Here is a 55,540-nt window from a genome sequence, read left to right as displayed (position 1 = left end):
GCCAGATGCCGGTGACGCCGTTCTGCTCGTAGATGGTCGGCAGGAAGCCGACGACGGCCATCCACTGGATGGTGTAGCAGCCGAAGACCAGTCCGGCGATCCAGGGCTTGAGCGAGCGGACGGTCACGCCGATCCGCCTGGTGGCCGCGCCCGCGCCGCTGCCGTCCCGCGGCGGGTCGCGGGGAACGAACTTCAGGATCAGCGGCACCGGCAGCAAGGTCACGGCGGCCATGATCCACCACCAGGCCTGCCAGCCCGTGACCTGCAGGATCAGTGCGCTCGCCATCAGTCCGACGAAGGTGGCGCAGCCCTGGTACGCACTCCAGAAGCCGACGGCGGTATTGACCCGGCGCGGCGGCGTGTTGGCGCGGATCAGTCCGGGCGCCACGACGGTCGCGAGCTGGAAGCCGGCGCCTTCGATTGCTCGGCAGGCCATGAGGAGGCCGGCGCCGGCGGAGAAACCGCCGAGCAGGGAGCCGGCAAAGAGCAGTCCCAGCCCGATCAGCAGGCAGCGGCGCGCCCCGATGAGCTCGGCGAGCAGGGATACAGCCAGTCCGCCCACCATGCCGGCCACCTGGACCAGGCCGAGGAGCAGCCCCGCCTGGACCAGTGACAGGCCGAGTTCGGCCTGGATCTGCGGGACGGCGGCGGGGAGCTTCCAGATGTGCATGGCCGCGGTGATTCCGGCGAGAACGACGACGATCCACGCCGCGTCCACGCGCTGTTTCGTCATCGCTGTTGTTGCCGTCGCCATTGCACCCCCACCTCGGATCCGCCCGGCGTAAAGACTATCCGCAGCCGGCCGGATGGCGGCATCGGGCCCGGACTGTGACGCGGCCGACACGGCGGCATCGGCACTGGGGGAGGCGCCCGCCGTCGTTAGCCCCCGCCGTCGTTAGCCCCCGCCGTCGTTACGCCCCGCCGTTGCCGTCAGGCCCCGCTAGAGGCTGCGCTCCGACTGGTGCCGGCGCCGGCCGCCCACCTCGGCGGGAAGCTCTGCGACGGGGACCATCACGAGGTCTTGGATCTTCCAGTCCAGGTCGATGCAGCCGTCGCGGGCCGCTTCGAGCGCTTGGAGCGGGGGCAACTGGTCCCGCGGCACAACGAACGCCTCGACGTGGAAGACATGTCCCTGGTCCCGGACCCGCGAGCCGGCGGATTCGACCCATGGCAGGCCGCGCAGGTAGTCGTCGACTTTCCCGATGAGCGGGTGGGGCTTGCCGTCGTCGAAGGTCATGGCCCGGGTGTCCATCAGGTCGGTCACTGCCCCGCGCATGTTCTTCCAGCCGTCGTGCAGGATGCTGCCGGCGATGAAGATCGCTGCTGCGGCGTCCGCCCACCAGAGGCCGATGCCGATGCCGGCGACGCCGAGGATGCTGCCGACGGCGGTCATCCAGTCCGCCTTGTTCATGTCCGCATCGGCGTAGAGCACCTTGTTATGCAGGTCCTTGGCGAGCTTGATCTTGATCCGGCCGAGAATCACAGGCGGGACCGCCGTGAGGGCCATGACCGCCATCATCAGCCAGCCCAGCCAGACCGTCTGTCCGAGCAGTTCGACGGAGCCGATGGGAGGGTGCTCGCCCTTGAGCAGGCCCATGCCGGAGTCGATCAGCAGGAAGGTGCCCATCGCGCACAGGGCCACGGCGGCCACCAGATGGCCGACGCCGGTGGCCCGATGGTAGCCGTACGGATAGCCCTCGGACGGCGGCTTGTTGACGATCCGCACCGCGATCAGGAAGGCCAGAGGCGGCGCGAAGGAGAGCATGTCCTCGATCCACGCCGCCTTCATCGCCTGGGAGTTGCCCATGGTGAGGAACACCAGGGTGACGGAGACGGCGAGGATGGCGAGGGTGGTCCACTGGAGCCGGATGGCTTTGCGCAGCACACGCTCCAGATCCTCGGGCAGTTCGGTCCGGCCGAAGCGCGCCGTCATTGGACCTCCTCCCGCAGGAACCGTTCCAGCTCCACCAGGAACGCGTTCTCGCCCATCCGGGCCGCCATGACGTGCTGTTCCTTGTCGCCCTGGCCGTTGCTGGTTTCCAGGTACGGCTGCGTCAGGGCGGCGTGCTTGGACCACGGCGAATCCTTCGTTAGCCCGCCGACGACCAGGTCCAGCTCGCCGCGTTCGAGCCGCCTGACGAGGTTGGATTCGCCGCCGGAGACCCACTCGACCCGAGCGTTGTGCTCGGCGGCAAAGGCCCGGACGAGTTCCGCCTCGGTGCCGGCCGGGCCGGTGCCGGCTGAGCTGGTGCCGGTGGCGGCGTTGGCGTTGGCGTTGGCCGGGCCGGACCCGGTGCCGGTCTCGGTCCACGGGGGATTGTGCGAGATGCCGACCCTGAGGGTTCCGCCGGCCACCCGGTCCAGCGTCCCTTCCGGATCGGAAGGCATCTTCAGTCCGCATCCGGCCAGCAGCGGCACGAGCAGGGCCGCGAGGAATACGAATTTGGTGCGCATACAGCGACCATAGCTAAGCATGCTGACTTTTTGGGAATCCGGACTCGGGTGGCCGGCCTGCCCACGTTTAGGCCCTGCTGCACAGCTTTAACTTACAAGCAAGCCGCTGACGTGGTGATTTGCGGAACTTGAAGGGTAAAGCTGTACAGGGCGGGGGCAGGGCAGGGCAGGGCAGGGCAGGGCAGGGCAGGGCAGGGCAGGGACAGGGCGGGGCGGGGACAGGGCCGGGGAGGCCCTGCTAGCCGGCGAAGCCCTGCCAGAGTGCGTCGAAGGGGGCGTTGGAGGAGACGCGGGCCTTGATCCCCTCGGTGACGAAGGCCTTAGCCGTCCGGGCAGCCTCCAGCGGTGCGGCGCCCTTGGCGAGTTCGGCGGTGATGGCCGCGGCAAGCGAGCAGCCGGCACCGGACACGGCAACCTCGCCGACCTTGGGGGCGCTCAGAACCTCGAGGGTCTCGCCGTCGAAGTAGACGTCCACGGCGTCGGGGCCTTCCAGCCGCACGCCGCCCTTGGCCAGTACGACGGCGCCGGAGGCCTGGTGGATCAGGCGTGCGGCTTCCTTCAGGTCCTCGAGGTCGTTGATCGCGATGCCGGACAGCGACTCGGACTCGAAGTGGTTGGGCGTGACGAACGTGGCCAGCGGCAGGACCTCCGCCTTGAGGGCCTGGTCGGTATCCAGTGCGTGGCCCGGTTCCTGGCCCTTGCAGATCAGCACGGGATCCAACACAACGTTCTTCCACTGCTGGGACTTCAGGGCGTCGGAGACGGTCCTGATGGTGGCGGGTGAGCCGAGCATACCGATCTTGACGGTGTCCAGGCTGCCGGCGTAGCAGGTTTGGATGGCCTCAAGCTGGTCCGCGATGACCTGGGCGTCCATCGGAGTGAAGCGATGGTTCCAGTTGTCCTTCGGATCGAAGGAGACGATGCACGTCAGCGCCGTGATGCCGTACGTGCCCAGCTCCTGGAAGGTCTTCAGATCCGCCTGTGCGCCCGCGCCGCCGGTGGCTTCCGATCCGGCGATGGTCAGGGTGACGGCGGGACGTGGGGCGGTGGTTCCAGCTGAAACAGACATGCCTCCATTGTCCACACCCGCCCGGGCAGGAGTGAAACCGGCTAGGCCTGGCGGGCGATCGGTCCGGCTCGGAGCGGGCGGGTTCATGCCCCGGCCGGGATGCGGCTGAGGTCAGTCGTAGACGTCCACGAGCTTCCAGACGGAGGCCCGGCCCACCGCCGCGCAGGCGCCGATCAGGCAGGACAGCCAGACGGTTTCCCACGCCGCCCCGCCGTACATCGCGCTGAAGATCAGCCAGGCCACGGCGGAGATGACCAGGAAGAAGGCAAGCACGTGCAGGCCCTGGTTGCGTACCGGGCGCAGGGCCAGGCCCAGCAGGAAGGCGATGGGGGCGCCGACGACCAGCCCGATGGCTCCGGCGTAGAGCAGCACCACGATGGCCATGCCGAATGTGGGCAGGACCTGGCGCCAGCTGAAGGTTCCGCCGAGCACCGAGATCAGTATGACGGCGAGCGAGAACGTCGCAATGGCGGCGAGGAAGCCGGTGAAGAAGGCCAGCGGGCCGAACGTGACGCGGTGGCGAGGATTTTGGGCGCCGAGCAGTTCGTCGGCGAACTCTTCGTCCGCCTCGAGCGGCATGCCGGCCGTCGACGGAACCGGTCCCAGGGGCTCGCGCGGAACCCGCCCCGACGGGCCGAGGGGAATCTCCGGCGGCTCGCGGCGGGAAGGCGTGGCGCCGTCGTCGTTGTCCTGCGTCATGGCTTGCTCCCTCTTGCGGCCGGGTCCGCCCTGCGCAGCACCCGGCGGCAGCGCCCACGTGGCCCCGACTCCCTGGAACGTCCGCCCGGGTTGGTTGCGTAAGTCCAGAATAGGTGGCGCCGGGCAGATCGCAAGGGTGCGCGGGAAGGTGTGGAAAGGCGTGCGCAAAAAGGCACGGAAGAAGGCACGCAAAAGGCACGGAAGAAGACACGGAAGAAGACACGGAAGAAGGCACGGAAGACGGCGCGGAAGAACGTGTGCAAGGAGCCGTGGGAGAATAGGAGGCGGTCCGGTGCAGACGGGCCGCCCAGTGCTAATACAGCGGACGCCGCTTAGGATCCCACGGACCTGCCTTGCGTTGCGCGAACCACTACTTTCGAAGGTGCCCCCCATGCAAGACCTGCAAAAGCCCGCCCACCCCCGCGCCCGCTTCGCATCGATCGGCAGCCCCTACTTCGGCATCATGCTGGCGGCCATGGCCGTGGTGCTAATCCTGTCGAACATCGGGGCGGCGAAGGGCGTGGTGATCGGCCCCATTGTCACGGACGGCGGCTTCTTCCTTTTCCCGCTGGCCTATATCCTCGGCGACGTGGTCAGCGAGGTCTACGGCTTCCGGGTGGCGCGGCGGGCCATCGTGACCACGTTCGCGCTCTCCGTCTTCGCGTCGCTGTGCTACTGGGTCATCATCATGCTCCCCGGTTTCGATGACGAGTTCGGTGCGTCCAAGCAGGCGGCGCTGGAGGGGGCGCTGGGGCCGGTGCCGCTGATCGTGCTGGCCAGCCTGCTTGGTTTCCTGGTGGGCCAGACGCTGAACTCCTGGGTCCTGGTGCGGATGAAGGAGCGCTTCGGCGAGCAGCGGCTGTGGGCCCGGCTGATGGGTTCCACCGGCGTGGGCGAGTTCGCCGACACCCTGATCTTCTGCTCCATCGCGGCCTCCGTCATCGGCATCGGGGACTTCGCCACCTTCGTGAACTACGTGGTTGCCGGGTTCGTCTACAAGACGCTGGTCGAGTTCCTCTTCGTCCCCGTCACGACGGCGGTGATCGGCGCGGTCAAGCGGCGCGAGCCCTCGTACGGGGTGGCCGCCTAGGCCCGCTGCGCAGCCTCCGCGGCCTGCCGGGCAGTCTCTTCGGCCTGCCGGGCGGCCGCCTCGATGCGGGCCCGGTGGCCGGACCACTCGTCTGCGCTGCGCACCGACAGGTTCGGGTCTCCGGGGCGCTGGCCGGCGCTGCCGTCGATCAGTTCGCGGAGGATGTCCGCGTGGCCGAGGTGCTGGGCCGTCTCGACGCACATGTGCACGAGGATCTGGTGGAGGGTTACGCGCCGGCGTTCTTGCGGCCACCAAGGCACCTCGCCGACGGCGTTGAGGGGCAGGGCTTGGATGGTGGCATCGCTATGGGCGGCCGAGAACCGGTGCAGTTCGATAATCTCCTCGCGCGTCTCATCCGCGGCGGCCCACAGGTCCGCGTCCGGTTCCGCATCATCGTCGAACCACGGCAGGCTGCGGTCGGCGGGCCGCCCGAAGACCTCGCCCAAGTAGTCGAGCTCGACACTCGCCACGTGCTTCACCAGCCCAAGGAGATTGGTGCCGGTCGGGGTCAGGGGCCGCCTGACGTCATACTCGCTGAGGCCGTCGAGCTTCGCGAGCAGGTCGGCGCGCCGGGATCGCAGGTAGTGGTGAAGAACCGCTTTGTCGTCCATCCCTGCACTCTAGTCGGCGCCACCAACGCTTTGCCCGGTCGCGGGCAGCTCTCCCGGGCCCGGCAGCCAGTCCGCAGGCTTACTCTTGACCTATGTTGGAGATCCTGACCGGCACCGGGTTGTCAGCGGCGGCGGGTCTGAATGCGTTCATCCCGATGCTCATCCTGGGCCTGCTGGACCGCTACACGGACCTGGTCCAGTTGCCGGCTGAATGGGACTGGCTGGCGAACGGCTGGGTGCTGCTGATCATCGGCGTGCTGCTGGTGCTGGAGATCGCGGCGGACAAGATCCCCGTGGTCGACAGCTTCAACGACTGGATCCAGACGGTGATCCGCCCGGCCGCCGGCGGCATCGTCTTCAGCAGCGGCATTTCGTCGGAAACGGTCAGGGTCTCGGACCCGGACACGTTCTTCGGCGGCACGGCGTGGGTGCCGGTGGCACTCGGCATCGGGATCGCGTTCGTGGTGCACGTCGTCAAGATGATGACACGCCCGGTCCTGAACGCGGCGACGGTGGGTGCAGCAGCCCCGGTGGCCAGCACGGTCGAGGACACGGCGAGCCTCTCGCTGTCGCTGGCGGCCGTCCTGGTGCCGCTGCTCGTGGTGGTGCTGCTCGCCGTCGTCGCTATTGGATTGTGGCTGCTGTTCCGCAGGTACCGCCGGCAACGCCGGCTCAGGCGTAGTACCGGCCCAGCACTTCGCTCTTGAACTCGAAGAAGCTGCCGTCGTCGATCGCGAGGCGGGCGTCATCCACGAGCTTCACGGTGAACCGCTCATTGTGGATGGAGATCAACGTGTGGCTGACCATCTCGTTCGCCTTGAAGAGGTGGTGGATGTAGGCGCGGGTGTAGTTGGCGCAGGCGTAGCAGCCGCAGCCCTCCACCAGCGGGGTGAAATCGCGCTTGAACCGGGCGTTGGAGAGGTTCTTGCGGCCGTCCGGGGTGTAGAAGGCCGAGTTGCGGGCGACGCGCGTGGGGGAGACGCAGTCGAAGGTGTCCGCCCCGTTCTCGATGGCGGTGAAGATGTCGTCCGGCTCGGAAATGCCCAGCAGGTGGCGCGGCTTGTCCTCGGGCAGTTCCTCGTTGCACCAGCGCACGATGGTGCCGAGGTTCTCCTTTTCCAAGGCACCGCCGATGCCGAAGCCGTCGAAGTTCATGGACCCGAGGTCGCGGCAGGCCTTGCGGCGCAGGTCCTCGTACTGGGCGCCCTGGATCACGCCGAAGAGTGCCTGGTACGGCCGGTGCGAGCGTTCTTCGGTCAGGCGCTCGTGTTCGGCGACGCAGCGCTCGGCCCAGAGCCGGGTGCGTTCCAGGCTGGACTCCTGGTAGCCGCGGGAGTTCATGAGGGTGGTCAGCTCGTCGAAGGCGAACATGATGTCGGCGCCGAGCTGGTGCTGGACCTGCATCGAGATCTCCGGCGTGAACCGGTGGCGGTCTCCGTTGAGGTGGGACTTGAACCAGACCCCGTCGTCGTCGACGTGTGCCAGCCGCTCCTTGCCGGCGGCGACCCGGTCGTCCGCGCCGGAATCGGCGGCGACGGCGTCCATATTGATCACCTTCTTGAAGCCCGATCCCAGGCTCATCACCTGGAAGCCGCCGGAATCGGTGAAGGTGGGGCCGTCCCAGTTCATGAACTTGCCCAGCCCACCGGCCTCGTCCAGCACGTCCGCTCCGGGCTGCAGGTACAAGTGGTAGGCATTGGCGAGCAGGGCCTGGGCGCCAAGGTCCTTCATGGACTCGGGCAGCACGGCCTTCACGGTGGCTTTGGTGCCGACCGCGATGAACGCCGGCGTCTGGATCTCGCCGTGCGGGGTGGTGATAGTGCCGGTGCGTCCGTTGAACTCACCGCCGTTGGCCTCGATGTGGCCGGCGGTCGGTCCGGCGGTGTCGGTCAGGCGGTTGCCAACGGTGAAGGAAAAGTCAGACTGGGGCACCCATCCATTCTGCCGTATCGCCCGGGTCGGCTCGGCCGGTGTCGCCGGGCTCACCCCGCCCTGTTCGGGTCCTCACAGAATCGCCCTCTCCCCGACTCGGGGGCGCCAAGCGGCCGTAGAGTGGCAAATGCCTCCCGGCTTGTGGTCGGAAATGCGGCCATAGTGGCATTATCCCGTCCGACCGAAAGCAGGTTCCGCGTTTGAAAGAGCACGTGCGGGAGTTCTTCCGCGTCGGCCCCGCCCGGCAGGACCACATCGTCGGGATCCGCTGCGCCGCGAGCGTCGGCCTGCCGCTGCTCGCCCTGCTCGCGATGGACTGCTTCGACCTTATGGTTTTCGCCGCCTTCGGCGCATTCACCGGGATCTACGGCCGCGGCGAACCCCATGGGGCCAGGCTGCGCCACCAGGCCGAGTTCGGCGTCCTGATGCTGCTGGTCATGCTGGCCGGTGCCCTGACGGCAGCGGCCGACGCCGGACCTTGGGGCATCGTCATCGGCACCACCGTGGTGGCCGGGTTGTTGTCACTCGCGGTGAACTACTTCGGCCTGCGCCCGGCGGGCGTCATCTTCTTTACCTTCGGCTATGCCGCGATCGGCTCCATCCAGCCGACGCCGCCGCTCTGGCAGGCGATGCTGACCGGACTGGTCAGCGTGCTGCTGGCGATGCTGATCGGGGTGAGCAGCCGACTGGTCCCGTCATGGCGGACGTCGATGGCGCCGCCGCCCAAGCGCGTCCTGACGCCCGACCACTGGCGGGAGTTCAGGGTCGAGGCAGCGGCGAACGCGGTCGCGGCGCTCGCCGCCGGAACCATCGCCACGATAGTCGGCCTCGGACACAACTACTGGGCTATGGTCGCCGCGGTGGCGCCCATTGCCGGTCCTAGCCTGGCCCAACGGATCAAGAAGGGCGTCCACCGCATCCTGGGAACCTTCGCGGGCGTGGTCGCGGCCGGGCTGCTGCTGGCGCCGCACCCGGCGCCGTGGGCCCTGGTGCTGATGGTGATCGTGCTGCAGTTCGCGGCCGAGATGTTCGTCCTGCGGCACTACGCCCTGGCCCTGATCTTCATCACGCCGCTGGCGCTGATCATGACGGAACTGGCGGCGCCGACCAACCCGCAGGAGCTGATGGTGGACCGGGCGCTGCAGACAGCCATTGGGGCTCTGGTGGGCATCAGCCTCGTCTACCTCATGCACCAGCGCACCCTGCGGGAGAAGAACCGGCGCCGGTTCCTCAAGAGCCGTGGAGGAAACCCGGGGCAGGATTAGCACGGGGTCCCGGCGCAGCCGGCTGCGTCCTGCAGATCCTCCAGCGGGAGGCCGCCTGTGCCGAAGAACCCGCAGCGGGGCCGCGCGTCAGAGCGGCCGGCCTACCGTCAGCTCCTCGGAGGAGGGGAAATGCCGGGTGCGCCAGGAATCCCACGCCCCCCGGATCTCGCCCAGCCGCCTGGCACCCAGGCCGTACGTCGTGATCAGGACCTGCGTGCCGCCGTCGGGCCTTAGCCGCTCATGCTTGGGCTGGGTGGCGACGATCAGCAGCCCGTCCCCGTGCTCGGCATAGGTCCGGACCGTCAGGCCGAGCTGCGTGTCCGTGCGGAACCAGACCTTGCCGCTGATGGTTTCGCCGGTGCTCAGCTCGGCTTCGTAGTCCTCGCCCGGCTCCGGCATGTCCGCCAGGCCGAGGCTGGCCAGGACGCCGCCCTCGGGCACCGCATCGTGCGCGAAGTACGTGGTCTGGCGCGGCATGTTGGGGTGCCGTTCGAGCGCGAAGCGCAGCTGCTGCAGGAAGCTGGTCCAACCCTCGGTGATGTCCTGGTCCCAGTCAGCCATCTCCGAGCCTGGCTCGATTGTTCCGCGCTCCAGGGTGACCTGCGTGCCGTCACCCACCGGCTCGAGGGTGAACGTGTCGCCTCCGTTGGTCACCAGCTTGCGGTGGTCGGCACCCTCGGTCGCGTTCGTGAAGTAGATTTCGTTGATCTCGTCCTCGAGGCTGTCCAGCTCCCAGCCGTGCCACTGCGCAATCCTGCTCGGCTCGCGCAGCATGACCCAGACCTGCTGGGCATCGGCATTGATATGGACGCTTAGCGGATTACGGTTCTCCGTCATGTCAGAGGACTCTACTCCCGGCCGCCGACGGCTGGCCAGAGCCCGGTGCCGAGGGGGGTGGCCGGCTGGCCGGATCATGGCCGGCGACAGAATTTTGGCGCCTGGATCCCGGCCGGAGGCAGCGCTCAGCCCGCGGTGAGCTGCTCGTTGAGGGCGCGGACCGCGACGATTTCGTTGGCGATGCGGCGCTCGAGTTCGGCAGGCTCCAGGGTCTCCGATCCGCCGTGCGTGCGCAGGTAGGTCAGCACGGCCAGCCGCTCGACCCGCCAGTCCCGCTCGGCGGGCTTGTCCGCCGCGGCCATGGCCCGGTGGATTTCCTTGTCGTAGAGGTTCGGCTCGTTGAGCTGGCGCTGCAGCACGATGGCGTTCATCTTCGCCCGCAGCGGGTCCTTCTCCTCGACCTCGTCCGGGGCACGCATCGCCTTGGCCAGCCGCTCGGATTCCTCGGTATTGCCGGCCTCGTGCTGGATGAAGGACGACATCGCCAGGGCGCCCTGGATCGACTTCCAGCGGCCGAAATTACCGTCGAAGGGAACGTCCGTGATCAGCTGGCAGACCCGCAGCGCGTTGTCCCGGTCATCCACGTAGACGAACAGCCGGTGGGCCAGGTCCCGCACGTCCTGCAGGTTGCTGCCGGACTTGAGGTTCAGGCCCTTGCTCAGCCGCGCGGCGATGCGCTGGATGTCCATGTCCTTGGGGTGGGCCCGCGCGACGTCGACAATCACGGCCTCCGGGGTGCCTTCCTCGGCGGGAATCAGCTCCAGGTCATCCAGCGCGAGCGCGCTGGCGGGACCGGGGCCCGGGCGGTTGGAAGCGACGCGGAGGCTCGAGCCGTGGGCGATCCGCACCTTCTTGCCGTCCGTCAACGTGGCAATCACCAGGGCAGGGGTGCCGAAATCGTCATTGACGACGGCGGTGCCCGCCACCTCCGCGGAATGCTTTCCTCCGCGGCGGAGGAACATGTGCCCGGGTGCGATCATCTCCGCTTTGATCGTATGGACATACGTTCGCTGCTGATCGGTCATCCGGTCCTCCCTGGCTCAGGCTCAGACCACAGTATATGAATTCGTTACCTCGTTTTCCGAAGTTGCGCCGCGCGGCGGGGATGTGGTTAGGGAACCTGCTGCCTGTTTCCTCAGCGGCACCAGCCGGCGTGCGCGAGGGCCTGGCGCAGGAGGTTGCCGCGGCCACCGGTGAACTCCGACTGGACTTCGGGGCTGAGGGCATCTTCGGGGCTCATCCAGGTCAGCTCCAGCGCGTCCTGCCGAGGGTCGCACTCGCCGGTGACGGGGATGAGGTAGGCCAGCGCGACGCAGTGCTGGCGGTCGTCCGTCAGGCCGGTTTCCGAGGGGGAGGGGAAATATTCGGCCACGGTGAACGGAATGGGGGAGGCCGGCAGCTGGGGGAAGGCGAGCGGCCCGAGGTCCTTTTCGAGGTGCCGGATCAGCGCGGCGCGAATCGTCTCGCGGTACATTACGCGCCCCGAGACGAACGAGCGCACCATCTGGCCCTCATCCGAGGCCTGCAGCAGGAGGCCGACGTCGGTGACGTAGCCCAGGGCGTCCAGCCGGACCGGGATGGCCTCCACGTAGACCATGGGCAGCCGCCGCCTGGCTTCGTAGAGGTCCTCTTCGGAGAGCCAGCCTGGGTTCGGGTCCGGAGTGCGCACATTCATGTACTTGTTGTATCGCACGGCTGAGGTCGAGGTCACGCCGGAACCGCCGGTGGCAATGCGGTTTCTCCCGAGAGCGTAAGCCTCAGCGGGGGCGGGTAATGCGTAGCTTCCCTCCGCCGGCGGACCCGGGTCCGTCCGGATCCGGCACGTCCAGCACCGGTCCGGCCGGGGTATCGGACAGGGTTGCCGCCAGCCCCGCATCGGTGAGTCTGCGCTGCAGGGCGGCCAGGTCGCCGTCGTACTCGAAGGCCAGATCCGCGTCCGGCGCCTGCGCCCGGCGCACGTGCACGACGCCGCCGTTCTTGGCGGTGAAGTCCGCCGCATCGGGGTCCGAGCTGCGTTCCCGGGCGCCGATGTCCGCGAGCACCTTCGCGGCTCCGGCGACGTCCGGGGTGAACCAGACGGCGGCCACGGTCAGCGCGGGGTCCGCATTGTGCTCGTCGGCGGACTCGTTGACGGGGTCGACGATGAACTCGAGGCCGTCCGGCGGCATGACTTTGACCCGGACACCGTGGTCCGCGGAGAAGGGCGCGGCGTGGGTACCGGCCTCCTCGGTCCGCCGGCGGAAGGTCTCCAGGTCCCGGGCCTCGAAGCCGAGGGCGGTGGTGGCATCCGAGCGCGAAGCGGCGGGCATGGCATGCAGGGCCAGGCGTCCGTGGCCGGCGTCTAGTTCGATCCAGGTGCCGTAGTCCGCGGTGACGGCCATGCCGAGCGCCGTCAGCAGCTGCCTGAACTCCTCCGGGCGGGACGTGTAGTGGACCGGGCGGACTCGCAGCATGGCTCCTCCTGGGTAGTCTGTTGGCCGCATCCGGGCTGCGGCCTGGCGTGCTTCCGAGGCCGGCGCCTGCTGCCGGCCTCGCGTGCTTCCAGCCTATGGTGCGGAAGCCGGATCCGCCGCTAGTGTTTGTCCATGCCTGCGGAACTTCCCGAGCTGTTGCTGCCGGACGCCGATGCCTGGCGCGCCTGGCTGGAAGAGCACCACGAGGCCTCGGGCGGGGTCTGGCTGGTGCTGCACAAGAAGGGCGGCACCGTGACCGCGCTGGACTATGCCGCTGCCCTTGAGGAGGCCTTGTGCTTCGGCTGGATCGACGGACAGGCCCGCCGGCGCGACGGCGAGTCCTCCTTCCAGCGGTTCGGCCCGCGGACCAAGCGCAGCGTCTGGTCGCTGCGGAACGTGGAACGGATTGAGCGGCTGGAGGCCGACGGGAGGATGCGCGACGCCGGCCGCGCGGCGGTTGCCTCGGCCAAGGCAGACGGACGCTGGGAGCTGGCCTATGCCGGGCCGGCCACCGCGGAAGTGCCCGAGGACCTGGCCGCGGCGATCGCGGTCGTGCCGGAGGCGCAGGCGATGTTCGACGTGCTGACCTCGCAGAACCGTTTCGCGCTCATTTTCCGGCTTAGCCAGCTGCGCACGGCGGCAGCGCGGGAGCGGAAGATCGCCGGCTTCGTCGAGATGCTGGCCCGGCACGAGGCGCCGCATCCGCAGCGGAAGAAGCCATAGCCAGGCGTCAGGCAGGGAAGGCGACGCCTTCGCCGATCACGCGCAGGTACAGCTCGGTGCCGGGTTTGGTCAGGGTGGCGTTCCAGTGCCGGATCGTGATGGTCTGCTTGAGTCCGTTGCTGGCGGCGGGGCCGTGGAGTTCCAGCTTGACCGTGACCTCGGGGCCGAAGAAGTCGGTCTCCAGCACGGTGCCGCGGATGGCGCCGGTCTCGGCGATGCGGATCTGCTCGGGCCGGAGCATCAGATGCACCCGGCCCTGGCAGGTGGGGCGCCGCACGGGGATACCGCCCAGGGCACAGGTGGCCAGCGACCCCTGCAGGTCCGCGTCCAGGATCACGGCATCGCCTAGGAACTCCGCGGTCTCCCGGTCGCTCGGCCGGGTGTACACCACGAACGGGTTGCCGATCTGCGCCAGCACGCCGCGGCGCATGACGGCCACCTGGTCGGCGAAGGAGAGCGCCTCGCCCTGGTCGTGCGTGACCAGGATGGTGGTGACGCCGGCGGCGGCCAGGGTGGCGGCCACGGCCTTGCGGGTGGCGACGCGCAGGCCCGCATCCAGCGCGCTGAACGGCTCGTCCAGCAGCATCAGCTCGGGCTCGCGGGCCAGCGCCCTCGCGAGGGCGACCCGCTGCTGCTGGCCGCCGGAGAGTTCGTCCGGCCGCCGGCCGGCGTAGTCGGGATCGAGCGAGACCATCGCCAGCAGCTCCGCCACCCGCTTCCGGACGGCGGCGCGGCCGCCGAACTTGCGCCGGTCCAGCCCGAACGCGACGTTCTCGCCGACGCTCAGGTGCGGGAAGAGGGCGCCGTCCTGCGCCACGTAGCCCACGTTCCTGCGGTGCGCGGGCACCAGCGTCGTGCCGTCGGCCACGACCTTGCCGTCGAGCATGATGGACCCGGAATCGGGCGCCTCGAACCCGGCGATCAACCGCAGCAGCGTCGTCTTGCCGCTGCCCGAGGGCCCGACGATCGCCGTCGTAATTCCCCGGTGCACCGAGAGGCTCACGCCGCGCAGGACCTGGGTGCTGCCGAAGGACTTCGTGACGTTGTCGATGATGAGATGGCTGTCCGGGGTGGGGGTATCAGCCGAGGCCGGGCTCACGCGCTGCAGCTCCTTCCAGGGGTCATTGGCCGGCCGCCTTCTGCGACTGGGTGTACAGCAGGTACGTCATGGGCAGCGAGAGCAGGATCAGGATGAGCGCGTAGGGCGCCGCCCCGCCGTAGTCGATCTCGGAGCTCAGCGACCAGAACCGGGTGGCCAGGGTGTTGACGCCGGTGGGGGCCAGCAGCAGCGTGGCGGTCAGCTCGTTGGCGATGCCCAGGAACACCAGCGCCGCACCGCCTGCGGCTGCCGGCGCGGTCAGCCGCAGGGTCACCCGGAGGAACGTCTTCAGCGGCGGATTGCCCAGGGACTGCGCCGCCTCCTCCAGCTCGCGCGGGGCCTGCGCCAGCCCGGCGCGCAGGTTGACCAGCGCGCGCGGCAGGAACAGCAGCACGTACGCGGCGATGACCAGCGGAACCGTCTGGTACAGCGGCCGCAGGTAGCCGACGGCCACGGTGACGAATGCCAGCGCCACCACGATCCCGGGCAGCGAGGAGGTGATGTAGTTGGTGCCCTCGAGCAGCTTGGTGAACCAGCTCGGATACCGCACCGCGAGCCAGGCGATCGGGAAGGCCAGCAGCACCGTCAGCAGCGCGCCGGCCAGGCCGAAGGCGAGGGTCTGGGCCAGCGTGCGGGCGATCTCCGGCAGGTCCCAAATGTCCGCCCCGCCGGCGACCAGCCAGCGCACCACGTTCCCCAGCGGCACGCCGAGCGCCAGCGCGGCCAGGCCGAGGACACCGACGACGGCGACCGGGCGGTAGCGCCCGAGCGGCAGGATGGGCGGGCGGCTGGCGACGCCGGAGCCGATCCGGGCGTAGCGGGCGTTGCCGCGGATGCGGGACTCGAACAGCAGCATGACCAGGCACAGCAGCACCAGCACGCTGGCCAGCATGTTGGCGGCCACGCCGTTGAAGGTGGACTGGTACTGCTCCATGATCGCCGTGGTGAACGTGTTGAACCGGATCATCGAGAAGGCGCCGAATTCGGCCAGCAGGTGCAGCCCCACCAGCAGCGAGCCGCCCGTGATCGGCAGCCAGAGCTGGGGGAGGATGACGCGGAAGAACGCCCGCCAGCGGTCCAGGCCCAGCGAGGCGGCCGACTGCTCCAGCGCGGGATCCATCCGGCGCAGCGCGGCGGCTGCCGGAATATAGACGAGGGGATAGTAGGAGAGCACCGAGACCAGCGTGCCGCCGGCGATGCCGCCCAGCGACGGAATGGTGCTGACCCAGGCGTAGCTGTTGACGAACGCGGGCACGGCCAGCGGCGCCGCCAGCACGAGCGACCAGAAGCGGGCGCCCGGCAGCTGCGTGCGCTCCACCAGCCACGCCGCGGCGACGCCGATGACAATGCACAGCGGAATGGTGGCCAGCACCAGGCCCACGGTGTTGAACAGCAGCTCGCCCACGCGCGGCCGGAAGATGAGCTTCACGGCGGTGTCCCAGCCGGTGGCGGCGGTCATGATGATGACGAAGCCCAGCGGGATGAGCGTCGCCAGGGAAATAACGACGGCGGCGGCCACTACGGGTGCCGGAGGTCGGGAGCGGGGGCTGCGCGCCTTGGACCGGATGTTCGAGGGGTCGCTGGACATGCCGGTAGCCGGGGTCATCGGACCCCGGCTACCGGTAGGGAAATGCTCACCGAAATAGACTACTCCGGCTTAGAGCAGGCCTGCGTTGGTCATCAGTTCGACGACCTTCTCGCTGTTCAGCTTGGCCGCGTCGACCGGGGGAGCCTGCAGTTCGTCCAGCGGGACCAGGCCCTCGCGCGGAGCGACGTCCTTGCCCACCGGGTACTCGTAGTCCTCTCCGGTGCCCAGGAGCTCCTGGCCCTTCTTGGAAGTGATGAACTCCAGGAACTGCATGGCGGCCTCCTGGTTCTCCGAGGACTTCAGCACGCCGCCGCCCGAGATGCTCACGAAAGCGCCCGGGTCTTCGTTCTTGAAGTAGTGCGGGGCGACGTTGCCGGAGTTCTCGCCGGTCTTCGCCTGGTCCGCCGCGTAGTAGTAGTGGTAGATGACGGCGCCGTCGACCTCGCCGGAATTCACGGCCTTCATGGCCGCGCCGTTCTTCGGGTAGATCTTGGCGTTTTCCTTCATCGCCTTGAGCCAGTCGGCCGTGGCCTGCTCGCCCTCGAGTTCGAGCATCGCGGAGACGATCGCCTGGAAGTCGGCGCCACCCGGAGCCGCGCCCCACTTGCCGGCCCACTCCGGCTTCGCCAAGTCCATGATCGACGCCGGCAGGTCGCCTTCCTTGACCGCTTCCTTGTTGTAGACGAAGACCGTGGAGCGGGCGGCGACGCCGGTCCACATGTTCGACGACGGGCGGTACTGCTCCGGGACGTTCTCCTGCACCGCGGGGGAGACCTCGGTGAACAGCCCGGCGTTCTCCACCTGCGTCATCGCGGGGGAGTTCTCGGTGATGAACACGTCGGCGGGGGAGGCGTCGCCTTCCTGGATGATCTGGTTGCTCATCTCCGTGTCGCTGCCCTGGCGGACGTTGACCTTGATGCCGGTATCAGCGGTGAATTCATCGATCCAGGCCTGCGTCATGGACTCGTGCTGGGCGTTGTAGACGGTGAGTTCGCCGGCCGAGCCTTCGGCCGCGGAGGAACCCTCGGGGGCCGAGGAGCCGGAGCCGCAGGCGCTGAGCGTGAGGGCCGCCGCCGCGGCGATGGCCGCCGCAGGCAACTTCGGGAAGCGGATCTTCATGGAAAGCCTTTCGGGAATGCGGGCCGCAGCGGGCCCGGCCGGACCCCGCTGCGGGAGTAAGGCAAGCCTTCGCTTGCCCAGTCATTGTGGACCACGGCCCGGGCAATACACAACACGGATGTTACGTAATGACGTCAAGCGAGCGCCGCCGCGGCCTCCAGCACCATCCAGGCCTGCAGCTGCGTGGACAGCTCTACCGGTTCCCCGGGCGGGTAGGACCGCTTGGCCGGGAGCGCCGGATCCTTGGCGAAGACCAGCACCTCCCAACTGCGGTGGTTCTCGAACCGGCGGCCGGCCCAGAACGCGTCGGCGGTGCTGGCCACCAGCGACCGGGCGAGCGTCCGCGTGGCGTCGGGCAGCCGGGCCGAGTTCGCCGCCAGCGCCAGGTATCGGGCCAGGATGCCGGTGAAGAGCCCGCCGTCCCCGTCCCCGTGCGTGCGCAGCACCGGCCTGTCCTCGTGCCGCACCGTCAGCCGCCGGGCGACGGCATCGACCAGCGCCGCGGCATGGTCCAGGTCCTGCGGCCGGCCGAGCTCGAGCAGTGTCCCGAGCACCGGCCCCTGGTTGTAGGTGTAGATGTCGGACACCGGCACGGCCTGGCCGCCGCCCAGCCGCAGCCCGTCGAGGTAAAGCCCGGCGCCGCCGTCGTAAAGTTTCTCCCGCAGCCAGTCCACCAGTGCCTCTGCCCGCTCCCGCTGCCCGGAGCGGGCGAAGAAGAGCGACGCCGGCGCCGTCGCCGGGACGTTCTTGAAGTTCCGCTGGGTGTTCCAGAACAGGCCGCCGCCCAGGTCCTCGGTGTGCGCAGATTCGAGCGCCGGGCCCAGCGCGCGCAGCGCCGCACGGTTGCGGTGCCGCGGCTTCCCGGCCGCCTCCGCCAGCGCGTCCAGGCGTCCGGCCGCGAGGGCCAGCCAGGCCATGTCGTCGTAGTAGGAGTTCGTGAAGCGCAGCAGGTTGCGCACCCGGATGGTGCGCAGGAGCCGGGAGCCGAGGGCCCCGGCGCTTGGGCCGAAGCCGCCGTCGTAATGCTGGCTTCGCTCCAGTTCCCGCCAGCCCGCGTCCACCAAACAGTCCAGGTAGTGGGCCTGCCACCAGTAATGCCAGGGCCGCCCGAAGGGCCAGAGCCCGGCGGCGGGCCGGCGGACCTCGCCGATGTGCGTGAAGGGCAGGCCGAAGAGGCGGTGGCCGAAGTGGCGGATGACGGCGTCCGCCGCCTCGTCCGCGCGGCCGGACGAACGGATGGTGCCGGGAGTTGGCGGAGCGGGCGGAGGGATTTCGGCGGCCATGGCCCCAGCCTAGCGGCTGGCCGCAGGCTGCCGGAGGGGCATCGGGCCTGCGCCGCGGCGGGCTGGTCTGCCGGCTGGTCCGCGGACTGGCCCTGCCCGGCGCCGTTTCCCGCCGGTTCCTTGGCCGGCCCGCCGGAACCGTGGGCCGGGCCACACTATGCTGGCAGTGTGGCCGCCCGGAACGGGCGAAACCGCCTGACCCGCCGAACTGAGGAGGAACCTTGGAGCTGACCGGAGCCGTAGCCCTGATCACCGGAGGCGCGTCGGGCCTGGGGGCCGCGACCGCCCGGCGGTTGTACGACGGCGGTGCCTCCGTGGTGCTGGTGGATCTGCCGCAGTCCGCCGGCGAGGCCTACGCGAAGGAACTCGGCGGACGTGCGCTCTTCGTGCCCGCCGACGTGACGAGCGAACCCGACGTCCAGGCGGCAGTGGAGGCGGCTGCGGGACTCGGACCGCTGCGGGTGGCGGTGAACTGCGCCGGCGTGGGCACGCCCGGGAAGGTGCTGGGGCGCAACGGGGTGCTCCCGCTGGCCGACTTCGCCCGGGTCGTGCAGATCAACCTGGTCGGCACCTTCAATGTGGTCCGCCTGGCGGCCGCCGCGATGGCGGAAACCGAGCCGGTGGCCACCGAAACCGGCGGGCCGGAACGCGGCGTCATCATCAACACCGCCTCCGTCGCCGCGTTCGACGGCCAGATCGGCCAGCCCGCCTATGCCGCCTCGAAGGGCGGCGTGGCGGCCATGACCCTGCCGCTCGCCCGCGAGTTGGCGCGCTCGCTGATCCGGGTTGTGACCATCGCTCCCGGGATTTTCGAAACGCCCATGATGGCAGGGCTGCCGCGGGAGGCGCAGGAATCCCTGGGGCACCAGGTTCCGCACCCCTCGCGCCTCGGCCGGCCTGCGGAGTACGCCAGCCTGGCGGCCCACATCGTCGACAACGCCATGCTCAACGGCGAAACCATCCGGCTCGACGGCGCCATCCGGATGGCACCCAAGTAGGCGCTGCTGCCCGCCCCTCACCCACGACCCTCACCCGTCGACCCTTACTCACGACCTACCCGTCGACTGTGCAGCAGCCGCCCGTTCCTGCGCGGAAAAGGGCATCTGTTGCCCAGTCGATGGCCGAGCCGGGTTCCGGCCAGCGGAAGACGCGGGTTGCGCGGCGGGAGCGCATGGTCCAGCGTGAGGGCATGACGAAGATGAGGCCGGCTGCGAACCAGTTCGGCAGCGATGTGTCCGCCGGGATTGAAGAACAACCGGACGGCGTCATTACGCTGGAGCCCGAACTGGCCCGCATATGGAAGCTGGCGGCGCCGCTGCTGGCGGTGCGGGACAATGATGCCCACACGCTCTACGCCCTGGGCCTGGCCCGCACCCTGCTGCACGCGCACCCCGAGGCGGATCCCGCCGTCGTACTTCCCGCCATGATGCTGCACGATATCGGCTGGTCCCAGGTGCCGCCGGAGGAAGTGCTGGCGGCCATCGCGCCCGGCGGCGGGCGGCCCGACCTGGTGCTGCTGCACGAGAAGGAGGGCGCCCGGCTGGCCGCCGGGATCCTGGAGCAGGTCGGGTGGGACGCCGCGCGGGTGCCGCAGATCCTGGAGATCATCGACGGCCATGACTCGCGCAAGGAGGCGCTGTCCATTGAGGACGCCATCGTGAAGGACTCGGACAAGACCTGGCGGCTGAGCACGCACGGCATCGACACCGTCATGGAGTGGTTCGGCCTGGAGCGCGGGCAGGCGCTGCGGCTGTGCAGCCAGCGCGTGCACGGGCACCTGTTCACCGAGGAAGCGGCGACGATCGCCCGGGCGCTCTCTGCGCTGGAGTCCGTGACCCTGTGGCCCGAACGGCAGGAGCTGCTCGCGGGGAGCTGACAGGTAGCTGATCAGCGTTCCGTCCGAGGGCGGCGCCCGGGCATTGTCCGCGGCTAGACTCGTCGTGCCGGCGAAAACGGCGACGGAGAAGGAGGCTGCGTGGCGGGCGGAAACCGGGAACCCGGGCGGACGGTAACGTCCAAGGTCCTTGCCGTCCTGGAGGCGTTCGAGAAGTCCCGCGGCGCCCTGAGCCTGACCGAAATTGCCGAGGGCTCCGGGCTGCCGCTGAGCACAACGCACCGGCTGGTCACCGAACTCACCGACTGGGGCTTCCTCTCCCGCAGCGCCACGGGCCGGTACCAGCTGGGCATCCGCGTCTGGGAACTGGCGCAGAATACGGGACGGCAGCTGCGCGAGGCTGCGCGGCCGTTCGTGCAGGACCTCTTCTCGCTGACCGGCGAGACCGCGCAGCTGGCCGTCCGGGCCGGCAACGAGGTGCTCTACATCGAGCGCATCTACGGGACCAAGCGGGTGCCGCGGGCCTCGCGGGTCGGGGGTCGGTTGCCCATGCACGCGACGGCGGTGGGAAAGGTGATCCTGGCGTACGAAGAGGAATGGGTCCGCGACGCGTACTTGCACCGCGAGCTGGAGCAGGCCACCGCGCATACGCACACAAATCCGCGCCGGCTGGCGGAGGAGCTGATGCAGATCCGCGGGCAGGGCTACGCCACCACCTTGGAGGAGGTGCGGCTGGGGTCCTGCTCGATCGCCGTCCCGGTATTCCACACGAAGCGGATCGGGGCGGGCCTCGGGCTGGTGCTGGCCTCGGCGCAGTCCGCCTCGATGACCCGGCACCTGCCGGTCCTGCGGGGTGTATCCGCCCAGATCGAACGGGCGACGGCGCACATCCCGCTGGAATCGCTGCTGGGCATGAGCCGGCGGTGACCCCGCGGCCCTGCGGTGCTACCGTACAGTAATCCGGCTTCTACTCAGTGGAATACTGTGGTGCACATTACAGGGTGACATGCGCAACACTGGATAGCGAACGAACCGCCGACGGCCTCCCCGGCCGGAAGCGGGAGACGATATCCAAGGAGCACAGATGTCACCCTCGACTGAGGCGGCCCCCCGTTGCCCGTTCGGCCACGGCGCCGAGGCCCCCGCCGGGCACCACGGCTACCAGCCGTTCCAGATGAAGGATCCGTTCCCGGCCTACGCCGAACTCCGGGCAGAGCAGCCGGTCATGTTCGACGAGCGCATTGGCTACTACGTGGTCACGCGCTACGACGACATCAAGGCAGTCTTCGACGACTGGGAGACCTTCTCCAGCGAGAACGCGCAGGCACCGGTGCGCGAACGCGGCCCGGCCGCCAGGAAGATCATGGAAGAGGGCGGCTTCACCGCCTACTCCGGCCTCTCCGCCCGGCGCCCTCCGGAGCACACCCGGATCCGCTCCGTGGTCCAGAAGGCCTTCACCCCGCGCCGGTTTAAAGTGCTGGAGCCGTTCATTCGGCAGAACGTCGTGGACCAGCTGGAACGGATGCTGGCCAATCCGGAGCGCCGCGGCGACATCTTCCGCGACCTCGCCTACGACGTCCCGACGGTCACCATCCTGACGCTGATCGGCGCCGACGTGGCCGAGGTGGACAAGTTCAAGCGCTGGAGCGACTCGCGTGCGGCGATGACCTGGGGCGACCTGTCCGACGAGGAACAGATCCCGCACGCCCACAACCTCGTCGAGTACTGGCAGGAATGCCAGCGGCTGGTCCGCGTGGCCCACGAGGAGGGCGGAGATAACCTCACCGCGGACCTCGTCAAGGCCCAGCAGGACGGCGCCGAGATCAGCGACCACGAAATCGCCTCGGTCCTCTACAGCATGCTCTTCGCCGGCCACGAGACCACCACCACGCTGATCTCCAACGCAGTGCGCGTGCTGCTGGCCCACCCGGAGCAGTGGCAGCAGCTGGTGGAGGACCCCAAGAAGATTCCGGCGGCGATCGACGAGGTCCTGCGCTACTCCGGCTCCATCGTCGGGTGGCGCCGCAAGGCCCTGAAGGACGCCGAGGTGGGTGGGGTCAAGATCCCCGAAGGCGCCGGCCTGCTGCTGCTGATGGGCTCGGCCAACCGCGACGAGACCCGCTTCACCGGCGGCGAGGAGTTCGACATCTCCCGCCCCAACGCCCGCGAGCATCTCTCCTTCGGCTACGGCATCCACTACTGCCTCGGCAACATGCTCGCCAAGCTCCAGGCGAAGATCGCCTTGGAGGAAATCGTCCGGCTGGCACCCAACCTGAAGCTGGACAACCCGGAAGCAATCGAGTTCCGCGAGAACCTCTCCTTCCGCGTCCCCGAATCCGTCCCCGTGGCTTGGGAGGCCTAAGCACCATGGAAAGCAACGAGTACATCCAGTTCTTCGACGGCGGCATCGAGCCCACCCTCGAGGCGCTCGGCGGCAAGGGCTCGTCCCTGGTCACCATGACCTCGGCCGGCATGCCCGTCCCGCCCGGGTTCGTCGTCACCACCGCCGCATTCGACGAGTTCATGTCCGCGGCCGGCATCACCCGGGAGATCCACGACCTCCTGGAAGGCCTGGACCCGGAAGACGTCGCCGAGATGGAGAAGGTCTCCGCCGGGATCCGCGCCGACATCTGCTCCAAGCCCGTGCCGGAGGGCCTGCGGGCCCAGACCCTGGCGGCCTACGAGGCGCTGATGGCCCGGTTCGAGGAACCCGTCCCGGTAGCGGTCCGCTCCAGCGCCACGGCGGAAGACCTGCCGGACGCCTCCTTCGCCGGCCAGCAGGACACCTACCTGTGGCTCGAGGGCGCCAAGGCCGTCACCGACCACATCCGCCAGTGCTGGGCCTCGCTCTTCACCGCCCGGGCCATCATCTACCGGCTGAAGAACGGGATCCCCAACGAGGGCCTCTCCATGGCCGTCGTGGTCCAGAAGATGGTCAACTCGAAGGTCTCCGGGGTCGCTATGACGCTCGATCCGGCCAACGGGGACCGCTCGAAGATCACCATCGACTCCTCCTACGGTGTCGGCGAGATGGTTGTCTCCGGCCAGGTCACACCGGACAACATCGTGCTGGACAAGGTGACCCTGACCGTCGTCAGCGAACACCTCGGCGACAAGCATGCCGAACTGGTTCCGGACCGCTCCGCCCACACCCTGGTGGAGCGCGAGGTCGACGAGGAGCGCCGCGGCCGCCGCAGCCTGACGGACGAGGAACTCGCCGCGGTTGCCTCCATGGCCAAGCGGGCGGAGAAGCACTACAAGTGCCCGCAGGACATCGAGTGGGCGCTCGACGCCGACCTGCCCGACGGCGAAAACCTCCTGCTGCTCCAGTCCCGCCCGGAAACCGTGCACTCCTCCAAGCCGGCCGCGCCCAAGGCCTCCACGGGAGGCTACGCGGCCTCGCTCGGCATCCCCGCGTCCGGCGGTTCCGCGGCCAGCGGCGACGCTGCCTCCGGAACCACGGCCGCGGCCACCGGTTTCAGCCTGGGCAGCATCACCGCCTCGCTGCTCAAGACCACTGCCTGACCAGCACCGCCTGAGCAGCACCGTCCGACCCGCACCACAGCACTACGGCACCACTGCACCACTGCACTGAAAGTTGTCAGCCAGGGCCCGACGTCGAGCCCGCACCGAAAGGACGCCCATGTCCATGAAGTCGTTCCCGAAGCCTTCCGAGCTGCCGGTTCCCGCCGGCGCCGAGGGCTGGGAGAAGCTGTACCCGTACTACCTGGTCTTCCAGGACAAGCTCAAGGAAGCCGAGGACGCCAAGTTCTGGTTCTGCGACAGCCAGCACTGGCCCACGGTCTTCAAGCCCTTCGAGACCATCGGCGGCGAGTTCGCGGTCAAGTGCCTGGGCCAGTACAACGCCCGGCACCTGATGATTCCGAACGCCAACGGCATCGAATTCCGCATCCACCTCGGCTACCTGTACATGTCGCCGATCCCGGTCCCCGAAGACCAGATCGCCGCGCGCGTGCCTTTGTTCGAACAGCGCGTCGGCCACTACTTCCAGAACTGGGAGGAGCTGCTCAAGCAGTGGCACGTCAAGGTCCGCGGCACCATCGACGAGATGGAGACGCTGTCCTTCGCCAAGCTGCCGGACATGGTTCCGATGGAGGACATCACCACCGGCAAGGCGAAGGACGGTTCGGAGGTGCTGCTGGAGAACTACGACCGGTTGATCCAGCTGGCCTACCAGAACTGGCAGTACCACTTCGAGTTCCTGAACCTGGGCTACATCGCCTACCTGGACTTCTTCAACTTCTGCAAGGAAGTCTTCCCGAACATTCCGGACCAGTCGATCGCGACCATGGTCCAGGGCGTGGACATGGAGCTGTTCCGCCCGGACGACGAGCTCAAGCAGCTGGCCAAGCTGGCCGTGGAACTGGGCATCCAGTCCGCCTTCGCCAACACCGACGACGTCGAAGCCACCCTGGGCGCGGTCCGCGCCTCGAGCGGGGGAGAGCGGTGGATCAGGCAGTATGAGGAAGCCCAGGACCCGTGGTTCAACTTCACCGTGGGCAACGGCTTCTACGGCCACGACAAGTACTGGAAGGAACACCAGGAGATTCCGCTCGGCTACATCGCCGATTACATCCGCCGGCTCGACGAGGGCCAGGAGATCATGCGGCCCACCGAGGAGCTCATCGCGGAGAAGGACCGCATCGTCGAGGAATACCGGGACCTGCTCGAGGGCGAGACCCAGGCCGTCTTCGACGCCAAGCGCCAGTTGGCCGCTACCGCCTACCCGTACGTGGAGAACCACAACTTCTACATCGAGCACTGGACCATGGGAGTTTTCTGGCGCAAGATCCGCGAGCTCTCCCGGATGATGCACGCCGAGGGCTTCTGGAACGAGCCGGACGACCTGCTCTACCTGGGCCGCAACGAGGTCCGCGACGCGCTCTTCGACCTGGTCACCGGCTGGGGCGTGGGCGCACAGCCGATCGGCCCGACCTACTGGCCCGAGGAGATCGAACGCCGCCGCGGCATCATCGACGCGCTCAAGACGGCCCGCCCGCAGCCGGCCCTGAACACCCCGCCGGCCTCCATCACCGAGCCGTTCACCCGGATGCTCTGGGGCATCACCACCGAACAGGTCCAGCAGTGGCTCGGCGCCGGAGAGGAAGTCGAAGGCGGCGGCCTGCGCGGGATGGCGGCCTCTCCGGGCGTCGTGGAGGGCATCGCCCGCGTCGTGACGGACTCGGACCAGCTCTCCGAGGTCCAGCAGGGCGAGATCCTGGTGGCCACCGTAACCGCGCCCAGCTGGGGCCCGATCTTCGGCAAGATCAAGGCCACCGTCACGGACATCGGCGGCATGATGAGCCACGCCGCGATCGTCTGCCGCGAGTACGGGCTGCCCGCGGTCACCGGCACAGGTTCCGGTTCCACCACGATCAAGACGGGCCAGCGCCTGAGGGTGGACGGCACCAAGGGCACCGTGCAGATCCTGGATGCCGAGGAAGCCGCAGAACCGGCCATCGCCGGCCCGGGCGCGCACAGCCACAGCCACGTCTGAGCTGTCTCCCCAAACGGCCAGGCGTTCCCCGCCGGACCGGGGCCTACCCCCATCGCCCCGGTCCGGCCCTTACCGAAAGATCTGACATGACGCAGGAAACCACCCCGACCGCCCCCGGACAGCAGGGCGCGCGCACGGTGCTGATCACCGGCGCCGCCGGCGGACTCGGCCGGGCCTTCGCGCTCGGCTTCGCCGGCCGCGGCTACCGCGTGGCGGTGGCGGACGTCAACCTCGCCGGCGCGGAGGAGACCGCCCGCCTCGTCCGGGAAACCGGCGCCGAGGCGGCGGCCTTCGAGGCCGACGTCACCAGCGCCGAATCCACCACGGCACTCGCCGAAAAGTGCGCCGAATTCGGCAACGGAGGGATCGACGTCGTCCTTAATAACGCCGCGATCTACGCGACGGTGACCCGCAGCCCGTTCGAGGACATCGACCCGGACGAGTGGGACCTGGTAATGAACGTGAACCTCAAGGGTCCCTGGCTGGTCACCCGCGCCGCGAGCAAGTACCTGGCCGACGGCGGCCGCGTCATCAACCTCTCCTCGGCGACCATCTTCTCCGGCTCCGAGCAGTGGCTCCACTACGTGGCCTCGAAGGGCGGCGTGGTCGCGATGACCCGGGTGCTGGCCAAGGAACTCGGCCGGCGCGGCATCACGGTCAACGCGATCGCCCCCGGCTTCACGCTCACCGAGGCCAGCTACTCGCTGATGGAAAACGCGGAGAGCTACGGCGTGGACCGCGGCGCCCTCAAGCGGGCCAGCCAGCCCGAAGACATCGTCGGCGCCGCGCTGTTCCTCGCGGGACCCGACTCCTCCTACATCACCGGCCAGACCCTCGTGGTCGACGGCGGCCGGCAGTTCATCTAGACCTACACAACCGAGAAGGAGATCCCCATGCCTACGGTTCATTTCACCGACGCTGAAGGCACCGTCCGCGACATCGAAGGCAACGCCGGCGACTCGGTCATGGAGACCGCGGTGCGCAACGGCGTGCCCGGCATCGTCGCCGAATGCGGCGGCTCGCTGTCCTGCGCCACCTGCCACGTCTTCGTCCGCGAGGACTGCCTCGACCAGCTCCCCGAGATGGAGGAGATGGAGGACGAGATGCTCTACGGCACCGTCGTGGACCGCGAGGACAACTCCCGCCTGTCCTGCCAGCTGCGCCTGGCCGAGGACACGGACCTGTACGTGACCACACCGGAAGCCCAGGTCTGACCATGGACGCCACCAAGACAGGCACGACGGCGGCACACTCCGTCTCGGCGGACGCTACCGCCGTCGAGGGTGCCGTGCGCACGGGGCTGCTGATCATCGGCGCGAGCCAGTCCGGCGTGCAGCTGGCGGTGTCGCTGCGGGCGCTGGGTTTCGACGAGCACATCACGCTGCTCGGCGAGGAAGACCACCGGCCCTACCAGCGCCCGGCGCTGTCCAAGGAATTCCTGCAGGGCACGGTGGAGAGCGAGTCGCTGATCTTCCGCTCCAACGAGTACTGGCAGGAGCACAACGTCGCCCTGGTCAAGGGCCAGCGGATCGAGCGGATCGAACGCGAATCCGATGGCTCCGGCGTGGCGCATGCCGCCTCCGGCGCACGGTTCCCGTTCAAGCGGCTGGCCCTGACCGTCGGTGCCCGGGCCCGCAAACTGGACCTGCCCGGTGCGGAACTGGACGGCGTGGTGTACCTGCGCAACGCGGACGACGCGCTGGCCCTGAAGGCGCAGCTGGACGGCGTCCGCGAGGCCGTGGTCATCGGCGGCGGATTCATCGGGCTCGAGGCCGCGTCCAGCCTGCACAAGATGGGCAAGGCCGTCACCGTCCTGGAGTACGGGCCGCGGCTGATCGGCCGCGCGGTCGGCGAAGAAACCAGCGAGTACTTCCTCAACGCGCACCGCGAACGCGGGCTGGACATCCGGCTGGACGCCCGGATGAACCGCCTGGTGCCGGCCGGAGACGGAAGCCGCGTGGCCGGCGTCGAACTTGCCGATGGCAGCGTGGTGCCGGCGCAGCTGGTGCTGGTCGGCATCGGCGTGGTACCGAACACCGAGCTGGCCGAACAGCTGGGCCTCGACGTGGACAACGGGATCGTCGTGGACCGCCATGCCGTGGCCTCCGACGGCACCACCGTGGCGGTCGGGGACGTCGCCAACATCCCGAACCCGCTGCCCGGGGCGCCGGAGGGCGAGCGCATCCGGCTCGAGAGCGTCAACAACGCGATCGAGCACGCGAAGGTCGCCGCCTATTCGCTGATGGGCCGCAGCGAGGACTACGCCGGCATCCCGTGGTTCTGGTCCAACCAGGCGGACCTGAAACTCCAGATCGCCGGGCTGACGCTCGGCTACGACAGCACTGTGGTCCGGCGTGACGACGAGCGGGGCAAGTTCTCCGTCCTGTACTACCGGGACGGACGAATCATCGCCGCGGACTGCGTGAACGCGCCGCTGGACTTCATGGCTGTCAAGAATGCCCTCGCCAAGGGCCAGAACATTCCCGCGGACGCGGCGGCAGACCCCGCCGTGGTCCTGAAAACCATCGTCACGGACGGCTGAGGAACTGATGAGCACCCCCGAAACGCAGACGCAAACCAACGACGGCGCCCCGGCCTGGCCCGGGCAGGACCCCGGCGCGCACGCGTCGGACCCCCGCGCCGAAGCCTTCGCCGCCGCGCACCCGGTCCGCCCGGTTCCTGCCACCGGCCCGGTGGACACCCGGCCCGCATCGCTGACCCCTGCCGGGGCGGACCTCGACCGGCTGTGGAAGAGCGTGGTGTCCGAGACCCGCGCCCGCGGCAACGACATCCACCTGCCCATTTCGCTCGCCTACGCCGAGCGCCTCTGCCGGGCCCACCCGGAGGCGGACGCGGAGCTGGTGCGCGTGACCATCGTGCTGCACGATACCGGCTGGGCGCATGTGGACGAGTCGCGCATCCTGTCCGAGGGCTTCACCGGCGACTGGCGCAAGGCGGCAATCCGGTACGAGCACGAGGCCGAGGGCTGCAAGGTCGCCCGGCGCGTGCTGCCCGGCCTCGGCTACCCGGCGGAATTCATCGACCGTGTCTGCGAGATCATCGACGGACACGACACCCGCCACGTGGCCTACTCGATCGAAGACGCCCTGGTCCGCGACGCCGACCGGCTGTGGCGGTTCGACCACGCCGGCATCGCGCTGGCCTCGTCCTGGTTCGGCATGACCCCTGATGTGTACACGGACCGGCTCGCCGCGGAAATCATCCCGGAACTCATTACCGATGCCGCGGTGCAGATGGGCACGGCGGACCTGGCGCGCTCCAACGCGCTGCTCAAGACTGGAGTGATCCGATGACCACCACGCCGCAGACCGCACCCGCGACACCCGGCCAGGCGCCGTCGTCGTTCTCCGGCCCGGCAATCGACGCGCGCGCCGCGCTGTCGCTGCCGTACACCCACGTCGACGACGTGTTCATCGACGGCGCGTGGACGACGGCGGCGGGCACCGGCCGCAACGACGTCACCGACCCTGCGACCGGCCAGGTCTGGGGCTCCGTGCCGGACGGCACGGCAGAGGATCTCGACGCCGCCGTCGCGGCCGCCCGCCGGGCCTTCGACGGAGACTGGGCGCGGTTGGCGCCCTCGGAGCGCGCCGGCTACCTGCTGCGGATCGCGGACGAGGTAGAGAAGCGGGCCACCGAGCTGTCGCTGACGAACACCCGCGAGAACGGCTCGCCGGTTTCCGAGTCCTCCGGCGCCGCCGCCAACGCCGCCGGCATCTTCCGCTACTTCGCCTCGCTCGCGGACTACCTCGAGCGCGAAGACGTGCGGCCCTTCCCGCGCGGCGGGGGCGAATCCGTGGTCCGCCGGGATCCGGTCGGCGTCTGCGCGCTGATTGCGCCGTGGAACTTCCCGATCAACCTGATGGTGATCAAGCTGGCGCCGGCGCTGCTGGCCGGCTGCACCGTGGTGATGAAGCCGGCGTCCCCGACGCCGCTGTCCTTCCGGATCATCGTCGACGCTGTGGCCGCCGCGGGCGTGCCGGCCGGCGTGGTCAACCTGGTCACCGGCTCCGGCAGGCTCGGCGACGCGCTGGTCAGGCACCCGGGCGTGGACAAGGTGGCGTTCACCGGTTCGACCCCGGTGGGCCGCAAGATCGCCGCGGCCTGCGGCGAGCTGCTGCGCCCGGTCACGCTGGAGCTCGGCGGCAAGTCCAGCGCCGTGGTCCTGCCGGATGCCGACCTGGACGCCATGTCGCAGGTGCTGGTGCGGTCCTGCATGCGCAATACCGGGCAGACCTGCTACATCTCCACCCGCATCCTCGCGCCCGCCGGGCGTTATGACGAGGTGGTCGACATGGTCACGGCGACCATCGCCGCCGGCCGGCAGGGCGACCCGCTGGATCCAGCCACGGTCTTCGGCCCGGCGGCCACCGCCTCGCAGTACCGGACGGTGCTCGAGTACGTGGAGTCCGGCCTGGCCGAAGGCGCCCGCGCCACCACCGGCGGCCGCGCGGCCCGGCTCGGCGGCGGACTGGAGCACGGCTACTTCGTGGAGCCCACGGTCTTCGCCGACGTCACCCCGGACATGCGGATCTCCCGCGAAGAGATCTTCGGCCCCGTGATCTCCGTGCTGAAGTACTCCGGCGTGGACGACGCCGTCGCGCTCGCCAACAACACGGAGTTCGGACTCGGCGGGCTCGTGTTCGGGAAGGACGAGGACGCGGCGCTGGCGGTGGCGGACCGGATGGACACCGGCTCGGTGGGCATCAACTTCTTCGCCTCGAACCACTCGGCACCCTTCGGCGGCCGGCACGATTCCGGCCTCGGCACCGAATACGGGATCGAGGGGCTGAACGCCTACCTGAGCTACAAGTCCATCCACCGCCGGTAGGGCAGACACCGCGCCCCCCGATCGCGTGCGCGGATAATGCCTGGTTCGGCCTTGCGCTCGGATTGTGTGCGCAGATCAAGACGGTGCCGCACTCCCGCACGGTGCTGATCTGCGCACGGAATGGAGCGGCGCTGGTCCGGGCACCTGTCGGCTCGGTAGCTCGCCTGCGCTTTCCAGCGCAGGCGCGTTCGTTAGCATGAGCGCATGCCGTCCTTCCGAGCCCGCCTCGACATCACCGGGCTGCGTCCGGGTTTTGCGCCGCCCAGTGTGATGGAGGCGGCCACTGCCGCCGTCGGCTCCTCGCACGTGGTGGAGGGGCACCAGCTGGACGTGGTGGGCGGAGTCCCGCGGATCACGGTGCGGTTCACGGTGGAGCCGGGGGCGTACGACGACGAGAACCGGCAGGCGCTCCGGGCCGCCCGGCATCTGCAGGACGCCGTGGAAGAGGTCGCGCACAGCCGGAACCTGATGGTGCTGCGCCGGATCCGCGGCCGCTGGCATCCGCTGGCCTGACGGACGCCCTTGCCGCGCCGGGGCGGGCTGGGACGTCGGCGCACCCCGGCCGGCGCCGCCGTCGTTATTGCGGCTATGACCAGGCTGTGTCCGGGTGTTCGAGGCGTTCGCCGTCCACTACCAAGTCAGTGCGTTCATTGAAGAAGGCCAGCAGGTCCTTGATCTTCGGGTTCTCCGGGATGGGCGCCGGGTAGCTCCACGCGGCGTCGCGGACAAACGTGTTCCCGGCCCTGACGGACCAGTAGCGCGCCTCGCCCTTGTATGGGCAGCTGGTCACGGTGTCGCTGGGTTCGAGAAGCTCGGTGCGCACGTCCTCGAAGGGCAGATAGTAGCGGGTCGGCAGGTGCGTTTCGAAGAGCAGCAGCGGCCGGATGCTGTCGGCGATCAGCGTGTCCCCGGCGTAGACCTGGACCCGCCGCGAGCTGCGTAGGGTGTCCACGCGCTTGTAGGGATCCCGGGCGTGGACGAGGACACGCTCGTCCTCCTCGTACCACTCCAGCTGGCGCCAGGAGAAGGTGATGTGTCCGGCCAGCGCCGCGGTGGGGCCGCCCGGATCGGGATAGGTCCACGCCGCCGCCTCGGCGTGCTTGTTCCCGGCAGTAACGGTCCAGCGCGTCTGGCCGCCCTCGGTCGATTCCCCGGCCAGGGCGCCCGGACGGACATCCTCCAGCGGCAGGTAGTAGGTCGGCAGGCCGGATTTGCCGTACTGGACCAGCAGCAGGGCGCGGGAACTGTCGGCGACCAGGGACCCGCCCAGGCGGACCCGGATCCGGCGCGGGGAGGGTTCGGCGAAAGGCTCCGGTGTGTACATGCGCGGCAGTCTACGCCGCTGCCCCGGCCCCGTGCACGGCCGAGGGGGATCAGGCCCCGGGCAGGTAGCCCTGCCGGAAGGCGCGGCGTTCCTCATGCGCGACCTGGAACGTGCGCGATCCACCGCAGACCAGGACGAACAGGAAGCCGAATCCGGCGGTGACGGCCACGGGAACCGAGGCCGGCTCGCCCGTCACGCGTGCGAGCGCAAGCCAGAACAGGCCCCAGCACAGTGCCGCCGCTACCGACATCCGGCCGCGGCCGGTCATCGCCGCCACGGCGCCGGCGAAGGCGACCAGACCCGTCGCGAGGACGCCCCAGACGTGCGGACCCCAACCGAACAGGTCGCCGCCAAGCGCCGCCAGCCAGCTCGCCGCGTTGGCGCCGGCGGCGAGCAGGATCCAGCCGAGGTAGATTCCCAGGGGTACATCCATGAAGACCGCCTCTGCCCGCGACGCCGCGGGCAGGCGGCTCAGGGCCGAGATGCCACCGGCCAGCGCGGCGGCCAGGGCAAGCATGATGAGCAGGCTCAGGCCGACCAGGCCTGCCGCCGCGGCGGCCACCCAAGCGGCATGGAGCAGCATCGCGGCGGCCGCATACCAGCCGACCGCGCGCTGCCACGGGCTGATCCGCTGGCCCGGCAGCCACTGGAACGCGGTGAAGGCCAGCAGGCCCAGGTAGATCAGGGGCCAGATCAGGAAGGCCTGGCTCGACGGCGCCAGCAGGGTGGAACCAGCCGCGTAGGCTCCCTCGGCGGCCTCCGCGACCGGGCTTCCGCCGAGCAGCCCCGCACCGCGGGCGCCGGCCAGCAGGCAGAGCACCAGGCCCAGCGTCACCGCCGCCCGGCGGGTATCGTCCGTAGCCAGGACGCCGCGGGCCCGCTGGAAGTACGGCGTCACGGAGTCAAGGGCGCGGAGGAACACGGTGGAAGCGGCTACCGCGGCTCGACGGCGGAGGAAGGGACGATGGCTGGGGCGGAGGAAGGGACGGTCTCGGCGGCGGAGGAAAGGACGGTGGCCGCGCTGACGGGAGCTTCGGCCGGCACCGCCCGGAGGACAGCGGGCCGGCGGCGCAGGCGGATGACGGCGGCGAGGACCATGCCCACCAGTATGCCGACCAGCGTCCCCAGCGCAACATTGGCCCACAGCGGCAGGTCGGTGGCAAGCCCGCTCGCGAGCCCCAGCCCGGTCATCCAGGCAGCCCAGATGGCCGAGCCGAATGCCGAGGAAACCAGGAACGGCTTCAGCGGCACGTCGGCCAGCCCCGCGGCCGCGACCGACGCGGTCCGGCCTCCGGGAATGAAGCGGGCCGCGACGATGGCGGCATAGGTGGAGGACTCGCCGGCCTTCTGCAGGGCGGCGGTCACGCCGCGGTCAACCAGCCGGCCCCAGCGCCAGCGGTTGAGCCAGGAATTGAGGCCGCCCCGGAACAGCAGGAACAGGAGCGCGTCGCCGCCGAAGCTGCCCGCGAAGGCGGTCAGCACCACCAGCGGCAAGAGGAGCTCGCCGTGGGCCAGCAGCGTGCCGCCGCCGATCACCAGGACTTCCGAGGGCGACGCCGGCACGGGCGCGTCCGCGATGACCAGCACCAAGGTCATCGGGTAGTAGAGCCATTGCCACGGCCCCTCGGGGATCTCCACCCCAACAATCTACCCCGCGGCCCGGCGCGGTGACAGACTGGGGAGCGTGGAGATCCGGATCCTCGAAGACGACATCACCCGGCGGCGCGTGGACGCTATCGTCAACGCAGCCAACTCGTCGCTGCTCGGCGGCGGGGGAGTGGACGGCGCCATCCACCGCGCTGCCGGGCCCGAACTGCTCGCAGCCTGCCGCGAACTGCGGAGCGGCCCGTATCCGCAGGGCCTGCCCACGGGCGGCGCGGTGCACACGGACGCGTTCAACCTGCCGGCCCGCTGGGTCATCCACACCGTGGGGCCCAACCGGCATGCCGGCGAGACCGACCCGGCGCTGCTCGCCTCCTGCTTCCGCGGCAGCCTTGAGGTCGCGGACCGGATCGGCGCGCTCTCCATCGCGTTCCCGGCCATCAGCGCCGGCATCTACGGCTGGCAGCCGGACACCGTGGCGCGGGTCGGGCTGACGGAGGTTTTGGCGTACGACGGCGGCGTGCAGGTCGTGGAGTTCGTGCTGTTTTCGGCCGGGCTGGCCGAGGTATTCCGCTCGGTGCACGCCGAGCTCGCCACTTAGGCCACGGGTGCACCCGGGTGCTTGTGGAGTGACCTGCGCTATCGCGGGGCGGACGGCATCCCGGGCACCCAAACCCGGACGGCATCTCGGGCACCCAAACCCGGACGGCATCTCGGGCACCCAAACCCGGGCGCCGCCGTCGTTAGTTCCCCGGAAGGTCAGCCTGCCAGGGCAGGCTCAGGCGCTGCGGCCCGGGTCCACTCGGAGAGTTCGAGCCGGCTGCGGAAACCGGTTTCGCGGCCGGTGAGCGGGTCCGTGAATTCGATGCCGCGGGCCAGCAGCTGCAGCGGGCGGGCGAAGTCGTCCGGCGCCTTGTCGAGCAGCACCGGGTAGAACGGGTCATGCAGGATGCCGATGCCCAGCGAGGCCATGTGGACGCGGAGCTGGTGCGTCTTGCCCGTGTGCGGCAGCAGCCGGTAGCGGCCCAGCCCCTGGCGCTCGGCGGCAAGTTCCAGGCGCGTTTCGGCGTTCGGTTCGCCGTCGACGACCTCGGCGAGCAGGTAGGTCCGCGACTTCACCATGCGGTTCCGGACGATCCGCGGGAACTCCAGCTCCCCGGAGACGGGGGCGATCGCCTCGTATTCCTTGGAAACCCGGCGCTTCTCGAACAGTACCTGGTACTTGCCGCGCGTGGCCGGATTGGTGGAGAACAGCAGCACCCCGGCGGTCAGCCGGTCCAGCCGGTGCATGGGAATCAGGTCCGGCAGGTCGAGCTGGCGGCGGAGCCGGACGAGAGCCGACTCCTGGATGTAGGTGCCGCCCGGGGTGGTGGGCAGGAAGTGCGGCTTGTCCACGACCAGGATGTTCTCGTCCTGGTGCAGAATGTCCAGCTCCACCGGCAGGCGCTCCTCGGCCGGCAGGGTGCGGTAGTACCAGATGAAGGTATGGGCTTCGAGCGGCGTGCTGCGGTCGAGCCGGACACCGCCTTCGCCGACGATCTCGCCGCGGTCGAAGCGGTCCCGGATCCCGTCCGGGTCGACGTGGCCCCAGCGGTGCAGCATGTAGTCCAGCGCCGTCTCCCACGGACCCGCTGCGGGCAGGCGCAGGCGGGTGGCATTGACGCCATCGCGCACGGGAAGCGGGGATTCCATCACCCATCAAGGGTACCGGCTCGGCCCGTGCGCTTCAGCCGCAGCCGACCACCTGGTACAGGGCGGCCCGGCCCTGGGAATCGACGAGCTTGAAACCGTTGGCTTCGGTGAGGTCCTGCAGCCCGGCGGCGACGGAGGTCTCGCCCGGGTGCACGGAGCTGTTGCCGAAGTCCAGGACGTACCGGACGCCCTGGTCGCGGACGGCCTTGCAGACTGCCGGATCCCTGGTCATCTCGTCGAGCCGGCCCATGATGAGCTGGCCTTCCGGGGTGGGGGAGCTCTGGCCGGAGGGCACCAGGGCGGGACGGTCCGTGTAGGAGTACGAGAGGGACGCGCCGGTCATCGGGTTGCCCGCGATCACGGCACCCGGCGGAACATGTTCGGGGATGCGCTTGACCAGGGCGAGTTCGTCCGTGGTCAGCAGGTACGAGTTGTCGGTGAAGCGGTACTTGAACTCCGCGTCCTGGATGCTGCGCTGGGCGGCGAAGAGCGGGGCGGCCGCCAGCGCGACGACGGTGAGGGCCGCCGCGGCCACCGGCCGGAGCCACGGGGGCTGCTTTTTGTCGCGGCGTGCGAGCCAGGCGCGGAAGAAGGACCTGGCCGTCCCGGCCAGGGCGACGCCGCCGAGGGCGGCGATGAGGATTCCGGCCACCGGCAGCATGGCGCTGATACGGAAGAAGTCGTTGTACCAGATGCCGGAGACCAGCCAGCGGAACTCCGGCGCTTCCTTCCAGTTCCCCACCACGAAGAGCACCGCCGCCACCAGGTAGACGCCGATGGTCCAGCGGTGCCTGCGGACATTGAGGACGACGGCGGCGCCGACGATGGTCAGCGCGGTCACCAGGATGCCCATCGGGTGGTCGAGCGGAGCATGGAACACGACTTCGTAGAGGGCCCGCAGGGCGTTGCCCATGTCGTCCCAGTTGGTGGAACTGCTCCGGGCGGGGCGCAGCACGCCCCAGAGGAATCCGGCGACGACCAGGTACGCGACGGCACCGAGCGCGGCGTTGCGTTTCTGGCGGCGGCTGCCCTGGCGGTAGAGGCCGTAGGCGGCAGCGATGACCATGGGCGTGGCCAGGGCCAGCAGTCCCATGACGGTGGCGGGGTGCGCCAGCGCCAGGCCGGGCAGCAGGCCGGCGAGCAGGACGAGGTTGCCCTCCACCGAGATGGACGACGGCTGCCCTAGCCGCAGCAGCTGGATGACCAGGCCGAGCGCCACCGGCAGCATCGCGATGGACAGCATGAACGGATACACGACGCCGAATTCCAGCAGCAGGTACGGGAAGCTGCTGTAGGCGGTGCTGAGGACCGCGGCCACGAGCAGCGGCATCATGCGCTCGCCGGTGAGCCGGCTGACGAGGAAGAGGCAGCCGGTGCTCCAGATGCCGGTGATGATGACCAGGTTCGTCACGTTGATGGCCACCGGAATCGTCGCACCGCTGGTGATCATGACGAGCGAGACGACGTCGTGCCAGCCCGCCGGGTAGAAGATGCCTGCATCGGTGGCGCCCAGGTAGCCCAGCTCCAGCGAGGAAGCGTTGGCAGTGTCCGCGATGTAGCGGATGGCGTTGAGATGGAAGATGTTGTCGTGCGACTGCGCGATGTTCTCAGGGGCCCCGATGATCCACAGCATGTAGCCGGCCAGCGGGAGGGCGGAGACGGCCCAGGTGAGGAGCACGGTCCGCCACGGAGCCGGTCTCGCGGCGTCAGCGTGGGCGTGGTGCAGCCGGTGCCGCATCAGCCGCCGGAGCAGCCAGAGCGCGGCCGCGCCCAGGACGGTGACGGCCAGCACCAGCGGCCACGACCAGGGCAGCCCGGTCACATTGCCCAGCTCTGCCGCTATGACAATCGCGGTGACGCTGAACGGCCCGGCCAGCGCCACTAGCGCCAGGCGGCGCAGGCCGAGGACCGCGCCCCACAGCAAGCCGGGACCGAAGATGAGCACCACGGCCACCACAAAGGCCGGAATGGTCTCGACCCAGGTCATTGTCCCCCTCGTACGTTTCTGCTGCTCATCATATGGTCTCGGGCTGGCAGCGCGGACAGAAGTACAGGTCGCGCTCGGTGAGCTCGGTATCGCCGAGCAAGGTGTGGACTACGGGCGTTCCGCAGCGCAGGCAGGGTTTTCCGGCCCGCCCGTAGACCCAGACCGGGCTGGCGTTCCGTCCGCCCGGCCCCCCGACGGTGTTGCGGCGGCTGCGGTCCTTGTTCGCTTCGAGCAGGGTCTTGGCCAGCTGCACGATCCGGGGCAGTTCCTCCACCCGGCCGACCGGGGCCAGCGGGTGGACCCGGGCCAGGAAGCACAGCTCCGCCCGGTAGACATTGCCGATCCCGGCCAGATTCCGCTGGTCCAGCAGTGCAAGGCCGACGGCGCGGTCCGGCTGGGCCACCAGCCGGCGGAGCGCCTCCCCAGCGTCCCAATCCGGGCCCAGCAGGTCCGGGCCCAGATATCCGACGGCGCTGCCTTCCTCCGCCGTGGGCAGCAGGTCCAGGATCCCGAGCAGGAAGCCGACGGCGGTGGCCTGCGCCGTCCGCAGCACGATCCGTGCCTGGAAGGCCGGCTTGTTCCAGCGCTGGTCCGGCGCGTAGATCCGCCAGCTGCCCTCCATCTTCAGGTGCGAGTGGATGCTCAGGGCGCCGGCCGGCCCGCTGGTGCGGATGAGCAGGTGCTTGCCGCGCGAGACCGCCTCGTCCACCGTGTTGCCCGCCAGGTCCGCCGTGGCATAACGCGGCACGCGGAAGTCCGACGCCGTCAGCTCCTGTCCGGCGAGTGCACGGTGCAGGACCCGCGCCGTTCGCCAGACGGTGTCCCCTTCAGGCACGGAACCTCAGTCCCCGCGGCGTGGTGTAGAAACCGGCGCCGGTCAACGCCCGCGCCACCTCGGTGTCCAGCACCGGGACGCCGTTGACCTTCTCCACGGCCATCTTGTCCGCCGCCCCGCGGCGGATCACCGCCACCAGCGCCGCGGCGCAGAGCGAGAGATCCTCCGGATCCTCGGTGAAGGTCAGCAGCGTCTTGCCGCCGCGCTCCACGTAGAGCACCAGTTCGCCGTCGACGAGCACCACCAGGGCGCCCGCCTTGCGGCCGGGCCGGTGCCCGCCGTCCTGCGCCGGCCAGGGCAGCGCGGCACCGTAGGGGTTCGCCGGGTCCGTGGCGGCCAGCGCGACGGCGGCCCGCGGCTGTTCGTCCAGCTGCGCGTCCCGGTTGAAGGACCGCAGCCGGTCCACCGTCGCCGGGACCGCGAACTGCGCGGCGCCGAGGTGCTCGATGAAGTAGCCCCGGCGGCAGCGCCCGGTCTCTTCCAGCCTCGCCAGCACCTTGTACAGCAGCCCGAAGCCGCCCGGGACCCCCTCGCTGGCTACCGACCCGCGGGTTACCACGCCGTAGCGGTCCAGCAGGAGCTCGGCGGTCGCGTGGGCGTGGACCGTCGTATCCGGTTCCGGGGAGGGCAGGAGCGACCAGCGCCCGCCGGCCAGCGGGGGCGCACCCCGGGGCGCCTGGCCGCCCGGCTGGCCCGGCCGCGGCCCGGACCCGCCGAGTGCGTGCATCCGCCCGATCCGTCCCAGCCGGGCGGAGCGTGCCCGCGGCGCGGACGGCCGCTGCCGGTGCGCCGTGCTCCCGCCGGCGAGCAGCGCCCGCACCGGTGCGAAGGTGTCATTGGTGATCCGTCCGGCCCAGACCAGCTCCCAGAGGGCGGTCACGACGTCGGTATCCGGGGCCTGGGTGCCGGCCGCGGCGAGGGCGTCCGCGAGCTGGCGGAAGAAGAACGCCCCGCCGCCGTACTGCCCCTGGGCCGAGAGCACGTTCAGCAGCTCGTACTGCAGCACGCTCGGCTCGAAGTCCGGCTGCGGGTTCAGCGTCAGCGGGGCGTTCTCGGCCAGCTGCAGGCTGATCCAGCCGTCATTGCCGGGGAGCGAGCCGGCGCCGGACCAGAGCACCTCTCCGGTGGCCATGAGCTCGTCCAGCATCGCCGGCGCGTAGTTCGCCACGCGGGAGCCGAGGACCAGCGGCTCCCAGGCCGAGGCAGGGATCGGCACCCCGGAGAGCTGGTCCACCACCGTGGCGATTCCGTCCAGCCCGCGCAGGCCGGAGCCGACGTTCTGCCACACCGGCAGGAACCGCCCGTAGGTGGCCGGTTCCACCGGCTCCACTTCCTGGCGCAGCGCGGCCAGCGAACGCCGGCGGATCCGGCGCAGCACTTCCACGTCGCACCATTCGGTCAGGCCCGGCTGCGGCGGGCGCTCGCTGTCCGGCGGCCGGAACTCTCCGTCCGCCACCCGGCCGTCCTTGAGGAGCCGGCGCAGCGCGGTGTCCACCACGGCCACGCCCAGCCCGAGCCGCGCGGCGCATTCCGGCGCGGTGAACGGGCCGTGCGTGCGCGCGTACCTGCCCACCAGGTCGCCGAGCGGATCCGCGACCGGTTCGATGAAGGCCAGGGGCACACCCATGGGCAGCGGGACGCCGATGGCGTCGCGCAGCCGGGCCGCATCCTCGATGGCGGCCCACCGCTCGACCCCGGCGATGCCCACTTTGAGCGCGCGGTTGGCCTGCGCGAGTTCCGCCAGCAGCGGTTCCACGTCGGCAGGGGCGGCATGGGCCGCGCCGGCCGCGGCGCCCTCCGGTCCGATGTCTCCCGGCCCGGCGCCCTCCAGCTCCGGTCCACCGGGCCCGTCGCCTTGCGGCACCTCAGCCTCCGGAGGCCGGACGCGCTCGGCGACCTCCGCCGTCGTTAGCGGTCCCAGCAGCCGCAGGAGGTCCGCGATGCCTTCCGCACCGCGCACCTTGCGGTCCTCCGTGAGCCGCTGCAGCTCCCGTTCCGTCCGGGCGATGATGCCGGCGTCCAGCAGTTCCCGCAGTTCCGCGCGGCCCAGCAGGTCGTTCAGCAGGGTCGGGTCCAGGGAGAGCGCGGCGGCGCGGCGCTCGGCCAGCGGCGAATCCCCCTCGTAGAGGAAAGAGGCCACGTAGCCGTAGAGCAGCGAGCGGGCGAACGGCGAGGGCTGCGGCGTGGCGGTCTCCACGATCCGCAGTTCCCGCCGACCGATTGCCGCGGCCAGGTCCTTCAGCGCCGGCAGGTCGTAGACATCCTGCAGGCACTCGCGCACGGTTTCCAGCACGATTGGGAAGGTCGGGTACTTCCGGGCGACGTCCAGCAGCTGGGCCGACCGCTGGCGCTGCTGCCACAGCGGGGTGCGCTTGGCCGGATTCTGCCGCGGCAGCAGCAGGGCGCGGGCGGCGCATTCGCGGAAGCGCGAGGCGAACAGCGCCGAGCCGCCGACCTCGGCCGTCACGATCGCGTCCAGCTCCTCCGGGTCGAAGAGGAACAGGTCGGCGCCCGGCGGCTCATCCTCCATCATCGGCACGCGGAGCACGATCCCGTCATCCGCGGCCATGGCGGAGCCGTCCATCCCGTAGCGCTGGTGGAGCCGGGCGCCCACGGCCAGGGCCCACGGCGCGTGGACCGGCAGGCCGAACGGGCTGTGCAGCACCACCCGCCAGTCGCCCAGCTCGTCGTGGAAGCGCTCCACCACCAGCGTTCGGTCGCTCGGGATGACGTCCGTGGCCTGGCGCTGCTCCGCCAGGTAGGCGGTCAGGTTGTCCGCGGCCCAGTCATCAAGGCCGCTGGCCCGCAGCCGCTCGAGCGCGGTTTCCGGCGCCGCGGCGGTCACCTCCCGGACGAAAGCGCCGAGGGCCCGGCCGAGCTCCACCGGACGGCCGAGGGAGTCGCCCTTCCAGAACGGCAGCTTGCCGGGCTGGCCGAACGCGGGGGAGACCAGCACCCGGTCGTGCGTGATGTCCTCGATCTTCCAGCTGGTGGCGCCGAGCGCGAAGACGTCGCCGACCCGGGACTCATAGACCATCTCTTCGTCGAGCTCGCCGACCCGGCGGCCGCCCCTGCTCTTGGAGGTCCCGACCGTCCCCGGGTCCTCCGAACCGACGAGGTAGACGCCGAAGAGCCCGCGGTCCGGGATCGTGCCGCCGGAGGTCACGGCCAGCCGCTGCGCCCCCGGACGGCCGGCGATGGTGCCGGCGACGCGGTCCCAGACGATCCGCGGGCGCAGCTCGGCGAACTCGTCGCTGGGGTAGCGGCCGGCGAGCAGGTCCAGGGTGGCCTCATAGGCGGAGCGCGGCAGGGTGGCGAAGGGCGCGGAGCGGCGAACGACGTCGAACCATTCCTCCACGTCGATGCTTCCCAGCGCGGTGGCGGCCACGGTTTGCTGCGCCAGGATATCCAGCGGGTTCGCGGGAATGAAGAGCGGCTCGATCCTGCCCGCGAGCATCCGCTCCACCGTGACCGTGGTGTTGACCAAGTCCTGGCGGTGCTTCGGGAAGAGCACGCCCTGCGAGGTCTCGCCGACCTGGTGCCCCGCGCGGCCCACGCGCTGGAGGCCGCTGGCCACCGACTGCGGGGACTCCACCTGCACCACCAGGTCCACGGCGCCCATGTCGATGCCGAGCTCCAGGCTGGACGTGGCCACCACGCAGCGCAGCCGCCCGGTCTTCAGGTCATCCTCGATCTGGGCGCGCTGGTCCTTGCTGACCGAGCCGTGGTGCGCCCGCGCCAGCACCGCCTCGGCGCCTGACGTCGAACCGGCCTGCGCCATGATCTGCGCCGGCGGCTTGGCCGGGGCAGGGACCGGGGCGGCCCCGGCCTCCTGCCCGTTCGGGGAGGGCGGCGCCGGCTCATCCCAGACGGAGGGAGCCAGCCGCTCGGCCCAGATTTCGTTGAACCGTGCCGTGAGCCGCTCGGCCAGCCGGCGGGAGTTGGCGAAGACAATCGTCGACCGGTTGGCGGCGATCAGGTCCACGATCTTCTCTTCGACGTGCGGCCAGATCGACGCCGGCTGGGCGCCCGGCCCGAGCTCTTCCTGGGTCGGTGCGGCCAGGGCCGTCATGTCCTCGACCGGAACGGTGACGGTCAGGTCCCAGGACTTGTTAGCCGGAGGCGCGACAATTTCCACCGGTGCGCTGCCGCCGAGGAACCGGGCGACGGTGTCCAGGGGTTCGACGGTGGCGGACAGCCCGATCCGCTGCGCGCGGGCGGGCAGCATTGCGTCCAGCCGCTCGAGGGACACCGCGAGGTGGGCGCCGCGCTTGGTGCCGGCGACGGCGTGGACCTCGTCGATGATGATGGTGTCCACCGCGGCCAAAGTCTCCCGTGCCTTGGAGGTCAGCATCAGGAACAGGGATTCCGGCGTCGTAATCAGGATGTCGGGCGGATGGGTCAGCAGCCGGCGCCGTTCGTTGGCCGGCGTGTCCCCGGAGCGGACGCCGACGGTGATGTCCGGAGCGGGCAGGCCGAGGCGCTTGGCGGTTTGCGTGATGCCGATGAGCGGGGCACGCAGGTTCCGTTCGACGTCCACGCCGAGGGCTTTCAGCGGCGAGATGTACAGCACCCGGGTCCCGGTGTTCCGGGACGGCTTCTTCCGGGCGGGCTTGAGGTCCCCCAGCGGCAGTTCCGGCGGAACCTCCGCCTTCGCGATGAACGTGTCCAGCGCCCAGAGGAACGCGGCCAGTGTCTTTCCCGAGCCGGTGGGCGCCACGACCAGGGCATGCGAACCCGCGGAGACGGCCTGCCAAGCGCCGGCCTGGGCGTCCGTGGGCGCACGAAATGCGCCGGCGAACCACTCGCGGGTGGCCGGCGTGAAACGGTCCAGGACCGTTGCGGCGGCTGGCTGCTGTCCCATCGTGCCCAGCCTACGCCCGGCGACCGACAGTATTCGGATTCTCCCGGCCGCCGACAGCGGGAGAAGCGGGGCCGCGCTCCATGGCGGGTCAGGCCGGCTGGAAGGTTCCCACGGTCATCAGCACGATCTCGTCATTGGCGCAGCCGACCGTCTGCTGCGCGGCCTCCAGCCAGGCCGTGTCGTTGGGCGGGTAGACGCGCACCGCCGAGACATCCGTCCGGTCGCATTCGGGGCCGTAGTTGTCCGCGTTGGTCTGCTGCAATTGGGCCACGGCAGAATCGCCTGGAGCCAGCGGCACGGTCACCGGCTTGGCCGCCGGATCGCGGTCCGCGGGTGCGCCGATCTGCTGGTCCGCGGCCCCCACATAGGAAACGCCGGGATAGCCGCGGACCGTGCAGTCGGCCGAGCCGGTGTTGGTGACGACGAGGCTTCGGTAGACGCTGCCCGCCGCGCCGCCGCCCGGCTCCGTGCGGATTTCCGCCGCCAGCTGGCCGGCCTTGCACTCGCCGGTTTTCGCCGCCGAGGTGGTCTCCGGAGCAGCCGCGGTGGTTTCCGGCGTGGCGGCAGTCGTGCCGGGGCCGGATTCTGTGGCCGGCGCGGAGGACGAGGCGGACCCCGCAGGAGCGGAGGCAGGCGACGATGCCGGCGCGGTCTCGGCCGGGGTTTCCTGAGGCTGGCCGCAGCCGCCGAGCAGCAGGGCCAGACCGACTACCGATACCGCGGCTGACGCCTGCGCAATAACTCGTTTCACCATGCCTCCACCCTTACCGCGCCCCGGGCCCGAGTCAACGGACGCGGACCCGGGACGCGCCGAAAGAGAGGATTATTTCTTCAGCCCGCGGGTCCGTGCCAGCGCTGTGCCGCCGGCGGCAAGTCCCAGCAGGCCGGCGCCGAGCCCGACCCAGCCCGCGGCGCCGGCGCCGCCGCCGCCCGCCGGGCTGGTGGACGCTGCCGCCTCGGTGCCGGTACCAACGCCTTCCTGGGCGGCGGGCTCCGCCGCGGCGTGGCCGTGTTCTTCGGGCTGCGCGGCGGTGACGGTCAGGGTCGGCGCCGGGGATTCGAGGTCGTGGCCGTCCTGTCCCTCTTCGGCCACCTGGGCCCAGTCGGTGGAGCCCTTTTCGCAGGTCTGCAGCACGGGGAAGACCAGCGTCTCGCCCTCCGCCTCGGGCAGCTGGACCTTCAGCGAGAGCACGTCCCGCACGCCGTCCGCAAGCGGCTCCTTGGCCGTATACACAATCTGGCTGACGCGTTCGGTGATGGAGGCGCCGCCCTCGACCTTCTTGGGTGCGTCCAGCTTCTCGGTTACCTTCTCCACGCTCCAGCCGGGGTGGGCGGTCGGTGTTGCGTCATCCAACTGGTCCGGCAGGGTGATGGCGATCTTGGTGGTGGGGGACCCCTCGCAGCCGTGGGCGAAGTCGAAGCCGAGCACGGAGCTGGATCCCGCGGCGGTGCTGTCCGGATTGACGTGGACGTGGGCGGAGGCTGCGCCTGCGCCGAGGCCGGCCAGGCCGATCGTGGCGGCAGCGGCGAGGGAGGTACGGATAGCGAAGCGGGTGGTTTTCATGGCAAGTCCTTTCAGGGTGCGCCGAGGCAGCCCGGGGCGGGCCGAAGCGGCGCAGGGTGCGCCAAAGCGGCGCAGGTGATGGTGCCCGAACGGGCGGTAATGCTTACTGAAAGGACGGGACGGGCGGCCCGCGCAGCGGACGGAGCTCGAGCTGGCACAGCGTGCGCAGCAGCCGCGGCGTCGCGGCCGGGCTCGGCCGGCCGGGCACAGGCCGCGCAACAAGGGAGGGCAGCCGGACCAAGGGGCGCAGCCAGGCGGCGAGCGCCCAGAGCGCCTCTTCGCCTCGGGCCAGCAGCAGCCCGATAAACGCCGTGGCGAGCACGTGGGCGGCGAGCATGCCGGCACCGTGGTCGGCCGCCGCATGCGAGGCCGCGGCGACGCAATCGAGCGACCCCGCCCCCGCGTGGCTGTGCCCGCCCGCCTCGGTGCAGGTCGACGTCGTACTCAGGACGGTAAAGGCGCGGTGCAGGAGCAGCTGGCTGGCACCGAGGACGCCGGCCGTGGTCGTGGGGCCGAGTTTCCGCCCGGCCAGCACCATGACCGGCAGCAGGGTCAGCGCGCCGAGGGCAACGACGACGGCGGCTGCCGGCAGGGTGCCTCCGCCGGCCACGTGCGCGGCGGCAGAGAGGCAGAAGGCTGCGGTGCTGAATCCGCCGGCACGCAGCAGGCGCAGCGGTGCCTTGCCGTTCATGGCCGCCTCCTCTGCGCCAATTTCTACATCGCGTAAAAGTCTAGCTGTATCCCGCGGGGAATCCGCCGTCGCGGAAACCGAGGCTATTCGTGATGGTAAGGACGGCCGCTTGCAATTTCCTGAGCCCGGTACAGCTGTTCGATGAGGATCAGCCGCACCAGCTGGTGCGGAAAGACAAGCTTGGAGAGGGACCAGACGAAATCCGCGCGGCGGTGGATGGTCTCGTCCACGCCGTAGGCCCCGCCGATGATCAGGGTGACGTTGCGCGCACTGTCCAGCGGGGCCTGGAGCGTCCGGGCGAGCGCGGGGGAATCGATGTTCCTGCCGCGCTCGTCCAGGAGGATGACAAAGTCGCCGGCGTTCTTGCCGGAGAGCTTGGCCAGGAGCTGGGCGGACTCTTCCTTCCGCGCCGCGTCATTCTCGCGGGCGGAGTGGGGGATCGGCAGCCACGTGACATCGAAGGGCTTCTTCAGCCGTTTCTCGTAGCGGTCGATACCTTCGGCCACCCAGCTCTCATGCTTGCGGCCAATGGTCAGGATGCGCAGGGACATGGACCCATTGTCCCAGCACGCCGGACCCGGTCCGCCGGTCAGCGGTGCGTTTCCCCGTTCGCGGAAAGGGCCGAAGCTTCGATGAGGTTCTCGGACGCGGCGCTCCGGCTGCCATCCTTGTGCTCCGAGGCGACGTTCCGCGCGAGGTCGGCCAGGTCGACGCCGGTCAGCGACTTGAGCATGGAGAGCGTCTCGGCGAGGTTGGTGGTCACGCTCTGGCTGAGCTTGCCCGCCCCATCGTTCGAGATGACCGTCAGGTCCTTGATCTGGCCGTACGGAGCCGCGAGCTCGCGGGCGACCTCCGGCAGCGTGGCCAGCATCCGGTCGAGTACGGCCGCATCGTTGAACTGCTTGTAGGCCTCGGCCTTCGCCAGGGTGGCGGATGCCTCGGCCTCGCCCTGGGCGCGGACGGCCGCGGCCTGCGCGGCGCCTTCGAGCTCGACCGCCTGCGCGTCCGCCCGGCGGCGCGCCAGCTCGGCCTCGGCGGCCAGGAACGCTGCGGCCTTCGCGGCTTCGGCAATCTGGACCTGGCGGTAACGCTCGGCGTCGGCCGGACGGCGGACCTCGGTGTCCAGCTGCTTGGCCTTCAGCTCGGCCTGCCGGACGGCGACCAGCTCTTCCTGCTCGAGGATGCGCTGCTGCTGGGCGGCTTCGGCCAGCGGCCCGGCGGCGTTGGCGCTGGCCAGGCGGGCGTCCGTCTCTTCCTTGATCTCGGCCTGCTTCAGCGCCAGCGTCTGCTGGGCCACCGCGACCTTCTCGTCCGCCAGTGCCTGGGCCTCGGCGGCTTCACGCGTCGCCTGGGCCTCGGCGATGGCGGCCAGCTTGGCGACTTCGGCGGCCTGCGGGCGGCCCATGTTGGTGATGTAGTCGCCCTGGTCGTCGACCGAAGAGATCTGAAAAGTGTCGATGACCAGTCCCTGGTTGTTCATCGAATGTTCCGCCTCCTCCGAGACGGAGGCGGCAAAGGAGGCGCGGTCCTGGATGATCTGTTCCACGGTGAGGGTGCCGACGACGGCGCGCAGCGAGCCGGCGAGGATTTCCTGGGTGTAGTGGTCGATCTGGTCCTGCTGGTTGAGGAAGCGCTGGGCGGCCCGCCGGATGGAGATGTCGTCTCCGCCGACCTTGACCTGGGCAACGCCGGTGAGCTGCAGCTGGATGCCGTTCTTGGAAATGCCTTCGATGTCCACCCGGATCTGCCGGGAGGCCAGCGACATGCTGTAGGCGCGCTGCACGAACGGATAGACGATGACGCGGCCGCCGGAGACGACCTTCTGGTCCTCCTGCCCGCCGCGGCCGGTGATGATGAGTGCTTCGGACGGGCCGGCGACGCGGTAGGCACGCATGATGCCCACCAGGACGACGAGGACAATGACGACAATTGCGGCCAAATAGCCAAGTTCCATGGCGATGCGACTTTCCTTGAGACTGGACGGACGATGCGGTGACCGCCGCGGATTCGCATCACGCCGGTACCCCCGCTTCCGATCCTAGCCGCCGGCGGATTGGCGTTACCGTCCCGTGATTCCGGCTGTGGAAAGGGCTGCCCGCCTACTGTCTCCTAGCCTTCGGGCGAGGGGAACTTCCGGACCGTGAGGATTTGCGCGGCGCGTCCCACCAGGCCCTGTTCGTCGAAGAGGTCGGAGGCCGTCAGCCCCACCCCGTCCGGCCCGAAATGCACCCGCGTGTCCAGCCCCGTCCAGCCGCCCGCGGGCTGGCGGAAGAGATGGACGGTCAGGTCGAGGTTGGGGAACATGTACTCCCGGGGATCCTGGCGCACGGCGATGCCGTTGGCGGTGTCCACGAACGCCAGGAACCGCGCCACGGGATCGGAATCCTCGCCGTCGACCAGGGCATACGGGCCGCGGACCCAGACCGCCGCGTTCCCGGGACCGCGGTCCGCGACGCTGCGGAACTCGGTCGAATGGATGAACCCGCCGTCCCAGACGGAGCGGACCGCGGCGGGCGGGCACTCCTGCGGCGGAGGCAAGGCGCCGCCGTCGCCGCCTGCGACCTCCACGGTGTCCCCGGTCAGCAGCCGCCAGACAAAGGCCCGGATGGCCGGGCGCCCATTGCCGCTCATCGTGGCCTCGATCAGTTCGATGGTCCGGCCCGGACGGACCACTTCGGTGGTGATCTCGACTTCGCCGCCCGGAATGATGCCCAGGATCTCGAAGGTCACCTGGCTCAGCGCCATTTCAGGACGCGGATGGTTCCGCTGCACGGCGTGGATCAGCAGGCCGGAGGCCGGCGCCATGTGCTGTTCGTGGTCGTTCCAGGCGCCCTGCGAATGCATCGTGGAGTGGAAGCGGGTGGCGTCCAGCCGGATGTAGTAGGAATCCGGGACAGGTTCGCTCTGCGCGCCAATGTGCTCGGTGGCGGAGGTCATGATCGAGTCGGCCATCCTCCCACTGTAGCGATGGACGGGGCAGCGCCGGCTCAAGGGTGGCGGCCGCCGCGGATCGGGAGCGCGATGGAAACGATGCCGCTGCCCATGACGAGCGCGAAATAGCCGGGCGCCAGCGATGCGACGGCGTCGTCCACCCGGCCCGGCAGTCCTGTACCCACGCAGCCCAGCCTAAAGGCCGCTGGACAAAGCAGCAGCCCCGCCGCGGATAACCGGGACGGGGCTGCTGCTTTAGCTGGCGGTGACGGTGGGATTTGAACCCACGTTGGCTGTTACACCAAACAACATTTCGAGTGTTGCACCTTCGGCCGCTCGGACACGTCACCAACGCAGACCCACTTTACCGGGTGATGGCCCGTTGGCCCAAAACGTCCTTATCGGCTAGCTGTACTGGCCGCGCTGGGCCTCGAAGAAGCGGCGCAGGACGTCCCCGCACTCGTCTTCGCGCACCCCGGGGTAGACCTCCACCCAGTGGTTGAGCCGACGTTCGCGCAGGATGTCGAATACGCTCCCCGCGGCCCCGGCCTTGGGGTCCCACGCGCCGAAGACCACCGTGGGGATCCGTGCCAGGACGGTAGCACCGGCGCACATCGCGCACGGCTCCAGCGTGACCACGAGGGTGCAGCCGTCGAGCCGCCACGAACCCAGCACCCCGGCGGCCTCCCGGATGGCGACCACCTCGGCGTGGGCCGTGGGGTCGTGGCGCGCCTCGCGCTCGTTGCGCCCGGTGCCGATCACCGCACCGTCCGGGCCAAGAACGACGGCGCCGATCGGCACGTCTGCCGTGTCCAGCGCCGCGCGGGCCTCGGCCAGGGCCAATTCCATCCAGGTGCCGTGCCGGCGGTCCACTTCGGTCATGGCCTCCATTCTCGCTCAGCATCGCCTACGCGGCCTTTCCGGCCCCCTTCCAACAGCGGTCGTTGCCCAACGGTGAGGTCTGCGTCCCCAGGGCGATGTTTGTGCTGGACAGGGGCCGCCGGTAGTTTTGTGGCATGCGCGTTCTCGAAGTGGACCACCCCCTTGTTGCCCATAAACTCACGGTGCTCCGCGACAAGACCACCCCGTCGCCGGTCTTCCGCCAGCTGACCGAAGAGCTCGTCACGTTGCTGGCCTATGAGGCGACCCGGGATGTGCGCACCGAGCCGGTGGAAATCGAAACGCCGGTGACCCGCACCGTGGGCACGGCCTTCACCAAGCCGACCCCGCTGGTCGTGCCGATCCTCCGCGCCGGCCTGGGCATGCTCGAGGGCATGACCAAGCTGGTCCCCACCGCCGAAGTCGGCTTCCTGGGCATGGCCCGCAACGAGGAAACCCTCGAGGCCATCACCTACGCCGAGCGGCTGCCCGCCGACCTCACGGGCCGGCAGGTCTTCGTGCTGGATCCGATGCTTGCCACCGGCGGCACCCTGCGCGAGGCCGTGAAGTTCCTCTTCCGGCGCGGCGCCGCGGACGTGACCTGTATCTGCCTGCTGGCCGCCCCCGAGGGTTTGAAGGTGCTGGAGGAAGAGCTCGCCGGAACGAACGTGACCATCGTGGTGGCGTCCATCGACGAAAAGCTCGATGAGAAGGCCTACATCGTGCCGGGTCTCGGGGATGCCGGCGACCGGCTCTACGGCGTCGCCGGGTAGGGTCCGCCCGAAGCGCCGCACCGGCGGAAACGCCCGCCAGACGCGGAGCGTCCACATATTGAACTGATTGCATGGTAAGGCGACTTGTGATCGTTCAAAGAAGCGGCTATCGCAGCAGCAATGCATAGTTATTCACCGGCGACTGGGCGATTCATTCGAAAATGACCAATATTTATTCAGCTTGCTGATTGTGACTTGCGGCACGTTATGCGCTGAACTGTCCGCATAATGAGACAAACGCCCTATTGTTACTTGCACGTACGGAATATTACGGCGAAACTCAGAGACGTGAACAACATTCCAGCCGCACCTGCGCAGGCAGCAATCCATCCCGGTCCCCATACCGGCTGGACCATGCGCTGTTGTCGAATGCAGGCCTGACCTCACCACCCCTTCGAGATCAATCAGGCAAAAAAATCCAGCGTCCCAATGGCGGGCACAGAGCATCCCGTGCGGGGCACACCATGCATTCGCGCCGCGATGACGGCCATTCACACAAAGGTTTTAGGGAACATGTCAGTTTCATCCGGATACGTCCACATCTCCGTACGCAATGCCCAGAATCGCGCCGCCGCGGCGCAGCGCCAGGGTGTAGCCCGGCAGCCCTACGGCGGCCAGCCACCCGCCGGGCATCCCGGACAGCAGCAGTACCGCGTGCTGCGCTCTGTTCCCGGACAGTACGACGGCGACAGCGCCGCACCCACCACCGCGCCGACTCCGGTCGTGACGCCCAACGGCATCCCGGGCCCGCAGGCGGTATCCGCGGACACGGTTGCCCGCGGATTCGTCCTGTATGTGGGCCTTGACGAGTCCGCCGCGGCAGCGGCCGGAACCTCGCTGACCAAGCTCGCGTCGCAGATCCGCTCCTATGTCCAGAGCCTGGTGCCCGGAGCGCAGAGCCACGCCGCCGTCGCCATCGCGCCGGCGGATGCGCCCGGCGAGAATATCGACGTCGTCCGCCAGGCCCTCGGCGACCCGACGGCCGGCCGCCGGCCCCGGACCGAGACGCAGCGAGCCCCGCAGCCCGCCCAGCAGTCGGCCCGTCCCAGCGGCGTGCTGATCGACCTGTCCCGCCGCGAAGTCCACCTCGACGGAGAGTCCCTGAACCTCACGTTCAAGGAATTCGAACTGCTGAACTACCTGGTCGAGAACGCCTCCCGGACCGTCGGCCGCGATGAGCTGCTCTCCGGCCTGTGGAAGAACGCCGAGGAAGTCCCGAACGAACGGACCATCGACGTGCACATCCGGCGCCTCCGGTCCAAGCTGGGGCGCCTGGCTAACACGGTGCGGACCGTTCGCGGCCAGGGCTACCGTTTCTATGAGCACCCCGAGGTTGTCGTCTGGGCAGCCCCCGAGTACTCCATCTAGGTCCGTCCCGAACCTTCCGGACCCGCCCGCAGCACCCTTTCAGGTACCGGCTCCAACAGCCGGCCGCCTGGGCCGGTGCTGCGGGCGCGTCCGCTTAAAGGCCGTACTCCTCCAGCAGCCGGAGCCATACTTCGCTGATCGTCGGGTAAGCGGGCACGGCATGCCAGAGCCGCTCCAGCGGCACCTCCCCGACGACGGCAATGGTGGCCGCATGCAGGAGCTCGGATACGTCCGGGCCGGCAAACGTGGCGCCGAGCAGCACCTTGCGGTCTTCGTCCACGACCAGCTGCGCCCAGCCGTCGTAGCCGTCCGCGTGCAGCGCGGAGCCGGCGACGGCGATCGGCAGTTCGGTGGCCGAGGCGTCCAGGCCGCGCTCCCGGGCCTTTTCGAGCGTCAGCCCGACCATCGCCACCTCGGGATCCGTGAACACGACCGACGGGACGGCCCGCTCGTCCGCCGTCGCCGTGTACTTGCTCCACGGCTCCGGTTCCCCGCCGGCGGCCAGGCTCCCGGTGGCCCGCGCCGCGATCGCGTCCCCGGCGGCCCTGGCCTCGTACTTACCCTGGTGGGTCAGCAGCACCTTGCCCGCGGCGTCGCCGACCGCGTACAGCCACTGCCCGGGACAGCCGGCGACGAGCCCGGTGGCATCCGTCCTCAGCTCCTCGGGCACCAGGCCCACCTGTTCCAGGCCCAGGGCGGCCAGGGACGGCCGCCGCCCGGTGGCGACCAGCAGCCGCTCCGCGCTGACCGGGCTAACCGCGCTGGCTCCCGTACCGCCGTCGTTGGCGGCCGTGAACTGCGCCCGGACGCCGTCTCCCTCCCGCGCCACCGATTCCGTCGCGGTGTGCAGGCGCACGTCCACGCCATCTGCCCGGAGGCCCGCCTCGACCAGCCGCTGCGCCGGCTTCGGGTAGGCGGACAGCAGGCCGCGCCGTGCGACGAGCGTGACGGTGGAACCGAGCCGCGCGAAGGCCTGCGCGAGCTCGACGCCGGAGACGCCGCCGCCAAGCACCAGCAGGCTCCGCGGCACTTCCCGGGCGGCGGTAGCCTCCCGGGTTCCCCAGAACGGCACCCCGTCGAGTCCCCGTACCGGAGGCACCGAGGGGGCCGAGCCAGTGGCCAGAACGACGGCGTGGCGCGCCTCGATCGCAATGGCGCCTTCGTCCGTGGCCACCTCGACTTGCTTCCTGCCAGCCAGGCGCGCCGTCCCGCGCAGGAGTTCGATGCCGGCGCCGCGGACCCATTCGACTTGGGACGTGTCCTTCCAGTCGGAGGTGAAGGCGGTCCGGCGTGCCAGCACGGCCTCGCGGTCCAGCACGCCGGTGGCGGCCTGCCTGGCCCCATCGACCCGCCGGGCGGCCGCCAGGGCGGTTCCAGGGCGCAGCAGGGCCTTGGAGGGCATGCAGGCCCAGTAGGAGCACTCCCCGCCGACCAGGTCCTTTTCTACCAGGATGGTCTTCAGGCCGGCCGCCGCGGTGCGTCCCGCGAGATTCTCGCCGACGGCGCCGCCGCCGACCACCACGACGTCCGCGGCCAGTGTCTGGTTGGTCATGGACCGAGCCTCGCAGGTGGGGGAGGGCGGCACAAGGCCCTGCCGGGAGGCGGGGCGGAATAGACTGGCGGGCATGAGCGCCCACCATCCGCGGAAACTGATGATCATGCGCCATGCCAAGTCGGCATGGCCGCTCGGCGTGGAGGACCACGAACGGCCGCTGGCCCAGCGCGGCCATAACGAGGCGCCGATGGTGGGGCGGTGGATGGCCAGGCACCACCATGTACCGGACTTCATCCTGTGCTCCTCGGCGCTGCGGACCCGCCAGACCTGCACGTGGGTCTGCAGCGAGCTCGGCGACAAAGCCCCGACGCCGATGCTCTCCGACGCCCTCTACGACGCGACGGCCACGCAGGTGCTCAGCGAGATCAACCAGTTGCCGGACACGATCACCAGCCTGCTCGTCATTAGCCATATGCCGGCGGTGCAGGACCTGGCGATGCGGCTGGCCTCGGTGGAATCGGACGAGGAAGCCGTGATGAACATGGCCTCGCACTATCCGACTTCGGGTCTGACGGTCCTGGAGCACAGGAAGAGCTGGGCGGAACTGGATGGCCGGGATGCGAAGGTCACGGCCTTTATCGTGAAGCGCTGAGCCGCACGGGCGCCCAGCGCCGGCGGCGGGACCGAAGATCCGGCAGCCGGACGCCGTCTGATGAACTGCCTGGTTTCCGGGCCGGAAAACCGAAGGCCAGGAAAAGCAGAAGGACCCGGCCGAAGCCGGGTCCTTCTTGTTGGTGCGCCCAGAGGGATTCGAACCCCCGGCCTTCTGTTCCGTAGACAGACGCTCTATCCAGCTGAGCTATGGGCGCTTGGCCTCGCGGCCGGATATAACTCTAGCCTGTTTACCTCCCAGTCACCAAATCGGCGGCGGTGTGATCTGCGCCGCCCTCGTCCAGCCGCGTAATTCCGGGACTTTTGACCCTTCTATGGTCTCGGCGGCTCAATATGAACTAGACCGGTCTATATGACCTTAATCACATAACCTGTACGCTGAAGACCAGTAAATCCGCGGAATCTCGGGGGCGAAGCAAAATGAAGGGCGGAATGTGACGGACAACAACAATTCCGCCCAACATCGCGCCCCCTAACATCAATAAACACCACTGGCCCGATGGAAGGGAAGAGTCATGGGCATTACCGCGCGTCAGCCGCTTCTTGACGAATCGCTCGAGAACGCACCAACTACACACGCCAAGCTTCTGGCCTGGGTTGCCGAAGTTTCCGAGCTGACGCAGCCCGACTCCGTCTACTGGGTGGACGGTTCCGAAGCCGAGAACACCAGGCTCACCGACGAACTTGTCGAGGCCGGCACGCTGAAGCGACTGAACCCCGAGCTCTTCCCCAACTCCTTCGCCGGCTCTTCGGATCCGAAGGACGTGGCCCGGGTCGAGGAGCGCACGTTCATCTGCTCGGAGAACGAGCGCGATGCCGGATTCACCAACAACTGGATGGATCCTGCCGAAATGAAGGGCATCCTGACGGAGCGCTTCAAGGGCAGCATGCGCGGACGCACGATGTACGTGATTCCGTTCGTGATGGGCCACCTGGATGCCGAGGATCCCAAGTTCGGCGTGGAGATCACCGACAGCGCCTATGTTGTCGCGTCCATGCGCATCATGGCCCGCATCGGCACGGACGTGCTGCGGAAGATGGAAGAGACGGACGCGTTCTTTGTTCCGGCCCTGCATTCCGTCGGCGCCCCGCTGGAGCCGGGCGAGCAGGATGTTCCGTGGCCCTGCAATGAGGAGAAGTGGATTGTGCACTTCCCGGAGGAGCGGTCCATCTGGTCCTACGGCTCCGGCTACGGTGGCAACGCGCTGCTGGGCAAGAAGTGCTACTCGCTGCGCATCGCCTCCGTGATGGCGCGCGACGAGGGCTGGCTGGCCGAGCACATGCTGATCCTCAAGCTGACCAGCCCGGAGAACAAGAGCTACCACATCGCTGCCGCCTTCCCTTCCGCCTGCGGCAAGACGAACCTGGCCCTGCTCGACCCCACCATCGACGGCTGGAAGGCCGAGACCCTGGGCGACGACATTAACTGGATGCGTTTCGGCAAGGACGGTGAGCTGCGCGGCGTGAACCCGGAGGCCGGGCTGTTCGGCGTTGCTCCCGGAACCGGCTGGAGCACCAACCCGAACGCCATGCGGGCCATTGCCAAGGGCAACTCCATCTTCACCAACGTTGCGCTGACCGACGACGGCGGCGTCTGGTGGGAGGGCATGACCGAGGAGACCCCGGCACACCTGACCGACTGGCAGGGCAACGACTGGACTCCGGAATCCGGCCGTCCGGCCGCGCACCCGAACTCCCGGTTCTGCACGCCGATCGAACAGATCGACATGCTGGCCGACGACTACCACGACCCGGAGGGCGTCAAGATCGACGCGATCCTGTTCGGCGGCCGCCGCAAGACGACCGTTCCGCTGGTCACCGAGGCGCACGACTGGGCGCACGGCATCTTCATGGGCGCCACGCTGTCCTCGGAGACGACCGCCGCCGCCGCCGGCGCCGTCGGCGTGGTCCGCCGCGACCCGATGGCGATGCTGCCCTTCATCGGCTACGACGCGGGCGACTACCTCAAGCACTGGATCACCGTCTCGGGCAAGAGCGACGCGGCGCACCTGCCGAAGATCTTCCTGGTCAACTGGTTCCGCCGCACGGCCGACGGCGGCTTTGCCTGGCCGGGCTTCGGTGACAACTCGCGCGTGCTGAAGTGGGCCATCGAGCGCATTGAAGGCAAGGCGGACGCCGTCGAGACCCCGATCGGCTACATCCCGACCCCCGATTCGCTGGACCTGACCGGCCTGGACATGACTCCGGCCGACGTCGAGGAAGCCGTGAAGGTGGATCCGAAGGAGTGGCACGAAGAGGTCAAGGGCATCGAGGAATGGTTCGCCCGCTTCGGCGACTCCCTGCCGGCCGAACTGGCCTCGCAGCTGGACGAACTGAAGGAGCGCTTCGCCTGATCCGTCCGGTGACGGCGGCCGAGGCCGACTAGGCATGGCTGCCTGGACACGCCTCGCCGCCAAAGACAAGGAGGGGACCCCCG

General features: G+C 69.6%; 52 protein-coding genes and 2 tRNA genes (1 of these 54 cut by a window edge). 21 read left to right on the top strand and 33 right to left on the bottom strand.

Going from position 1 to position 55,540, the window contains the following annotated elements:
- The 5 genes from AHIS1636_RS15410 to AHIS1636_RS15390 form a co-directional block, all read right to left on the bottom strand.
- A protein-coding gene (locus AHIS1636_RS15410) for an MFS transporter (protein ID WP_264796723.1) crosses the window boundary here: on the bottom strand, positions 1 to 754 show its 5' portion. Its footprint begins 479 nt before the window's first position; the window shows 754 of its 1,233 coding nt (coding positions 1-754); its start codon is at positions 752 to 754; the stop codon falls past the left edge of the window.
- A 186-nt stretch (positions 755 to 940) separates the two neighbouring features.
- Entirely contained in the window at positions 941 to 1,933 is a 993-nt protein-coding gene (locus tag AHIS1636_RS15405; RefSeq protein WP_264796722.1) for a cation efflux transmembrane domain-containing protein, read from the bottom strand.
- Positions 1,930 to 2,454, bottom strand: coding sequence for a transporter substrate-binding domain-containing protein (locus AHIS1636_RS15400; protein WP_264796721.1), 525 nt, complete (start codon positions 2,452 to 2,454; stop codon positions 1,930 to 1,932). Before AHIS1636_RS15400 ends, AHIS1636_RS15405 begins: the two co-directional genes overlap by 4 nt.
- Before the next feature lie 238 nt (positions 2,455 to 2,692).
- Positions 2,693 to 3,523, bottom strand: a complete 831-nt coding sequence (locus AHIS1636_RS15395; RefSeq protein WP_264796720.1) for a hydroxymethylpyrimidine/phosphomethylpyrimidine kinase — start codon at positions 3,521 to 3,523, stop codon at positions 2,693 to 2,695.
- Positions 3,524 to 3,634: 111 nt separating this feature from the next.
- Positions 3,635 to 4,222, bottom strand: a complete 588-nt coding sequence (locus AHIS1636_RS15390) for a hypothetical protein (protein WP_264796719.1) — start codon at positions 4,220 to 4,222, stop codon at positions 3,635 to 3,637.
- A gap of 391 nt (positions 4,223 to 4,613) precedes the next feature.
- On the opposite strand from AHIS1636_RS15390, the gene AHIS1636_RS15385 reads away from it, so the two are divergent.
- Positions 4,614 to 5,312 (top strand): queuosine precursor transporter, encoded by a 699-nt coding sequence (locus AHIS1636_RS15385; protein ID WP_264796718.1) that lies wholly within the window; start codon positions 4,614 to 4,616, stop codon positions 5,310 to 5,312.
- Here AHIS1636_RS15385 and AHIS1636_RS15380 read toward each other — a convergent pair.
- Entirely contained in the window at positions 5,309 to 5,923 is a 615-nt protein-coding gene (locus tag AHIS1636_RS15380; RefSeq protein ID WP_264796717.1) for a DinB family protein, read from the bottom strand. The genes AHIS1636_RS15385 and AHIS1636_RS15380 overlap by 4 nt on opposite strands.
- A 92-nt stretch (positions 5,924 to 6,015) precedes the next feature.
- Between AHIS1636_RS15380 and AHIS1636_RS15375 the strand changes: the two genes are divergently transcribed.
- Positions 6,016 to 6,630, top strand: coding sequence for a DUF4126 domain-containing protein (locus AHIS1636_RS15375; RefSeq protein ID WP_264796716.1), 615 nt, complete (start codon positions 6,016 to 6,018; stop codon positions 6,628 to 6,630).
- Here AHIS1636_RS15375 and tgt read toward each other — a convergent pair.
- Positions 6,596 to 7,873 carry a tRNA guanosine(34) transglycosylase Tgt gene (gene tgt / locus AHIS1636_RS15370; RefSeq protein ID WP_264796734.1) on the bottom strand — a complete coding sequence of 426 codons (1,278 nt, stop codon included), beginning with the start codon at positions 7,871 to 7,873 and terminating at the stop codon, positions 6,596 to 6,598. The two genes, AHIS1636_RS15375 and tgt, sit on opposite strands and share 35 nt — an antisense overlap.
- 182 nt (positions 7,874 to 8,055) lie before the next feature.
- On the opposite strand from tgt, the gene AHIS1636_RS15365 reads away from it, so the two are divergent.
- Positions 8,056 to 9,120 carry an FUSC family protein gene (locus AHIS1636_RS15365; RefSeq protein ID WP_264796715.1) on the top strand — a complete coding sequence of 355 codons (1,065 nt, stop codon included), beginning with the start codon at positions 8,056 to 8,058 and terminating at the stop codon, positions 9,118 to 9,120.
- Between the two features lie 87 nt (positions 9,121 to 9,207).
- Here AHIS1636_RS15365 and AHIS1636_RS15360 read toward each other — a convergent pair whose 3' ends face one another.
- The 4 genes from AHIS1636_RS15360 to AHIS1636_RS15345 form a co-directional block, all read right to left on the bottom strand.
- Positions 9,208 to 9,957, bottom strand: coding sequence for an SRPBCC family protein (locus AHIS1636_RS15360; protein WP_264796714.1), 750 nt, complete (start codon positions 9,955 to 9,957; stop codon positions 9,208 to 9,210).
- A 125-nt stretch (positions 9,958 to 10,082) separates the two neighbouring features.
- Positions 10,083 to 10,982, bottom strand: coding sequence for a DUF6707 family protein (locus AHIS1636_RS15355; protein WP_264796713.1), 900 nt, complete (start codon positions 10,980 to 10,982; stop codon positions 10,083 to 10,085).
- Positions 10,983 to 11,092: 110 nt separating this feature from the next.
- Positions 11,093 to 11,632 (bottom strand): NUDIX hydrolase family protein, encoded by a 540-nt coding sequence (locus AHIS1636_RS15350; RefSeq protein ID WP_264796712.1) that lies wholly within the window; start codon positions 11,630 to 11,632, stop codon positions 11,093 to 11,095.
- An 82-nt stretch (positions 11,633 to 11,714) separates the two neighbouring features.
- On the bottom strand, positions 11,715 to 12,410 hold the full coding sequence (locus tag AHIS1636_RS15345) for a VOC family protein (RefSeq protein WP_264796711.1): 696 nt from the start codon (positions 12,408 to 12,410) through the stop codon (positions 11,715 to 11,717).
- 132 nt (positions 12,411 to 12,542) lie between these two features.
- On the opposite strand from AHIS1636_RS15345, the gene AHIS1636_RS15340 reads away from it, so the two are divergent.
- On the top strand, positions 12,543 to 13,133 hold the full coding sequence (locus AHIS1636_RS15340) for a YdeI/OmpD-associated family protein (RefSeq protein ID WP_264796710.1): 591 nt from the start codon (positions 12,543 to 12,545) through the stop codon (positions 13,131 to 13,133).
- A gap of 7 nt (positions 13,134 to 13,140) precedes the next feature.
- Here the strand turns inward: AHIS1636_RS15340 and AHIS1636_RS15335 are convergent, their stop codons facing one another.
- The 4 genes from AHIS1636_RS15335 to AHIS1636_RS15320 all read right to left on the bottom strand — a co-directional run bounded on the left by AHIS1636_RS15335 (position 13,141) and on the right by AHIS1636_RS15320 (position 18,222).
- Positions 13,141 to 14,241: an ABC transporter ATP-binding protein gene (locus tag AHIS1636_RS15335; protein ID WP_373875859.1), complete on the bottom strand. Its 1,101-nt coding sequence runs from the start codon at positions 14,239 to 14,241 to the stop codon at positions 13,141 to 13,143.
- Positions 14,242 to 14,254: 13 nt separating this feature from the next.
- The gene (locus AHIS1636_RS15330) at positions 14,255 to 15,838 is read right to left on the bottom strand and encodes an ABC transporter permease (RefSeq protein ID WP_264796708.1); all 1,584 of its coding nucleotides are present in this window, start codon (positions 15,836 to 15,838) and stop codon (positions 14,255 to 14,257) included.
- Between the two features lie 51 nt (positions 15,839 to 15,889).
- Positions 15,890 to 16,939, bottom strand: coding sequence for an iron ABC transporter substrate-binding protein (locus AHIS1636_RS15325; protein ID WP_264796707.1), 1,050 nt, complete (start codon positions 16,937 to 16,939; stop codon positions 15,890 to 15,892).
- A gap of 134 nt (positions 16,940 to 17,073) precedes the next feature.
- Positions 17,074 to 18,222 (bottom strand): glycoside hydrolase family 76 protein, encoded by a 1,149-nt coding sequence (locus tag AHIS1636_RS15320; protein ID WP_264796706.1) that lies wholly within the window; start codon positions 18,220 to 18,222, stop codon positions 17,074 to 17,076.
- A gap of 221 nt (positions 18,223 to 18,443) precedes the next feature.
- Between AHIS1636_RS15320 and AHIS1636_RS15315 the strand changes: the two genes are divergently transcribed.
- The 12 genes from AHIS1636_RS15315 to AHIS1636_RS15260 all read left to right on the top strand — a co-directional run bounded on the left by AHIS1636_RS15315 (position 18,444) and on the right by AHIS1636_RS15260 (position 30,939).
- Positions 18,444 to 19,220, top strand: coding sequence for an SDR family NAD(P)-dependent oxidoreductase (locus AHIS1636_RS15315; RefSeq protein WP_264796705.1), 777 nt, complete (start codon positions 18,444 to 18,446; stop codon positions 19,218 to 19,220).
- A gap of 191 nt (positions 19,221 to 19,411) precedes the next feature.
- A complete protein-coding gene (locus tag AHIS1636_RS15310; RefSeq protein ID WP_264796704.1) occupies positions 19,412 to 20,098 on the top strand; it encodes an HD domain-containing protein in 687 nt (228 codons plus the stop codon).
- Positions 20,099 to 20,197: 99 nt separating this feature from the next.
- Positions 20,198 to 20,983, top strand: a complete 786-nt coding sequence (locus tag AHIS1636_RS15305; protein WP_264796703.1) for an IclR family transcriptional regulator — start codon at positions 20,198 to 20,200, stop codon at positions 20,981 to 20,983.
- A 157-nt stretch (positions 20,984 to 21,140) separates the two neighbouring features.
- Positions 21,141 to 22,418 (top strand): cytochrome P450, encoded by a 1,278-nt coding sequence (locus tag AHIS1636_RS15300; RefSeq protein WP_264796702.1) that lies wholly within the window; start codon positions 21,141 to 21,143, stop codon positions 22,416 to 22,418.
- 5 nt (positions 22,419 to 22,423) lie between these two features.
- On the top strand, positions 22,424 to 23,581 hold the full coding sequence (locus AHIS1636_RS15295) for a PEP/pyruvate-binding domain-containing protein (protein ID WP_264796701.1): 1,158 nt from the start codon (positions 22,424 to 22,426) through the stop codon (positions 23,579 to 23,581).
- A gap of 118 nt (positions 23,582 to 23,699) precedes the next feature.
- On the top strand, positions 23,700 to 25,574 hold the full coding sequence (locus AHIS1636_RS15290; RefSeq protein ID WP_264796700.1) for a PEP-utilizing enzyme: 1,875 nt from the start codon (positions 23,700 to 23,702) through the stop codon (positions 25,572 to 25,574).
- An 86-nt stretch (positions 25,575 to 25,660) separates the two neighbouring features.
- Positions 25,661 to 26,440 carry an SDR family NAD(P)-dependent oxidoreductase gene (locus AHIS1636_RS15285; protein WP_264796699.1) on the top strand — a complete coding sequence of 260 codons (780 nt, stop codon included), beginning with the start codon at positions 25,661 to 25,663 and terminating at the stop codon, positions 26,438 to 26,440.
- Between the two features lie 27 nt (positions 26,441 to 26,467).
- Entirely contained in the window at positions 26,468 to 26,788 is a 321-nt protein-coding gene (locus AHIS1636_RS15280) for a 2Fe-2S iron-sulfur cluster-binding protein (RefSeq protein WP_264796698.1), read from the top strand.
- Between the two features lie 2 nt (positions 26,789 to 26,790).
- Complete coding sequence (locus AHIS1636_RS15275; RefSeq protein WP_264796697.1) at positions 26,791 to 28,116, top strand: NAD(P)/FAD-dependent oxidoreductase; 1,326 nt, start codon at positions 26,791 to 26,793, stop codon at positions 28,114 to 28,116.
- Positions 28,117 to 28,123: 7 nt separating this feature from the next.
- Positions 28,124 to 28,888, top strand: a complete 765-nt coding sequence (locus tag AHIS1636_RS15270; RefSeq protein ID WP_264796696.1) for an HD domain-containing protein — start codon at positions 28,124 to 28,126, stop codon at positions 28,886 to 28,888.
- Positions 28,885 to 30,426, top strand: a complete 1,542-nt coding sequence (locus AHIS1636_RS15265) for an aldehyde dehydrogenase family protein (protein ID WP_264796695.1) — start codon at positions 28,885 to 28,887, stop codon at positions 30,424 to 30,426. Before AHIS1636_RS15270 ends, AHIS1636_RS15265 begins: the two co-directional genes overlap by 4 nt.
- Before the next feature lie 204 nt (positions 30,427 to 30,630).
- Complete coding sequence (locus AHIS1636_RS15260) at positions 30,631 to 30,939, top strand: hypothetical protein (RefSeq protein WP_264796694.1); 309 nt, start codon at positions 30,631 to 30,633, stop codon at positions 30,937 to 30,939.
- A 73-nt stretch (positions 30,940 to 31,012) separates the two neighbouring features.
- Here AHIS1636_RS15260 and AHIS1636_RS15255 read toward each other — a convergent pair whose 3' ends face one another.
- From AHIS1636_RS15255 to AHIS1636_RS15245, 3 genes are read right to left on the bottom strand one after another with little or no spacing between them, the layout of a single operon-like run.
- Complete coding sequence (locus tag AHIS1636_RS15255) at positions 31,013 to 31,750, bottom strand: DUF427 domain-containing protein (RefSeq protein WP_264796693.1); 738 nt, start codon at positions 31,748 to 31,750, stop codon at positions 31,013 to 31,015.
- A gap of 49 nt (positions 31,751 to 31,799) precedes the next feature.
- Positions 31,800 to 32,672, bottom strand: coding sequence for a TspO-related membrane protein (locus AHIS1636_RS15250; RefSeq protein WP_264796692.1), 873 nt, complete (start codon positions 32,670 to 32,672; stop codon positions 31,800 to 31,802).
- An 11-nt stretch (positions 32,673 to 32,683) separates the two neighbouring features.
- Positions 32,684 to 33,388 carry a DedA family protein gene (locus tag AHIS1636_RS15245; RefSeq protein WP_264796691.1) on the bottom strand — a complete coding sequence of 235 codons (705 nt, stop codon included), beginning with the start codon at positions 33,386 to 33,388 and terminating at the stop codon, positions 32,684 to 32,686.
- 46 nt (positions 33,389 to 33,434) lie between these two features.
- Here AHIS1636_RS15245 and AHIS1636_RS15240 point away from each other — a divergent pair, with 46 nt between their 5' ends.
- Positions 33,435 to 33,953, top strand: a complete 519-nt coding sequence (locus AHIS1636_RS15240) for an O-acetyl-ADP-ribose deacetylase (protein ID WP_264796690.1) — start codon at positions 33,435 to 33,437, stop codon at positions 33,951 to 33,953.
- A 158-nt stretch (positions 33,954 to 34,111) separates the two neighbouring features.
- Here the strand turns inward: AHIS1636_RS15240 and AHIS1636_RS15235 are convergent, their stop codons facing one another.
- The 13 genes from AHIS1636_RS15235 to tadA all read right to left on the bottom strand — a co-directional run bounded on the left by AHIS1636_RS15235 (position 34,112) and on the right by tadA (position 48,798).
- On the bottom strand, positions 34,112 to 35,044 hold the full coding sequence (locus AHIS1636_RS15235) for an RluA family pseudouridine synthase (protein ID WP_264796733.1): 933 nt from the start codon (positions 35,042 to 35,044) through the stop codon (positions 34,112 to 34,114).
- A 34-nt stretch (positions 35,045 to 35,078) separates the two neighbouring features.
- Complete coding sequence (locus AHIS1636_RS15230) at positions 35,079 to 37,031, bottom strand: DUF6541 family protein (RefSeq protein ID WP_264796688.1); 1,953 nt, start codon at positions 37,029 to 37,031, stop codon at positions 35,079 to 35,081.
- Between the two features lie 28 nt (positions 37,032 to 37,059).
- The gene (locus tag AHIS1636_RS15225) at positions 37,060 to 37,866 is read right to left on the bottom strand and encodes an Fpg/Nei family DNA glycosylase (RefSeq protein ID WP_264796687.1); all 807 of its coding nucleotides are present in this window, start codon (positions 37,864 to 37,866) and stop codon (positions 37,060 to 37,062) included.
- On the bottom strand, positions 37,859 to 42,730 hold the full coding sequence (locus AHIS1636_RS15220; RefSeq protein WP_264796686.1) for an Lhr family helicase: 4,872 nt from the start codon (positions 42,728 to 42,730) through the stop codon (positions 37,859 to 37,861). The genes AHIS1636_RS15225 and AHIS1636_RS15220 overlap by 8 nt, the downstream gene beginning before the upstream one ends.
- A gap of 88 nt (positions 42,731 to 42,818) precedes the next feature.
- Positions 42,819 to 43,484 (bottom strand): DUF4232 domain-containing protein, encoded by a 666-nt coding sequence (locus tag AHIS1636_RS15215; RefSeq protein ID WP_264796685.1) that lies wholly within the window; start codon positions 43,482 to 43,484, stop codon positions 42,819 to 42,821.
- A 69-nt stretch (positions 43,485 to 43,553) separates the two neighbouring features.
- The gene (locus AHIS1636_RS15210) at positions 43,554 to 44,294 is read right to left on the bottom strand and encodes a YcnI family copper-binding membrane protein (protein ID WP_264796684.1); all 741 of its coding nucleotides are present in this window, start codon (positions 44,292 to 44,294) and stop codon (positions 43,554 to 43,556) included.
- 103 nt (positions 44,295 to 44,397) lie between these two features.
- Complete coding sequence (locus AHIS1636_RS15205) at positions 44,398 to 44,985, bottom strand: hypothetical protein (RefSeq protein ID WP_264796683.1); 588 nt, start codon at positions 44,983 to 44,985, stop codon at positions 44,398 to 44,400.
- An 83-nt stretch (positions 44,986 to 45,068) separates the two neighbouring features.
- Entirely contained in the window at positions 45,069 to 45,536 is a 468-nt protein-coding gene (locus AHIS1636_RS15200) for a 23S rRNA (pseudouridine(1915)-N(3))-methyltransferase RlmH (RefSeq protein WP_264796682.1), read from the bottom strand.
- Between the two features lie 38 nt (positions 45,537 to 45,574).
- A complete protein-coding gene (locus tag AHIS1636_RS15195) occupies positions 45,575 to 46,939 on the bottom strand; it encodes a flotillin family protein (protein ID WP_264796681.1) in 1,365 nt (454 codons plus the stop codon).
- 155 nt (positions 46,940 to 47,094) lie between these two features.
- Entirely contained in the window at positions 47,095 to 47,937 is an 843-nt protein-coding gene (locus AHIS1636_RS15190) for a thioesterase family protein (RefSeq protein WP_264796680.1), read from the bottom strand.
- A 35-nt stretch (positions 47,938 to 47,972) separates the two neighbouring features.
- Positions 47,973 to 48,101, bottom strand: a complete 129-nt coding sequence (locus AHIS1636_RS15185; RefSeq protein WP_264796679.1) for a hypothetical protein — start codon at positions 48,099 to 48,101, stop codon at positions 47,973 to 47,975.
- 75 nt (positions 48,102 to 48,176) lie between these two features.
- Positions 48,177 to 48,266, bottom strand: a tRNA-Ser gene (locus tag AHIS1636_RS15180).
- 55 nt (positions 48,267 to 48,321) lie between these two features.
- Positions 48,322 to 48,798 carry a tRNA adenosine(34) deaminase TadA gene (gene tadA / locus AHIS1636_RS15175; RefSeq protein WP_264796678.1) on the bottom strand — a complete coding sequence of 159 codons (477 nt, stop codon included), beginning with the start codon at positions 48,796 to 48,798 and terminating at the stop codon, positions 48,322 to 48,324.
- Positions 48,799 to 48,932: 134 nt separating this feature from the next.
- On the opposite strand from tadA, the gene upp reads away from it, so the two are divergent.
- Positions 48,933 to 49,568, top strand: a complete 636-nt coding sequence (upp, locus tag AHIS1636_RS15170) for a uracil phosphoribosyltransferase (RefSeq protein ID WP_264796677.1) — start codon at positions 48,933 to 48,935, stop codon at positions 49,566 to 49,568.
- 513 nt (positions 49,569 to 50,081) lie between these two features.
- Positions 50,082 to 50,936 carry a winged helix-turn-helix domain-containing protein gene (locus AHIS1636_RS15165; protein WP_264796676.1) on the top strand — a complete coding sequence of 285 codons (855 nt, stop codon included), beginning with the start codon at positions 50,082 to 50,084 and terminating at the stop codon, positions 50,934 to 50,936.
- Between the two features lie 94 nt (positions 50,937 to 51,030).
- On the opposite strand, the gene AHIS1636_RS15160 is transcribed toward AHIS1636_RS15165, so the two are convergent.
- Positions 51,031 to 52,488 (bottom strand): dihydrolipoyl dehydrogenase family protein, encoded by a 1,458-nt coding sequence (locus tag AHIS1636_RS15160; RefSeq protein ID WP_264796675.1) that lies wholly within the window; start codon positions 52,486 to 52,488, stop codon positions 51,031 to 51,033.
- A 73-nt stretch (positions 52,489 to 52,561) separates the two neighbouring features.
- Between AHIS1636_RS15160 and AHIS1636_RS15155 the strand changes: the two genes are divergently transcribed.
- A complete protein-coding gene (locus tag AHIS1636_RS15155) occupies positions 52,562 to 53,083 on the top strand; it encodes a SixA phosphatase family protein (protein ID WP_264796674.1) in 522 nt (173 codons plus the stop codon).
- 140 nt (positions 53,084 to 53,223) lie between these two features.
- Here the strand turns inward: AHIS1636_RS15155 and AHIS1636_RS15150 are convergent.
- Positions 53,224 to 53,300, bottom strand: a tRNA-Arg gene (locus AHIS1636_RS15150).
- Positions 53,301 to 53,618: 318 nt separating this feature from the next.
- Between AHIS1636_RS15150 and AHIS1636_RS15145 the strand changes: the two genes are divergently transcribed.
- Positions 53,619 to 55,457 carry a phosphoenolpyruvate carboxykinase (GTP) gene (locus tag AHIS1636_RS15145; protein ID WP_264796673.1) on the top strand — a complete coding sequence of 613 codons (1,839 nt, stop codon included), beginning with the start codon at positions 53,619 to 53,621 and terminating at the stop codon, positions 55,455 to 55,457.
- The last annotated feature ends 83 nt before the right edge of the window (positions 55,458 to 55,540 follow it).

This window comes from Arthrobacter mangrovi (assembly GCF_026011795.1).
In the GTDB taxonomy this organism is placed as follows: domain Bacteria; phylum Actinomycetota; class Actinomycetes; order Actinomycetales; family Micrococcaceae; genus Crystallibacter; species Crystallibacter mangrovi.
Note: the sequence above shows the minus strand (reverse complement) of the source record. Positions and strands in the feature narration are given on the sequence as shown.

Excerpts from the sequence above, each read along its gene's own strand:
- AHIS1636_RS15405 (WP_264796722.1), bottom strand. The coding sequence starts at position 1,933 with ATGACGGCGCGCTTCGGCCGGACCGAACTGCCCGAGGATCTGGAGCGT.
- AHIS1636_RS15400 (WP_264796721.1), bottom strand. The coding sequence starts at position 2,454 with ATGCGCACCAAATTCGTATTCCTCGCGGCCCTGCTCGTGCCGCTGCTG.
- AHIS1636_RS15395 (WP_264796720.1), bottom strand. The coding sequence starts at position 3,523 with ATGTCTGTTTCAGCTGGAACCACCGCCCCACGTCCCGCCGTCACCCTG.
- AHIS1636_RS15390 (WP_264796719.1), bottom strand. The coding sequence starts at position 4,222 with ATGACGCAGGACAACGACGACGGCGCCACGCCTTCCCGCCGCGAGCCG.
- AHIS1636_RS15385 (WP_264796718.1), top strand. The coding sequence starts at position 4,614 with ATGCAAGACCTGCAAAAGCCCGCCCACCCCCGCGCCCGCTTCGCATCG.
- AHIS1636_RS15380 (WP_264796717.1), bottom strand. The coding sequence starts at position 5,923 with ATGGACGACAAAGCGGTTCTTCACCACTACCTGCGATCCCGGCGCGCC.
- AHIS1636_RS15375 (WP_264796716.1), top strand. The coding sequence starts at position 6,016 with ATGTTGGAGATCCTGACCGGCACCGGGTTGTCAGCGGCGGCGGGTCTG.
- AHIS1636_RS15360 (WP_264796714.1), bottom strand. The coding sequence starts at position 9,957 with ATGACGGAGAACCGTAATCCGCTAAGCGTCCATATCAATGCCGATGCC.
- AHIS1636_RS15355 (WP_264796713.1), bottom strand. The coding sequence starts at position 10,982 with ATGACCGATCAGCAGCGAACGTATGTCCATACGATCAAAGCGGAGATG.
- AHIS1636_RS15350 (WP_264796712.1), bottom strand. The coding sequence starts at position 11,632 with ATGAATGTGCGCACTCCGGACCCGAACCCAGGCTGGCTCTCCGAAGAG.
- AHIS1636_RS15345 (WP_264796711.1), bottom strand. The coding sequence starts at position 12,410 with ATGCTGCGAGTCCGCCCGGTCCACTACACGTCCCGCCCGGAGGAGTTC.
- AHIS1636_RS15340 (WP_264796710.1), top strand. The coding sequence starts at position 12,543 with ATGCCTGCGGAACTTCCCGAGCTGTTGCTGCCGGACGCCGATGCCTGG.
- AHIS1636_RS15330 (WP_264796708.1), bottom strand. The coding sequence starts at position 15,838 with ATGACCCCGGCTACCGGCATGTCCAGCGACCCCTCGAACATCCGGTCC.
- AHIS1636_RS15325 (WP_264796707.1), bottom strand. The coding sequence starts at position 16,939 with ATGAAGATCCGCTTCCCGAAGTTGCCTGCGGCGGCCATCGCCGCGGCG.
- AHIS1636_RS15320 (WP_264796706.1), bottom strand. The coding sequence starts at position 18,222 with ATGGCCGCCGAAATCCCTCCGCCCGCTCCGCCAACTCCCGGCACCATC.
- AHIS1636_RS15310 (WP_264796704.1), top strand. The coding sequence starts at position 19,412 with ATGACGAAGATGAGGCCGGCTGCGAACCAGTTCGGCAGCGATGTGTCC.
- AHIS1636_RS15300 (WP_264796702.1), top strand. The coding sequence starts at position 21,141 with ATGTCACCCTCGACTGAGGCGGCCCCCCGTTGCCCGTTCGGCCACGGC.
- AHIS1636_RS15295 (WP_264796701.1), top strand. The coding sequence starts at position 22,424 with ATGGAAAGCAACGAGTACATCCAGTTCTTCGACGGCGGCATCGAGCCC.
- AHIS1636_RS15290 (WP_264796700.1), top strand. The coding sequence starts at position 23,700 with ATGTCCATGAAGTCGTTCCCGAAGCCTTCCGAGCTGCCGGTTCCCGCC.
- AHIS1636_RS15285 (WP_264796699.1), top strand. The coding sequence starts at position 25,661 with ATGACGCAGGAAACCACCCCGACCGCCCCCGGACAGCAGGGCGCGCGC.
- AHIS1636_RS15280 (WP_264796698.1), top strand. The coding sequence starts at position 26,468 with ATGCCTACGGTTCATTTCACCGACGCTGAAGGCACCGTCCGCGACATC.
- AHIS1636_RS15275 (WP_264796697.1), top strand. The coding sequence starts at position 26,791 with ATGGACGCCACCAAGACAGGCACGACGGCGGCACACTCCGTCTCGGCG.
- AHIS1636_RS15270 (WP_264796696.1), top strand. The coding sequence starts at position 28,124 with ATGAGCACCCCCGAAACGCAGACGCAAACCAACGACGGCGCCCCGGCC.
- AHIS1636_RS15265 (WP_264796695.1), top strand. The coding sequence starts at position 28,885 with ATGACCACCACGCCGCAGACCGCACCCGCGACACCCGGCCAGGCGCCG.
- AHIS1636_RS15260 (WP_264796694.1), top strand. The coding sequence starts at position 30,631 with ATGCCGTCCTTCCGAGCCCGCCTCGACATCACCGGGCTGCGTCCGGGT.
- AHIS1636_RS15255 (WP_264796693.1), bottom strand. The coding sequence starts at position 31,750 with ATGTACACACCGGAGCCTTTCGCCGAACCCTCCCCGCGCCGGATCCGG.
- AHIS1636_RS15235 (WP_264796733.1), bottom strand. The coding sequence starts at position 35,044 with ATGGAATCCCCGCTTCCCGTGCGCGATGGCGTCAATGCCACCCGCCTG.
- AHIS1636_RS15230 (WP_264796688.1), bottom strand. The coding sequence starts at position 37,031 with ATGACCTGGGTCGAGACCATTCCGGCCTTTGTGGTGGCCGTGGTGCTC.
- AHIS1636_RS15220 (WP_264796686.1), bottom strand. The coding sequence starts at position 42,730 with ATGGGACAGCAGCCAGCCGCCGCAACGGTCCTGGACCGTTTCACGCCG.
- AHIS1636_RS15215 (WP_264796685.1), bottom strand. The coding sequence starts at position 43,484 with ATGGTGAAACGAGTTATTGCGCAGGCGTCAGCCGCGGTATCGGTAGTC.
- AHIS1636_RS15210 (WP_264796684.1), bottom strand. The coding sequence starts at position 44,294 with ATGAAAACCACCCGCTTCGCTATCCGTACCTCCCTCGCCGCTGCCGCC.
- AHIS1636_RS15205 (WP_264796683.1), bottom strand. The coding sequence starts at position 44,985 with ATGAACGGCAAGGCACCGCTGCGCCTGCTGCGTGCCGGCGGATTCAGC.
- AHIS1636_RS15200 (WP_264796682.1), bottom strand. The coding sequence starts at position 45,536 with ATGTCCCTGCGCATCCTGACCATTGGCCGCAAGCATGAGAGCTGGGTG.
- AHIS1636_RS15195 (WP_264796681.1), bottom strand. The coding sequence starts at position 46,939 with ATGGAACTTGGCTATTTGGCCGCAATTGTCGTCATTGTCCTCGTCGTC.
- AHIS1636_RS15190 (WP_264796680.1), bottom strand. The coding sequence starts at position 47,937 with ATGGCCGACTCGATCATGACCTCCGCCACCGAGCACATTGGCGCGCAG.
- tadA (WP_264796678.1), bottom strand. The coding sequence starts at position 48,798 with ATGACCGAAGTGGACCGCCGGCACGGCACCTGGATGGAATTGGCCCTG.
- upp (WP_264796677.1), top strand. The coding sequence starts at position 48,933 with ATGCGCGTTCTCGAAGTGGACCACCCCCTTGTTGCCCATAAACTCACG.
- AHIS1636_RS15165 (WP_264796676.1), top strand. The coding sequence starts at position 50,082 with ATGTCAGTTTCATCCGGATACGTCCACATCTCCGTACGCAATGCCCAG.
- AHIS1636_RS15160 (WP_264796675.1), bottom strand. The coding sequence starts at position 52,488 with ATGACCAACCAGACACTGGCCGCGGACGTCGTGGTGGTCGGCGGCGGC.
- AHIS1636_RS15155 (WP_264796674.1), top strand. The coding sequence starts at position 52,562 with ATGAGCGCCCACCATCCGCGGAAACTGATGATCATGCGCCATGCCAAG.
- AHIS1636_RS15145 (WP_264796673.1), top strand. The coding sequence starts at position 53,619 with ATGGGCATTACCGCGCGTCAGCCGCTTCTTGACGAATCGCTCGAGAAC.